A 57,671-nucleotide genomic window follows, 5' to 3' on the forward strand; every position below is an offset into this window, starting at 1 on the left:
TCACGTGCACTTGAACCTAGATTTAGGGAGACCTCTAGTGGCTCACCTTGGCGAATCACTAATACGGGTTCCAACACATCAGCTTTGTGTTTTTTCTCAGCCGATTTTAATAAGGTTTCATCATTGGTGATGTCATAACCTAAAGAAGCCAAAAGACGGCGAATGGTCTCATCCTCAACTTTCGCTTCATCGCCCCAAGCGCTCACATAGCTGTCGGCAATTTTTGCCATTTCAGCGACTTGTTTTAATGCATTTTGTTCTTTCATCGCTCTCTCCGAAGGGACTGCATAATCCTTCAAATGTGTAGGGTGTAATTTTTAGTGTTTGTCGATTTAGCTTTATTCATTCTGAACATTTGATGATTAACCGTGAATATTCAGACTTGGCTAGCGGTTCACGATTAACTTTAATTTGCTCGGTGCTGACGCCATTCAGCCAAGGCTTTCACCTTGGCTGTTTGGGGTTTGTCATTAGCGTTTAACGGCTTCGAGCTTCCAAATGTTATTCACGTAATCGCGAATACTACGGTCGGAGCTGAATTTGCCCACCAGCGCGGTGTTCAATATTGCCTTCTTCGCCCATCCCGCCTGATCTCGGTATTGCTTGTCCATGTCTTCATGCGCCTTCACATAGGATGCAAAGTCAGCCAGTACAAGATATGGGTCACCGCCGTTAAGCAAGCTGTCATAAGTTGCTCGAAGTCTTGCAGGTTCACCAGGGGTGAATTCATCAGACATTAGCAGTTCCATTGAGGCTTTGAGTAACGGGTCCGCATTGTAGTAGTTGTAAGGGTTGTAACCACTTGCTTTTAGCGACTCGACGCCATCCACTTCTAATCCGAAGATATAGATATTGTCATCGCCAACTTCTTCGCGAATTTCAACGTTCGCACCATCCATAGTACCGATTGTCAGTGCACCGTTAAGAGCCATCTTCATGTTACCTGTACCTGATGCTTCTTTACCTGCGGTAGAGATTTGCTCAGATACGTCAGCTGCAGGAATGATGATCTCAGCCATACTCACACGGTAGTCAGGAATGAACACCACTTTCAGTTTGTTGCCGATACGTGGATCATTGTTCACTTTCTCTGCAATCTTGTTCAACGCAAAGATGATCTCTTTCGCTAGGTGGTAGCCCGGCGCCGCTTTCGCAGCAAAGAACACCACGCGAGGGTGCATATCGAACGACGGATCGTTGATGATGCAGTGGTAAAGAGAAAGAATGTGCAGCATGTTGAGGTGCTGACGTTTGTACTCGTGCAGACGTTTGATCTGTACGTCGAAGATCGCATTTGTATCGAGATCGATACCCATGTTCTCTTTTACCCAGTTCGCTAAACGCGCTTTGTTCTCTTTCTTCACTGCCATGAATTGCTTTTGGAACTTCGCATCATCAGCGTATTGAGAAATCGCTTCGAGTTTATCGAGATCGGCTGGCCAATCATCACCGATTTTTTCGGAGATCAGTGCTGACAATGCTGGGTTACAGAATTTCAGCCAACGACGTGGAGTAATACCGTTGGTCACGTTTTGTAGACGGCCTGGATACAGTTCATTGAACTCAGGGAATAGGTCACGCTTAACAAGCTCTGAGTGTAAAGCTGCTACACCGTTCACGGCGTAAGAACCTACCACACAAAGGTTTGCCATGCGCACCATGCGGTGGAAGCCTTCTTCGATGATGGAAAGCTTTTGTTGTTTAGCTACATCACCCGGCCATTTCGCACGAACTTCTTGCATAAAGCGGTGGTTGATTTCGTAAATGATTTCCATGTGACGAGGCAATAGACGTTGAATCAACGACTCGCTCCATGTTTCCAGCGCTTCTGGCAACAAAGTATGGTTGGTATAAGCAAATGTCTTAGCACAGATGCTCCAAGCCGCTTCCCAAGATAGGCCACGTTCATCCACCAAAATACGCATCAATTCAGGAATGGCGATGGTTGGGTGAGTATCGTTAAGCTGAATGGTCTCTTTCTTCGGTAGATCTTCCAGCGCAAAACCTGCACCTTCGTGACGGCGCAGAATATCGCGCACAGACGCAGCACTATGGAAGTACTGTTGCATCAAACGCAGTGTTTTACCTTTCTCGTGGTTATCGTTCGGGTAAAGCACTTTCGTAATGTTGCCCGCATCAATCAGTGCGTGCTGAGCTTCAAAGTAGTTACCGTTGTTAAAGCTTTCTAATGAGAAAGGCGCGATAGCGCGGCATTCCCAAAGACGTAACGGGTAAACCGTATCACTTTGATAACCAACGATTGGTAGATCCCAAGGCATTGCTTGTACCATCATACCTGGAACCCATTTGCGAACTTCTTTGCCATTTTCATAAGCCACTTCAACGTGACCGTAGAAGCCAATTTCTTGTTTCAGTTCAGGGCGTGCAATTTCCCAAGGGTAACCTTCGATACCACACCAAGCATCTGGTGCTTCTTTCTGATGTCCTTGCTCAAATGACTGTTTGAACAAACCGTATTCATAATGAAGACCGTAACCCACAGTTGGGTATTCTTGAGCGGCACATGAATCCATGAAACACGCTGCAAGACGGCCTAAACCACCGTTACCCAATGAAGGGTCACGTTCTTCTTCAAGGAGATCCGATAAGTTCTGACCTAACTCCGCCATCGCTTCAGAAATCTGTTCATAAAGCCCCATGCTGATGAGGTTATTCCCTGTCAAACGGCCAATTAGGAACTCTAGAGACAGGTAGTTCAAACTTTTTGCATTTACGATACGCTCGTCTTGCTCAGTTTCAAGCATGTCGAACGTTGTCAATTCTGCTAGAGCATGACCCATAGCCAAATACCAAGAGCGGCTAGAAGCATGTTCAACCGTGGTCGCGTATGTCGCGGTAAGGTTACGCTTTACGTTCGCTTGGAACGCAGCTTTATCAAACGTTTTCTGTTGCGTAGGTTTCATCGAGAAATCTCACTTATCAGTTCTAATCCATCTGTGCCATATCCTGCCCCGACAATAAAATGTAAACATCCTCCCAAGTTGTCATGAAGTTAGGAGGAGAAGTCAGGGCGTAGAGGGTGCAGCACTTAAGTCGTAGTGATCAATCTCTCATTGAGAGTCGAATACTCGAAACTCTCAGTGATTGAGATCACAATGGCTACCTCAATAACCTTAGACGGGGTTTAAACAGGTAGGAGATTCAAGCAGTGATCCTTTTGCTCATAATGTATACTTCATCACACTAAAATGACCTTATTTACGCATTTTTCATTAAATCTCGTATACCCCGCCCTTCTACCAAGCTAAGCAAGAATCATTTTTATTGATATTGATCACAAATTTAGGGCGTAGTCAGCTCCAGAATGTGAATCGTGCGAAATTCGAGAAAGGGATCAATAAACGTAGTGAAAAACTTCAAGTAACATCATCGCCATAAAAGTGACAGAGATCTCCGTTTATACCTCCTATTATTTGATCGAAGGGAAATCAAGAATGTGGATACCTTCTAAGCTGACGCGTCCAGGACGTTTACACAACGCCATTATTCGTCCAAGAGTATTGGACATTTTGCATAACGCCACATGCTATAAATTAGTGCTTTTCCGATCACCTGCGGGTTACGGGAAAACAACCATGGCCGCACAATGGCTTGCCGACAAACCTAATGTCGGGTGGTACAGCATTGACGACAGTGACAACGATCCTTTCCGTTTCTTGAACTATTTTCTGCAGGCGATCAATAAAGCGACCGATCAAAGCTGTCCAAATGCACAAAAGCTGGCGGAAAAACGTCAGTTCTCTTCAATTCACTCATTGTTTAGTGAAGTGTTCACAGAAATGGCGCACCACCATCAAGAGTGTTATGTAGTTCTCGATGACTACCATTTGCTGTCTGATGAAGAAATTCATGAGGCGATGCGTTTTTTCATAAAACACATGCCAGATAACATGACATTGGTTGTCACTAGCCGCGCAGCACCACCACTCGGAACGGCGAACTTGCGCGTGCGTGATTTGATGATTGAGATAGGTAACGAACTGTTGGCTTTCGATACTGAAGAAACTACTCGTTTCTTTAATCAGCGGGTCACCGATGGTGTAGACGACACCACAGCAAATAGCTTACGCGATTACGTCGAAGGCTGGCCTTCAGCTCTACAACTGATTGCGTTACAAGCGCAGTATCAGAAGCGAACACTGGAGCAAAGTGCGGAATCGGTTTCCCAGTTCAACCATGCACACCTTTGGGATTACTTAGTTGAAGAGGTGTTTGACCTCCTCGATAACGAGACTCGTCAGTTCCTGATGCAATGTTCTGTGTTGGAGCACTTTAACGATTCATTGGTCACTGCACTGACCAAACGTGACGATGCATTAAGCATGATTGAATCACTTAACCGTTTTGGTTTGTTCATTTACCCTCTTGAAGGAGAACACAACTGGTATCGTTTCCATAACTTATTTGGTGAGTTTCTCGCCCACCAACGTCTGGCACGAATTCCCCAACAAGAGCACGATCTTCACAAAGAAGCAGCGCATGCTTGGTTAGAAATATCTAACCCTCATCAAGCTCTTCGTCATGCAAAAATTGCCCTAGCTACAGATTTGCTGGCAACCATTTTAAGTGAACACGGTTGGAAAATGTTTAACCAAGGCGAACTAGAGATGTTGGAGTCTTCAATAAATCTACTATCGCCTACTCAGCTTTATAGCGAACCAAAGCTATGCATGCTGCAAGCATGGCTTGCACAAAGCCAGCACAGATATAACGACGTAGGAGCTCTGCTCTCTAAAGCTGACGAGGAGATGACTAAGCTCAACGTGGAACTGTCTAGCAAAGAGCAAGGTGAATTTAATGCACTACGCGCTCAAGTTGCCATCAACCAGAATGAACCGGAAAAAGCCTTAGAACTGGCCGAACTCGCTCTTAGCCAACTAGACAATACTATCTATCGCAGTCGTATCGTAGCAACTTCCGTGGTTGGCGAGGTAAACCACGTATTAGGACAACTCAGCCGAGCTCTGCCTATGATGCAGCAGACTGAAAAGCTAGCTCGCCAGTATCAGGTTTATCATCAAGCATTGTGGGCGTTATTGCAACAGAGTGAAATTCTCATAGCTCTGGGTTACGTTCAAGCTGCCTATGAAGTCCAGGACAATGCGTTCAAATTGATTGAAGAACACCAGCTTCATCAGCTTCCACTGCATGAATTTCTGTTGCGTATTCGCGCACAAATTCTATGGTGTTGGAACCGCTTAGATGAAGCAGAAGAGTGCGCCTATAAGGGGTTGGACGTGCTCGGTAATCACTCTCCAAGTAAACATCTGCATAGTTACTCTATGCTAGCGCGAATCTCCGTTGGTCGAGGTGAATTAGACAAAGCGAGCCGCTTCATAGAGCAAATTTTACATCTGATGAAGCAATCTAGTTACCACGTTGATTGGACAGCCAATGCATCTCTCTCCCTATTACTGTACTGGCAAGCTCGCGGGGATTTAGATTCAATCCAAGGTTGGTTGAACACTTCTACTCGCCCAGAAAAAGCATGTAACCACTTCTCGCAACTTCAGTGGCGCAATATTGCTCGTGCACAAATCAATATGGGAATGATGGATGAGGCAAAACAAACGTTAGACTTCATGCAAGAAGAAGCAAAGAAATACCAATTAATTACTGATATCAACCGTAACCTAATTGTTGAATCCATTCTTGCGACTACTCTAGGGAGAGAAGAAGAAGCACGTGACAAGCTAAAACAAGCGTTAGCACTCACTAACCAAACAGGCATGGTTGGTAACTTCCTTATTGATGGAACCAACGTGGGACACGTACTGGAAAAACTAATTCAGCGTGGTGAACTCGGAGATTTAGAACGTCACCGAGCACAACAGTTGATGAAAGTGATTTCTACCACTCAACGTAGCCGATCTATCCATTTTGATGAAGAGTTTGTCGAAAAACTCATCAATCACCCAAATATTCCGGAGTTAGTACGTACTAGCCCACTAACGCAGCGTGAATGGCAGGTTTTAGGGTTGATCTACTCTGGATTCAGTAATGAACAAATTGCCCAAGAACTAGATGTCGCTGGAACAACCATCAAAACACACATACGCAACCTGTACCAAAAACTGAATATTGTGAACCGTAAAGATGCGGTTCACACCGCAGAAAATCTGTTGCAGTTGATGGGTTATTGATTCAAGTAAAACGTAAAGAGCCAGCAAATGCTGGCTCTTTTTGAATCTTTTCTTCTATTATCTTTTCGCGATTAAAAAGGTTTTGGTGCGAAACCTGTCATCACTTCAAGGCGCATAGCTTTACCAATTTTCGTCATTGGGTGAACAACCACTAACCCTTTTACGCGTTTTTTAAGCTTACCTAAATCAGCTTGCTCTTCTTTGGTGATTTCACGAGAGAAAGCCATATCCGATAACTCTTTGCGCTCTTTATTGAGATCGTACTCGACCTTGTGTTTCAAGCTTTTTAGCTGCTTAGTCAGTCTATCGATGTCATCGGTAAATTTAGTAATCATCGCACTATCGCCGCGAGTCTTGGCTGCATCCAACTTGTGACGGCAAGTATCGATGCGATTGTTCAGTTGTTGAATGTCGTTCTTCAGACTCATGGATTTAGTCCCTACATAAAATTTGGAGGCGGAGTATAGCATAGCTGCCCCAATAGGCTCTATGGAAAAATATTCACTTCAAGTACATAGCGATCATAATAGGTTAATGCCCCTTCTGTTTTGAGACAAATACTCAACTCAAAGATGGTTGTTATGAATCTAATTAATTGTCATCTATTTCTAAAAGATGACAATGCGCCAGACATCACCGTATAAATAAAAGTATTGTCATGAACGCCACTAAACCTATCACTATTAGGACCTTGAGCTGAAATAGGCACATTTACGCTGGTATGTGAATTCGTAGACCAATTCACATAAAATGAATCACCATTAGGCATAAAGAATGGCCCATCTTCATTAGCAGCGCCTGTCGGTGTTGTACTGAGAGACATTCCGCCCGTTTCATGATCGGCAACGACAATAATTAACGTATCTTTTGAATTGTTGGCAAAGCGTTGTGCAACTTTAACCGCCTCATTAAGACCAATGGTATCTGATATCGCATTTTCAGCGTCATTTCTGTGGCTAGCCCAATCGATTTGCCCGGCTTCTACCATTAAAAAGAAACCTTTGTCATTGTGTGAAAGGGTATTAATAGCTGTTTGCGTCATCGCTTCTAAAGATGGGGAGTATGGACGAATCATCTCCTCGTCTGCAAATAGCCCAATTAATGGTACAGATGAATACGAATCAATGATTGAAAATGAAACTTGAGTGCAGACGTATGTGTACCCGTTCGCCATAAACTTATCAATCAGATCACTGCCATCGTCTCGCTCTCCTTTTTTGGGGTAGCAACCCGTTTTTCCAGTTGGCAGAAATTTATCTTCTCCACCACCAAGTAGCACGTTTATTTTTGATTCCGACAATTGATTTGCGATTTCAATTTCTTGATTCCGCCTTTTAACATGAGTTGCAAATGTTGCCGGAGTGGCATTCGTAATCGGCGTAGTTGTAACTAGTCCGGTGTGCATGCCTAGATTTTGAGCTTCTTCCAGTATGGTCGTTAGGGCATTAAAGTTGGGGTCTAGACCTATCACACCATCGCTTGTCTTAACCCCTGTTGCCATTGCTGTACCTGCTGCAGCCGAATCAGTAAGTGCACCATTAGCAGCTTGAGTTTCTATAAATCCAGAGGCTGCCATCTCCATCATTTCTAATTTTATGTCCAAGCCGACGCTAGACCACTGAGCAGCTTTTTGATGTTGGAGTCCCATACCATCACCAATAAACAAAATAATATTTTTTGTTGGTAAGTAAGTATTTGCTTTCGTTTCTTGTGAATTGGACGAACTAGGGTTACAGCCTGTGACTGTGCTTATCAATAAAACACCCAATATATAAACATTCATTTTTGTTATTTTGATGCCCATGAGCTTCCTTATCCTGACAGTGAGATACTGTATGGCAATTTGATATCTTCATAGTCAATGAGTATAGGTATATTTCCCCTTTTTTTGCTCCTTAGCTAAGTATATTTGGAGATGAAAGGTAAGCACCGTCTAACAAACAGCAGAAAAAATAGCAGTCATATAGGAGATAACACGAATCTCAATAAAAACCGACTTTATCTGTATATACTAAGATGGTTACACATGATACTAGGGACAGTTAAACTTAACATAACTAATTGAATTAAAGTTAATTAGTACATTAAGCGTGCGTAGGGACATATGAAATGGAAAAAAACACTTCACTTTATTTAGATGCCATTCGATTTTTAGCTGCTTGCTTAGTCGTGATATATCACACAAGTGGAGAAAACATTACAGGCGGATTTTTGTGGCAGTTAAATGTCTATGGCCATCCATCTGTAATAGTGTTTTTTGTACTATCAGGATATGTCATCGCATTCGTTGCTGACACTAAAGAAAAAACACTGTCAGATTATCTGGCCGCCAGATTATCTCGTTTATATTCAATAATAGTTCCGGCGATTGTAATTACTCTAATATGTAACGAAATTGGTGGGCTATATATAAGCAATGAATACAATGGACCTTGGAATGAAAATGAACCAAACACTTATGCAAGATATTTTGCAGCCTTGCTTATGTTGCAAAATGTATGGGGCTTAGATTTATCTCCGACTAATAATGGTTCCTTTTGGTCACTATCTTACGAGTTTTTTTATTATGTTCTATTTGCAGGAATCTTTTACTGCAAAGGCTTTAGTCGATTCGCCATCTGTACAGCTGCTATAGTGATATCTGGGCCTAAAATTATTGCCCTAGCGCCAATCTGGTGGCTGGGATATGTTGCTTATCGTTTAAATACAACGCAGAAGATAGTTATTCCAGCATGGCTATCGGTGTCCCTTTTTTCTTCTGGCTTATTTCTTCTAGCTATTGTCCCACACTTTAGTGAATTATTCCGTTTCCAAACACTGCACTTCGGAGATAAAGTCGCATTTGATTACCTCATCGGATTAGGGTTTTTTATTCACCTTCTGGGAGTTCCACAGGTAGCCAAAATGCTATCGTACTTTCTAAACATTGCGGAACCAACTATAAAACGAATGTCTTACACGACATTCTCTATTTATTTATTTCATCTACCAATAATCCGTTTAACCGCAGGAATTTCCCCCTATATAGAGAACCCCGGCTCCTGGCAGAATATCCTTTTCATATATGTATTAACGTTTTCTGTTATCCGCCTATTAGGCTCTCCTGCAGAGCGTTCGAAACGATGGTATAAGTATGTAGTCTTAAATCAGATTCAGAAACTACGCTTAATATCGAGTTAAATTTGAATCGTAGAGAAGAAAAGGAACTGATAAAAGCGAGAACGTTCAAGTGCAGCTTTTGTAGTAAATGAGTGCATCGGTTAATCAGTGCAAGGTAGCACTATAAAATTCCTTATGAACGCTGAATTTATTTCACCTACAAACAAATAAATTCACATATAAAAGTTAAATATCTTTTTTGTATAAATAAACAACACTGCATTAAAATATTTTATATGAATCACATTTTATTGATCAAAACACCTATTTACATACCAATTAATGAGATAGATTTCACATTATTAACTATGTAACCAAATGTAAATGGTGGGTAAATGAATCTATTTGAACAAACAAATCCAGCTCGCAGACGTTATGGCTTAGCGGCGTTTATCGGGCTTATTGCAGGTGTTGTTTCTGCTTTTGTAAAATGGGGGGCAGAGGTTCCTCTTCCACCTCGCAGCCCTAGCGACCTCTTTAATGCGGCTTGTGCTCCTGAATCTCTAATCAGAGCAGCGGAACAGATTGACTGTTCACGTAATTTCCTCAATCCACCTTATGTATTTTTACGTGACTGGCTTGGTGTTGTAGACCCAAACCAAGCGGTTTATACCTTTGCAGGACATGCGTTCAACTGGGTGGGTGTTACTCACATTATTTTTTCGCTTGTTTTCGCTGTTGGTTACTGTGTTGTTGCGGAGCAATTCCCAAAAGTTAAATTGTGGCAGGGCTTATTTGCAGGTGCATTAGCTCAACTATTTGTCCATATGATTAGCTTCCCATTAATGGGCCTAACTCCATCATTATTTGCTCTACCTTGGTATGAACACGTTTCAGAAATCGTTGGACACTTGGTTTGGTTCTGGTCAATTGAAATCATTCGTAGAGATTTGCGCAACCGTATAACTCACGAGCCTGATGCTGAGATATCACTAGACGCAACAACTCGTTAATCAATTTCTATTGATGCTGTTTAAATTGATAATATCGAAGCCGCAAATATGCGGCTTCTTGTTTGTCAGAGAAACCAAAAAATAAAAGGCACCTTAAAAGGTGCCTTTAAGCTTGTGACGGGTTTTCTAAACAGAAAGACTAAATTGAAAATGGAATAAGCTCTACGCCCAAAACCGTACTGATTCCCATAACAACCAGTAGCGACACTTTGAATACCGCTTTTGACCATTCAACATAGTTTTCTTCAGTAACCTTTTTAAAGGTCACTTGTGTCCACATGAAACATACGCCTGCAGCTACAACCAAGTATTCATAACCACCATTTCCTAGCAGGAATAGGGCTAACGCCACAAGGTTGAACGCAATAACATAAGCAATCATGTGTTTACGAGCCTTTTCGATGCCAGACACTACAGGCAACACAGGGATGCCTGCATTTTTGTAGTCTTGCATACGAAACATTGCAATCGCATAGGAATGCGGCATCTGCCAAAGACAGAACAATGCAAACAGCAAAACTGCTTCCAAGCTGATGTAGTTTGTCACCGCAAGGTAACCGACCAGTGGTGGTACGGCACCAGATACGCTGCCGACCAGAGTTCCATACACTGAGTTGCGTTTGTACCACATGGTATAAAAGAATACGTAGAACACGTAACCCAATAACACCACCACTGCCGATAACGGATTCGCCATACCATAGAGCAAGGCTGTTCCCGCTAGCAGTAGTACGATGGCAAACACGAACGCATGATCGATATTGATGTCACCCTGAGCCAACAAACGGCCACGAGTTCTATCCATTTTCAAATCAATATCGCGATCGAAAATATTGTTTACCACGCAACCAGATGCAATCACCATCGCCACACCTGCTAAGGTACACAATAGTAAGAGTCCATCCGCAGCTTCTGATTTAGCCGCGAGGAAATACCCCGCAGCCACAGAGATCAAATTGCCGATGATAATGCCCGGCTTAGTGATTGATAGGTAACCTCTGATCATTTCAACCTACATCATCATGTTGACGTTAAGGTTCCACATGATCCAGATTGAACCAGCAATCAAGATCAGTACAACGATGGCCGTGAACATCAAGGAAACAAAGTTCCACTTGCCTTCATCCGTCTTAATTTCCATATGCAGGAAGTAGATGAAGTGCACAATCACTTGAATCACTGCACAACCGAATAGGATTGCGTATGTGATGTCTTTTGGCAAACTTTGAGTCGCAACAAAGTAGAACGGAATAATGGTCAGGATGAGTGACGCAATAAAGCCTTTTACGTAGTCGCTCTTCGCGCTATCTAAATGTTGGTTGCTCATTACATAACCCCCACTAGGTAAACGATGGTGAATACGCAGATCCAAACGATGTCTAGGAAGTGCCAAAACAAGCTCAAGCAGTTAAAGCGCGTTTCCATCATTTCGTTCAAGCCTTTAGTTGATAGCTGCCAGTAACATACTGCCAACCAGATCAAACCAAAGCTCACGTGTAGACCGTGCGTACCAACTAGCGTGAAGAACGCTGATAGGAACGCACTGCGTTGAGGGCTTGCGCCTTCAGCGATCAAGTGGTGGAACTCGTACAATTCCATCGCAATGAAACCAGCACCGAGAACGAAAGTAATCGCTAACCAACGTTTAAGAGCTGCAATGTCTTTGCGCTTCATCGCAATCATGCCGAAACCGAAAGTAATACTACTGAATAGCAGCATCATGGTTTCAACAAACACGAATGGCAGTTCAAACAGCTCTTTTGCGTCTGGTCCACCGGCTGTAGCGTTTGCTAGTACTGCGTACGTTGCGAATAAGCTCGCAAACAGTACACAGTCGCTCATCAGGTAAATCCAGAAACCAAACAGTTTCAGACCACCGGTATCGTGGTGATCATGTGCATCATGAGTATTAGCGTGCATAAGTCACCTCCATATCGTTATCGTCTTGCTGTTGACCAGTAACTTGACCTTTCGCTTGTGCTACACGCTGACGGTGAGCCTCTTCAATCGCTCTGATCTCTTCTGGTTGTACGTAATAGTCAATGTCTTCGTTAAAGCTGTGCTTAATTGCAGTCACAACAATACCGACGAAGCTTACTGCTGCTAGCCACCAGATGTACCAAATCATCGCGAAGCCGAAAATCAATGCAAATGCTGAAATGTACATACCTGTCGGTGTGTTCTTTGGCATATGGATTGGTTGATAGTCCACTTCTTTATTGATGTCGTGCTCACCACGTTCTTTTTGGTACCAGAATGCATCTAGCTCATCGCCTTTTGGAATCACAGCGAAGTTATAGAACGGAGGTGGAGAAGATGTCGCCCACTCAAACGTACGGCCATCCCATGGGTCGCCAGTCACATCTGGGTTAAGGTGACGGTCACGGATACTTACGTAGAACTGGATGAACTGACACAGTACGCCAACAGCAATAATTGCAGTACCGAATGCTGCCACTGCAAGGAGTGGGAAGAATTCTGAATCTAGGTTTTGACTGATACGGCGAGTCATACCCATAAAGCCCAGTGCGTATAGTGGTAGGAATGCTAGGATGAAACCTGTGATCCAACACCAGTAAGCACGTTTACCCCAAGTCTCATCAAGCATGAAACCTGTCGCTTTCGGGAACCAATAAGTAATTGCAGCGAAACAGCCGAATACCACACCACCGATAATCACGTTGTGGAAGTGCGCGATTAGGAATACTGAGTTATGCAGTACGAAGTCTGCGCCCGGTACTGCCATCAGTACGCCTGTCATGCCACCAATCGTGAATGAGATCAGGAAGCCAACAGTCCACATCATAGGCGTCGTGAACATAATACGACCTTTGTACATGGTGAACAGCCAGTTGAAAATCTTAACCCCTGTTGGGATTGAGATGATCATGGTTGCGATACCAAAGAAGGCGTTTACGTTCGCACCGCCACCCATAGTAAAGAAGTGGTGTAACCAAACAACGAATGCAAGGATAGTAATGACGATCGTTGCCCACACCAGTGACGTATAACCGAACAATTTCTTACGAGAAAATGTCGCAGTCACTTCTGAGAACACACCGAATACAGGTAACACTAGGATGTAAACCTCAGGGTGACCCCATGCCCAAATCAGGTTGACATACATCATCATGTTGCCGCCCATGTCATTGGTAAAGAAGTGCATTCCTAGGTAACGATCCAGCGTTAGAAGCGCGATGGTAACCGTTAAAATTGGGAACGAAATAATGATTAGGATATTCGAACATAGCGATGCCCATGTGAAGACTGGCATCTTCATCAATGGCATGCTTGGTGTACGCATACGCAGAATAGTCGCGAAGAAGTTCACGCCTGATAACGTAGTACCGACACCAGAAATTTGCAGTGCCCATATCCAATAATCAACCCCTACTCCCGGACTGGCATCAATACCAGACAGAGGCGGATAAGCTAGCCAGCCTGTGCGGCCAAACTCACCTACAGCAAGAGAAAGGTTGGTCAAAATCACACCCACAATAAACAACCAGAAACTTAAGTTGTTCAAAAATGGATACGCAACGTCACGAGCACCAATTTGCAATGGAACAATGATGTTCATCAAACCAATGATGAGCGGCATTGCCACAAAGAAAATCATGATCACGCCATGCGCTGTAAAGATTTGGTCATAGTGGTGCTGAGGCAGATAACCTGCTTCACCCGCTGATGACAGTAGCTGTTGGCTACGCATCATCACCGCATCAGCGAAACCACGAAGTAACATGATCATCGCTACGGCAATGTACATAAAGCCAAGCTTTTTATGGTCTACAGATGTAAACCACTCATTCCAAAGGTATTGCCATTTGCCCATACGAGTGATGGTAGCAACAACAGCAAGGCCAACTACCGCGATCACCGCCATAGTGATCATGATAATTGGCTCATGATATGGAATGGAGTCTAATGTAAGTCTTCCAAACATCGTCTGTTACCCTTTATGTTCTGCCATGTCCATGTGACTGTGTTGAGACTCTTCTTCACCCATATTGAGTGAACCCATATGTTGCATTACAACCGACTCAAATAAGTCTTGTGGGATGTGAGAGTAGTAAGTCACCGGAACGTTTTCACTTGGCTCTGCAAGTGCTTGGTAATCACTGAAAGCGTGTAGCATAGATGGTTGTTTCTTCACTTCACGAACCCACTCATCGAAGCTTCGCTCGTCAGGTAGCGCGTTCGCGACAAATTTCATGTGTGAGAAACCTTCGCCGCTATAGCTCGACGATATTCCCTTGTACTCTCCCTCATGGTTTGCAATTAGGTGTAGACGAGTAACCATGCCAGGCATAGCGTAAATTTGACTACCTAAACGAGGAATAAAGAAAGAGTTCATGATGTTGTCAGACGTAATTTTGAACGTAACAGGAACATCTTTAGGGAAAGCAACGTAGTTAACCGTAGCGATTTTTTGTTCTGGGTAGATGAACAACCATTTCCAATCCAGTGAAACCACTTCAATTGTGATTGGTTCGATGTCACTTTTCAGAGGCACAGACGGTTCTAGTTCGTGAGTTGAACGCCAAGTAATCACAGCCAAAATCGCAATGATGATGATTGGAATTGTCCAAACAACCAACTCGATCTTAGTAGAGTGAGACCACTCAGGAGCGTATTCAACTTCGGTATTGCTAGCACGGTATTTATAGGCGAAGTAAATTGTCATTAAAATCACAGGGATAACAACAATCAACATCAAGAGAAGAGAGGTAATGATCAACTCTTTCTCACGCACTCCTACTAGGCCCTTGGGATCCAGCAAAGCAGACTGACATCCAGACAGGAGCAAAATTGCACAAAACAATCCCACTCGCGACAAGATGCTTTTATATCTTGAGGCTTCCATTGACTTTCTCGATTATGTTTACGGAGTTCCATAACAAAAGTTGGCACTTTAAGAATCCGTATGAATTTATATGAGTTTTTCTTGTGTTGAGCTTGTAACGAATGATTCTGATGCTATTTTACTTATGACAAGTCATTGATAAGACATTCACACTCACCAATAACCACATCAACGTAAAGGTTACATTTAGAAACGTTTAGTTACATCCGGCGCATTATGCTTACATTGAAAGGGCTTTCAAAGTGCAACAAAATGGAATCTAACCTTTCAAAAATGAAATTAACCTTCAAAATAAACCACTTATATTCAATGGTTAATACATTTAACCTGTTGTAATAAAGAGATTTAGTTTTATTGATCCAAATCAATGAAATTGCCGACAGATGATAAAAATCACGCTAAATTATTTTTAATTTTTATCAGCATATTGACATGGCTGGATTTTTCCGGATTTCCGTTAACTACATAATTGTTGGATGTAATACCGTTCCAAATAAAAATATGATGAGATTAAGCATCGATGCAACAGTTAAAAACATTAAGACTGTCACTACCCTGCCAGCTACTGCGTTGTAATGTATTAGTCACATCATTCACTGTTTAGTAATTTACAGTGTAAAGCTTTGATTCTTCATATAAGATTTTGGCCAATAAAAAACCGCTACGATTACAGCGGTTTGTATATCAATTCCGAATTAATGCTGAGCTTCTTTCTTAATCGCTTTGATCAGTATTGAAGTATCCATTCGACCGTCACCTTGCTCAGATAAGGCTTTATAGGATTCCATCGTCTTTTGCGTCATAGGCAAAGTTACCCCCTGACGTTTAGCTTCATCAAGGCAGAAGCCGAGATCTTTGATCATCCAATCGATAGCAAAACCGAAGTCGAATTTACTTTGCGACATAGTAACAGCGCGGTTTTCCATCTGCCATGAACCCGCAGCGCCATTCTTCAAGCAAGCAACTAAAGTTTCAACATCTAAACCCGCTCTTTCAGCCAGAATCAAACCTTCAGAAATACCTGTTAGAGCCCCAGCAATACAGATCTGGTTAACCATTTTTGCACGTTGCCCTTGTCCTACTCGCCCCATCAATACCGAAGAGCGGCCATAAGCATCAAATACTGGCTGAAGTGCGTCGAAATCTGCTTGCTCACCACCACACATAATCGTCAGTACGCCATTTTCGGCTCCAGCTTGACCACCAGAGACTGGTGCATCCATAAAACGGATTCCGACCACCTGAGCAGCTTCTGAGAGCTCTTCAGCAAGATGGGCAGAGGTAGTCGTATGGTCAACAAGTAAAGCGCCTGGTTTCATGTACGCTAGTGCGCCAGTTTCGCTGGTGGTCATAATACGAACATCGTCATCGTTGCCCACACACAGCAAAACCACATCGGCATCTTTCACACACTCAGCAACGGTGAGTTGATAACCGCCGCCATATTGTTCAGCCCAAGCTTTTGCTTTTGCTTCTGTACGGTTAAATACAGTGACATCGAATCCCGCTTTAACCAAATGACCAGCCATGGGATATCCCATAACACCTAAACCAATAAAACTGACTTTCATTTTAATCTCCTTGAACAACGGGCTTACCATACTTCAACATAGCCGAAGCCTCTAAAAGAGCTTCAACTAACAAAGTAAGTGCCCTAGGCTGATATTTTCGTTCTTTATAAACTAAATAAGCTTGTTTATCACTGCGATGATATTGAGGCAGAACCTGTACCACCTTCATATCCTTCGAAATATGGCGATATGGTAGTGAAGCAATACCTAACCCTCTCACTACCGCTCCTGCGATAGCGTTAATGTCATTAATGACTAATTTGGGCTTAATTTGTAAAACTTGAATGAACTCGTCATCTTGATAGACAGGCATATCCCGCTGTCTATCAGCAGATAACCAATCCAACTGTTGTAGTTGTTCTAACGTATCTATTGGACCCACTTTATCTAAATATTCGGGGCTGGCAAAGAAACCATGTTGAGCGCGGAAGAGTGGTCTGGCAACCATGCCATCCAAACCAGTCAAATCAAACGTCATCAGTAGATCTCTGTTGGTTTCCGGCATAGAGTGCTCCTGACTTAACGCTAGTTCAACATTGACTCTAGGATGTTGTCTCACAAAATCTTCCACAACATCACCAACAAATGCTCGATAAAAGTTATGAGGGATAGCTAATCGGATGCTGCCAGCGACTTCCTCGCTGTGAGTCATGATCTGCGTAAAACTACTTTCAAGGTTTTCCATGCCACTTCGTATTGCTTGGAAAGTTTCCTTGCCAGTTTGCGTAGCAACTAGCTCCCTACCCTGTTTTTCTAGCAGCCGCAAATTCAGACGGCTTTCTAAGGCAGACAATCTGCGAGACATAGTTGAAGGGGGAAGATGCAATTTTTTTGAAGCAGCAAGAAGAGAGCCTTCTTCTACCACGCAAAAAAACAGGTAGAGATCATCAATGTTTCCAAATATGGAATTCATAGTTCTTTTCTTGGTTCTGTTTTTCAGTTCTAGACAGTTATATCCTGATTGTTAGATTAATTAAACAGCTTGATAACATTTCATGAATAAAAAACAGTTTTGGTACACCGCATTGCTTTCATCGTTCACGATGGCGATCATCATGTCGGGAGTGCTCTCAGGGTATAAAATCGGATTTAGTAGTGAATGGCCAGCTAACTGGTTTAACAGTTTTCTAATCGCTTGGCCTCTAGCATTACTACTAAACCTCACAGCCCTACCTCAGATTAGGAAATTGGCATTCTGGTTAGCAGAACCTAAAATTTCCTGTGACATAAAAGCAAAAAACCGAGCCTAAGCTCGGTTTTTCATTATTGGATTTCAGCGTTGTGGTAAACCTGCTGAACATCGTCACAGTCGTCTAGTAGATCTAGGAACTTCTGGAACTTCTCAGCGTCTTCACCAGAGATTGGGCTTTGGTTCTGAGGAACGAAAGTGATCTCTTCAACGTCTAGAATTAGATCAGGGTAAGCTGCATTCAATGCTGTTTTCACTTTAAAGAACTCAGTGTTTGGTGCGAATACAGTGATTACACCATCTTCAAGTTCGATATCCGTAACATCAGCATCTTCCATCATCAGCGCTTCTAACACGGCTTCTTCATCTTCGCCTTTAAATTGGAATACTGCTTGGTGGTCGAACATGTGTGCAACAACACCTGGAGTACCAATTTTAGCGCCAGTCTTTACGAAGCATTGACGTACGTCTTGGAAGGTACGGTTGCCGTTGTCTGTTAGACAGTCAACGATCACGCTAACGCCACCAGGACCAAAACCTTCATAACGAGCTGGTTGGTAATCTTCACCGCCGCCGCCACTTGCTTTGTCTAACGCTTTATCAATAACGTGTCCTGGTACTTGGTCCTTTTTCGCTTTGCTGATCAGGTGGCGTAGAGACAAGTTCATGTCTGGGTCGATACCACCATTCTTTGCACAAACGTAAATCTCTTTACCATATTTTGAGTAAACTTTAATTTTTGCGCCTTGAGTTTTCGCCATAGAGGCTTTGCGCACTTCGAAACTTCTTCCCATCGGGATGTTCTCTCTAGTTCAATTTAATGCGACGGATTCATGCAGAAAACAAGGTTTCTGCTTGGGGGAGCATTACATGACGCCCATAACCCTTTTGTATTTGTCCACCGACTGTTGAAACCATTCTTTATCTTGTACAGAAGTAAGAGTGGTTAGATGCTTAGTAATCTCTTCCGGTCCGCCTTTTACCTGCTTCATTTTCCAAATCAAAAAAGAAGCCTGTTTATCCAGTTCTATTTTGTTTTTCTCATTCGTATCAAGCAGAGCAAGGTTGAAAGACATTAGTAAACCCACAGTCGATAAAAACATTGGGCGAAATATAGCATAGGAATAGTAAAAATTAAGAGTCAAAAATGTCGGATTATACGACTTTCGTTACTAATCGTACAAAAAAGCGATTTATCAGAAAATTTGAGATTAGGGCTGATACAAATAAAATAGAAAGGGTGGCTATAGCCACCCTTGTAAACCTAATCAGTGAGTATCTTAATGAAGAAGTCCTAATTCCTTTGCCTCTTCAATAGACAAGCCACTTTCACGGATCTCTCTTAATGCTTCAATGCGACGACGAGCTTCCGCTGATTTTTGTTTGTTAACTGGAATATGTGTGTCAACTTCTTCTTTGAAGTCCCACTTTTCTGTGATGCCAGTGATTTCATCATGGTTAATAGAATTAATGGACATTGTAACCTCCGAACAAACCATGCAAGGACACGTAATCTGTAGCAAAGGTCCAAATCGGTGTTAAGTACATTTGAGCAATAATGTGACTTAGGCGATAGTTCAGAAATCTAATTTATAAATTGCTCAATTATCTTTTGTACAACCTGATAACAGGCAGTACATTCAGAAAATTAACTGCAAAAATTCCAACCTGATCTAGCTCAATTTTTTTCTTCAAAAAGCCTCTGTGTTTTCTAGGTATCTTCTTCAATACATGTTCACTAAACACTCATGTTTGCCTTTCTTTGATATGTTATTGCCAACAAGTTTAAGCAAAACAATGATTGCGTTAATCAGATAAATTGATAAATACGGAAGAATGATCATGGACAGGAGAAATTTTGCGAAAGCATGATCATGGTTAGTTTGACCACAGAGGCAAAATTCAGACAAAAAAAATCGAGTCCTTGGGGAGAACTCGATAAAAATTCAGAATGAATGTAACAATATGAGCCAATCTTAAAATTCATTAGATAGGGCAAAAGGTTGTCTATTCGGTTGTAACTTTAGCCAACATGAAGAACGTTAATGTCAGGCATATGTCAGCGTTGTGTTCTATATCTGTTCATTTGCTGAGTTAAATACCAATGGCAACTTCGTCCAGCGCTCTGAATACCGATTCATCCAGATGACCGTCGTAAACCTGCTTACAAACTTTCCTTCTCACGGCTAATCCAGAGATCAAACGTTCGATCGAAAGATGCTTATTCTCATTTTGCGAGTTATAAAGCTCGATCATCTTACTCAAAGTCTCATATGGTATGACTTGATCATCGACTCTCAGCCAATCAAGCTTGTCAATCAGCTCTACACACTCTTCTCTGATAGATGAAGGTGCATGTCCAGTCATAGCAGCTAAAGCGCTTATACTGCGTTCTAGCGCTTCTGGTGAGGTGTATTTAGATAGAGTAATGGTGATTTCATCAGCATTAATCTCAACTAAGTGCTTACGCTGCTTCACGCGTCGCCCTAATTTGCCTCTTGGGGAAGGCGATTTACGTTGAATAGGTTCAAATTCACCATCAATGATCTCTGACAGTTCTGCCAATTTCTGCTTCGAGACCATTTCATGACGTAAAGGGTTTGGTAGCGTTGGAGCCATATTACGTTTACCAGCATTCGTCATCTTCGCTCGTGAATATCGCAATACTTCTTCAACATCACACTTAATATCAACTTGGTAATCAACCACTTTACCTTTGTCGATCGTGGTAGTGATCGTTAAATGGTACCCCCATAGATTAACCACAAACAGATCGTCAGTACCTTTTCCATCAGAGAGTCTTTTCAGCTCTCGGATCAGATCCATAGAAAATCGGCGCCACTCGATATTACGAGCAAGTTTTTGATTCAGCTCACTTAACATCATTACATCAGTATGTCTGCGAGACATACGGCTTCTAAAATACGAATACAGTTGGAACACTAGCGTATGTTGTTTCAGGATTTCAGGCGGAAATAGAAAGAAGTAATCGCGAGTCATTAACTCTTCGAAAAATGAAGGTTCCCAAACCAAAATGTAGAGATTAGGTTTGATCTTAATCTCTCCATCGATACCTTCTGTTGGCGCTTCTTCCGATGCAGTGATCGTTCTTGCTAAAAATCGAAAGCGATCACTCTTAAAACCTTCAGGCATGTTCTCGCTTAGCCAACGACCGGTCAATTCATGCAACTGGAAGTCAGTAAACTCTATTCGATCAATACTGTCTCGAATTGAATCACGAGCAGGACCACTGTCTTTTTTTCCTCTCAAAGAGAGAATATCTGTGATATACAACGGTGTCTTATTCGGTACTTGGCTAGCATTGAGTTGGTAGTCTTCATGGTGATGATCATGATATTGAACAGTCAGTGTAAACAAAGCAAACAGTGTCATGAGATCATCAACTGTCATTATGTTTTTTGATGAACGGGTTTCAATTACTGCTCGTGTTCCAGAGATAGACACCATGGATTTTTGATAGCTTTTTCTGGTTCTAGGTGGTGCCAAAGCCTGATCAATAATGCCAGCCCAGTTGGTTGGTGATACCACAAATTGTTCTGTTTCATCTTTCATTGCTGGTGGCGTATTAAGACCATGCTCGTTCAACAAACGTTTATTAACTTGTGTTTGAGCTAATGCTTTTGAACGTTTTTGCTTTTCAGACTGTTTAACAGATTCTGTAACTAAGCTTGTTGAACCTAGCACAGAAATCAGTTGGTTAGGATTGATAAAACGGTGAAGCATGGTTTTACCAGCTAAGCCTTCTTCAAATCGCACTGGAATTTGTTGAAATAGGCCAATACTGACAGCTGCACGCAGTCTTTGTTGGATAGCGGCTCTAGTCAGTTGACCATCTGTTGCGTCAATTAATTCCGTTGTTGAGACCAACCCATCTTTACTACTAAAGCCACGTAGTGAAATCAGATTAAGTAACTCAATAATACTTTTCGTTACCCCTTTAAAATGTTGATACTGCTCGATCCAGTCGATCGCAGATTCAGAAACAGCAAAAAGATGTCCATCTTTATGGCTTCTGGGCGCTTTGATCAGTATTTTTTCTTCTGATGCCATTATTAGATCTATCTCACAATAACCGTAATATCGCTATAGTTCCAAAAGAATAAAGAAAAAAAGATCATAAATAAAGAAAAAGTTGTTGCTCTTAAATAACTGATCTTTTTGATGATAATGATTAATATTGATTAGAGTGATCTTATGATCTGAATGGAATTTTATTCGTAACTAACTGTTTTTTATAAATATATAAATTTGTTTGCTAGAAGCATGATCATAGCTTTCTCGAAACCATGATCAATAACTCTTTGAAAGCATGATCAATATTATCTTGAAGTATGATCATGATGATAACGAATAAATGATCAACACAAATCTCAAAGCATGATCAAGGTGGATACACAACTTATCCACAAAATGAGTTCTTTACTTTTTATCTGCGATGGATTTCAGCTATTTTGCTAACTCCACAATATGGACGCATGATCATGAGTTCGCTGTGACAAGCTATTATTTGAATAAATATTAAGCGTATGAAATTGAAACGCGCATTCAATTGAGATTGTGTGCAGCCTTTGATATATCAGGTTATCCTCGAAAGCATGATCAGGGAACTACAAGTAAGTTTCAATTGCTATTCTCAAAGTAGTGTAACTATCACTTTCCATCATCGAAATGGAGTTAATCCCCTATTACAACTGACATACACCGTAGTTCTCTTGCTTTTTTTCATGCTTCCGGCCCATACATTTCTCTTGATCATTGATCCGAAATTGGATCTTAAGATCAAGCGAGTTAATATCTAATATTCTCGGACTTAAATACCTTGATCATTGTTCCTATACTCTCTGAATTGCTCGGAACTATGATCATCATCGTTCCCTTGATCATGCTTCCATTGTTTATTTCTTATAAGTTAGTTATTAATAAATTACGACGACCGCTCTTATAATTTCATCGTCTATTAATTAAAGAGTAAATTTTTTAATTGAACTGACACCTACCGTAATTTATTCCTCATGTTCAATCGTTCCGAGGTTCCTTCATATTTTCCTTGTCTATACATAGTTTACATTGTAAATAAGTGACGCTGTAATATTTTAAATCTATTAATATTGATCTAGCTTAGTTTTGATTAATTTATGATATTTTTCGACGTAATTTTTACCATTTATTCGTCCAGTCATTTAAATGATACTATTTTGTCAATTTAATGTGATTTTTATCTTAAAGTGAACGTTCACCTTTTTATTGTAAATAACCATCAATGCTGTACAATTCTTCTCAAGAAACTAATAACGGAAATTGGCTATGAAAAGAGAACAAACAATCGATAATCTCTACAAGCTCGCCGAACAAACACAACAGGTGCAGTCTGACCGTATTGAGATTGTTTTAGAAGAACGCCGCGAGGAACACTTTCCTCCGATGTCAAAAGCATTGATGGAAACTCGCTCTGGTTTGACTCGACGTAAGTTAGATGACGCAATTGCGAAAATGGAAGAAGCTGGTCACCAGTTCACTAAGAACAATGCTAACCACTACTCTATCTCTTTATCTGAAGCTCATATGTTGATGGATGCTGCGGGTATACCTAAGTTCCATGAAAGAAAGAAAAATACAGAAAACAAGCCGTGGATTATCAACGTACAAAATCAAAAAGGTGGTACGGGTAAATCAATGACAGCGGTTCATTTGGCAGCGTGTTTAGCTTTAAATCTAGATAAACGTTACCGTATCTGCCTAATTGACTTGGATCCACAAGGTTCCTTGCGTTTATTCTTAAATCCACAAATCAGTGTTACGGAGCACAGCAACATTTATTCTGCAGTGGATATTATGTTGGATAATGTTCCTGAAGATGTAGAGGTGGATAAGGAGTTTCTGCATAAAAATGTGTTACTTCCAACTCAATATCCGAACTTAAAGACAATTTCAGCATTCCCTGAAGATGCTATGTTCAACGCTGAGGCGTGGCAGTACTTATCTCAAAATCAGTCTTTAGATATCGTTCGATTACTTAAAGACAAGCTGATTGACAAAATCGGTGAAGATTTCGATATCATCATGATTGATACTGGTCCCCACGTTGATCCATTAGTATGGAATGCTATGTTTGCTTCAAATGCTTTGCTTATTCCTTGTGCAGCTAAGCGCCTGGACTGGGCTTCAACAGTCAATTTCTTCCAGCATTTGCCTACGGTGTATGAAATGTTCCCAGACGATTGGAAAGGATTGGAATTCGTGCGTTTAATGCCGACTATGTTCGAAGATGACAATAAGAAGCAGGTTTCAGTGCTAACTGAAATGAACTATCTGTTGGGTGATCAAGTGATGATGGCCACGATTCCGCGTAGCCGAGCATTCGAAACTTGTGCAGATACCTATAGCACTGTATTTGATTTGACTGTGAGTGATTTTGAAGGCGGTAAGAAGACTCTCGCCACTGCTCAGGACTCCGTTCAGAAAAGCGCATTAGAGCTTGAGCGTGTACTACACAGTCACTGGACTTCACTAAATCAGGGGTAAGTAAGTTATGGCAATTAAGACATCTGACCTGAATGCAAAATTGTTTGGTAAAGTTGACAAACGCCGCGCAACTACGCCTAAAGAAGCACAGTCTGCGGCAAAAGCTCAGGCGCAAGTTATTGAGCTAGCTGTTGCCGGTGAGCAACTGGTGACGTTTGAACTTATACGAATCCCTGCTGCTGAAGTAGAAGCTAAAACTAAAATATTTGCTGCTAACGCCCGAGAGCAGAGCTTTCTAAACGAGCATGCACTTTCTGATATTCTCACTACGCTTCGTGAACGTGGACAACAATATCCGGCTGTTGGTCGCCGTATGGCGGACGGCATGATAGAAGTGCTTGATGGTAGCCGCCGTCGCATGTCATGTATCTTGGCTGAAAAAGAGTTTCTTGTTTACGTAGCAGATGATATCAACGCAGAACATGCAAAATTTCTTTCTGATGTTGCTAATGCACATAAGCCACTTTCTCTTTATGAGAAAGGTAAAGAGATGCAAGCTAAGCTTGATAGCGGTGAAGCTGAAGACCAGAAAGCTCTGGCAAAAATGTTCCAGTGCAGTGAAGCATTAGTGAGTGGAGCACTGAAAGCTGCTGCATTACCACTAGAGCTGCTACAAGCTTATCCTAATGTTGTTGAACTAGGCAGGCCTACAATTGTTAAACTTCACAAGCAATTTAATGAGCTGAGTGAAAATCAACGTTCTGAATTATTGAATAAGTGCCACGAGGACAATGGTTTTATTTGGCAACGCTGCCAGTCACAAGGAGTGGCTCGAATCACCAAAGAAGTGACTGAAACTATTGAAGAGTGGATTCACAATTTGGTGCCGCCAAAACGTTCTGCTAGCAGCAGTGTTGATTTAATCAAAGGCCGTGTTAGCTATGCTCGCAAAGGCAATAATCTTACGCTCAGTCTTAAAAAAATCGACGATACTTTGATGAAGGATATACTCGAGTTTTTGGAAAGCAAAATCGACTAATAAAAATCCCGCGAAATTCGCGGGATTTTTATATCTAACTGTTTTACTAAAGATATTAGTTTCTTAGGCGTTGCCAGTATTTTTCGTAAATGGCTAGAGCTTCTGGACCAACGTCGTTAATGAACTCACCGTTAGCGATGTCTTCATCTGTTGGGAAGATTGTTGTGTTATTTCTCAATTCTTCAGGTAGTAGCGCTCGACCAGTAGTTGTTGCTGAAGCGTAGCCTAGGCTGTTAACGATTTCAGCTTGGTTGTCTGCTTGATACATGAAGTTAATAAATTTGTGTGCCAGCGCTTTATGTTCACTGCCTGATGGAATGGTAAAGTTGTCCATCCACAATACAGAACCCTCTTTAGGGAACACGAATTTTAGCTCAGGCATATCTGCTTGACCTTGATATGCATTGCCGTTCCATTGCATACCTACAGACGCTTCACCAGAAACGTAAGGTACGTGTGGTGCATCTGAGTTGTATAAAAGAACATTGTCTTTAAGAGCAACTAGAGATTGGTAAGCTTTTTCGATCTCTTTTTCGTTTTTAGTGTTGATGCTGTAACCATTCAGTTTCAGTGCCATACCGAATACGTCGCGGATATCGTCAATCAACATAACTTGTTGAGCGTATTTTTTGTCCCATAGTTCAGCCCAATGAGTTACACCTTCAGGAAGAACTGAAGAGTTGTAGCTCATACCTGTTACACCGAAAATATATGGTAGAGAGTACTTGTTCTTAGGATCGTGAGCTTGACCAAGCAGTGCTGGCAGAGCATCTTTCATGTTTGGAATTTGGTTGTGATCTAGTTCAGCAAGTAAGCCTTCACGGCCCATCTTCTCAATAAAGTATGCTGACGCGAAAACAACATCATACCCAGTACCTTTAAGAAGCTTGAGTTTGGTATACATTGACTCATTGTTCTCAAATGTTGAGTAGTTAATTGTTACGCCTTCTTGCTCTTCAAATTTTTTAAGAGAAGTTTCTGGCAAGTAGCCACCCCATGCATAAACGTTTAAAGTCTGCATTTCTGCGCTTACTTGAGCTGAGCCAATTGTTGCAGCTAATACCAATCCTTTGATGAAAGTCTTCATTAATAATCTTGTCCTAACAGCCAGTACCATACTGGGGTTCTAATGAATAATTAGGCAAATTCTTTGCTCAATAAAGCAAATATAATTTATCGTCAGGGAAAATTTTTTTAACCTTAAATTGCTAAAGCCTACAAGGCCTTATATACAAGACTCAACGTGTCTTATTGTCGATTACAGGTGTGTGTTACCATACGAATACTTTCACTGATTGCGTAATATTATGTGTTCTGAAAACTCCCAATTTGTTTCTTATTTATTGGCATTACGTCAGCTTGCTTTAAAGCATCAATATCGTTTCGGTGTTTGTTTGCAAGGCGCGGAGGCGTGGAATCGTACTTTAGTTCAAGAATTGTTAGTTGTCTCGAAAAGTAATTCTGTGTTCCAAGTTGGAGGTGACGCATACGCTGAGGTGCGCCATGTGCCGTTTAACAAAGGTCAACAATTGTTGGGACAAGAGTGTGACTTGTTGATTTGTGATCTCTCATCAGGATGGGATGCTAATAGCTTTAGTGCTGCTCTAGGTACTCTTATCGGTGGTGGATTACTCATCGTATTAGGTTTAGGTGATCTGTCGGATAATGCTGCTGAAAAGTGGCTGAAATCTAGCTTAGATAAGCTAATAGTATTGTCTGATGTTTGCCAACCAATTCTTCCACAAATATCAGGTGCGCAACATCAAATAGATTATTCTCAGCAGCAACTAGCCATTGAGAATATTGTGAAAGTGGTTACAGGGCATAGAAAGCGTCCCCTAATCCTGACCGCAGATAGAGGTCGAGGAAAAAGCAGCGCCTTAGGTATGGCCGCCGCAAAGCTGATGTCCGAACGTAAGATTCGTATCATCGTAACAGCTCCAAGTCTTGATGCCGTTAGTCCGGTATTTCAGTTCGCTCAGAGTTTATTAGATGGTGCGAGTAGTGAAAGAGGTTTTGTGGCAGTGGCCGACTCTAGATTGCGATTCATTGCTCCGGATGAGCTATTACGAAATACACCAGAGTGTGATTTGCTGCTGATTGATGAGGCTGCTGCTATACCCTTGCCTATGCTTCAATCGATCATTAATAACTATCACCGCACAGTCTTTTCTTCAACGATTCACGGTTACGAAGGATGTGGGAGAGGTTTTTCTCTGAAATTCCAAGCTTGGCTTAAGCACGTTCGCCCTGATATGAAAGTTCAAAATATGTCTCAACCCATCCGTTGGAGCGAAGGCGATCCGCTGGAAGCATGGCATCGAACGAGCTTTTTACTTGATTTTGAATTTCAACCAATAAGCGATGCCATTTCCCTTGATGGTTTGATTTTTAGAAAGGTGCCTAAAAGTGAGTTGTTGGAAAATCCCGCCTTACTGCATAACATCTTTAGTCTACTTGTTAATGCCCATTATCAGACATCGCCAAATGATCTATTCCATTTGTTGGGCGACGAGAAAATGGAGGTCTACATTGCTACTCATCAAGATGTCCTTGTTGGGTGCATACTTTCCGTTGAAGAAGGCGGATTAGATCAGTCACTCGTGCATGATATTCAGATTGGTAAACGTAGACCGAAAGGCCATTTAACTCCGGTTTCAATCGCAAATCAGCTTGGCATTTCTGAAGCAGCGACTCAGGTGAGCCACCGTATTATGAGAATTGCAGTTCATCCTGATGTGCAAAACCAAAATATTGGTTTTGAACTGGTTAAGCGCTTTGCGTATGACATTGCTGATGATTTTATTTCCACCAGCTTTGGAGCGACTCCTGAACTGATGAAATTTTGGCGAAAGTGTGGCTTTCAAGTCATTAAAGTTGGCTCGCAACGAGATCAAGCAAGTGGCTGTTATTCTGTGCTTTTAGTTAAAGGCGAAAACTTGTTGTGGTTAGAAAGAGCTAAACAGAGATGTTTTCAGGTATTTGACTTTGAACTTACCGATTCACTTCAAGAGATGGAACCTGAATTAGTTAGAATACTACTTAGAGAACGTTTCCCCTCTATAGCTCAGTTACCTATAAATCTTATTCAAAATTACGCACTTGGTGGTTCGAACTTCGAGAGCATTGCTGTTTGGCTACGTGCTCTCGCTTTTTCTTTAGACGATGATAAGGTAAGTGTTCTCTCTGACGTATTTATTTCGAAAGTTGTTCAACGTGTATCTTGGATAGAATGTGCCAAGAGAAATCAACTTACAGGAAGAAAGCAAATTGAAGCTCATATTAGGAATGGATTATTAAACTTGTTGGACGATTTACAGTGTAAAGAGGAATGTTAGGACTATTTTTCTATCGTTTACACTGTAAATTTAACTTATGCATTTGATTTGTTGAGTTTTTTAAAATATGGATAACCACACCCATCTATCTGCATAGCTACCTCTACGGGTAGTGGTTTCGCAATGAGGTAACCTTGATATGAGCTAGCCTTAATTGGGGCGAACATTTCTGCCATCTCATGCGTTTCTATTCCTTCTATTGTCATTTCCATCTGTTTGTTTTCGCACAAAATCGATAGAAACTGGAGATATTCAAAAGCTTCTTGCTCAATGATGGATTGATTAGCCAGATCTTTATCTACTTTTAGTATTGAGAAAGGCATCTTAAAAATCGAAGTAATAGAACTATAGCCAGAGCCAAAATCATCCATTGCTAATGGGAAGCCTAATTCAGTTAGGACCCTGAGGCCTTCTAGCACTTGCTGGTTGTTATCGATAAGCACTGATTCAGTTAATTCCAAAACCAAATTTTCAGGCCGTCCCTTCTTATCGTTGGCAATTTCCAATAGTTTTTGAGGAAAGGTATCTTTAAGCAGTTGAAGCGCGGAAATGTTAACGTGCACTTTTAGGTTGCTATTCCACTTTTGGTTGTACTGAACAATAAAATCAGCCGATTTTGCGAACACCTTTTTACCCAGTTGAGAAATAAGACCGAGTGTTTCGGCCACTGGAATAAACTCGTCTGGGCGAATAAAACCAAATTGCTCTGTTTCCCAACGTGCTAAAGCTTCAAACGACTTTAGGTGACCAGTGGCTGCATCTACAATCGGCTGTAAGTGAATGGTTATCTCATCATTCTCAATTGCTTGCTTTATATGGTTCTCTATATAAAAGTACTTGCTTACTTCTGGCTTAACTTGATCGTTGTAAATCACCCAATTAAGTTTAGATTTTTCGACGGCGTATTCACAGGTCTGGTAAGTGGAATTTATGATCTCATCTGATGAAGCTTGTCTGTTGCAGCAAACATAAATACCAATGTATACATCGCCAAAGTAAGAAATATTGTTGCGTGTGATGGATTTGAATTGCTGAATGAATTCTCTTGCTAGTTTTGCAAGGACGTCATCGGATAAACCGTCTCCAATCAATACAGAAAATGTGTCTAGACTAGTTCTATAACATTGGCTTTCGTAGCGATTAAACATGTTAAAACATTCTAAAAGATTTGCGATGAAATCTGTCAGAATGAATTCGCTGTATTGGCTTACATATGACTTGATACCAGATACATGAAAGGTCATCACAGTGACATTGGAAGAACGCTTTGATAAGTCTAACGCTAGCTTATCCCTGTTCGGTAACCCAGTAAGCTTATCAAAATATGCCAGTTGCCAAATTGAGTCTTCGAGTTTCTTCTGTTCTGTAATGTCTCTGTGGTTACCCACCATGTACTCGCCTGAATCATCAACTTGGTTGATACCCGTAGCTTCAATCCAAATATATGTGCCATCTTTCTTTTTTACCCGATATTGAGTAATTACTCGAGTGTCGTCTCCTACTGCTTGAATATGAGTGTTTACATTATTACAGAAGGGCTTTCTGTCGTCAGGATGAATTAGTTGAGTCCACTGGTCGAGTGTTGTTTGACTGTGAAGGTCGAATTGTTCGTAAAAACTTTGATTATAGAAGGACACTTGGCCATCTGGCGTCATCATCCACAGCCCTTCAACGGCTGAATTAAACATATTGTTAAAACGTCTTTGGATTAATTCATCCATATCAAAGAGTGTCCTTTCTCTCGCTAGTGTTTACGTTTACAGTACAGTGAACATCATCATACATGTGTTACATTGTTTATATCAATGATATTTATTTTATTAATATCATTGGTTTTACTCGTTTTTCTGCTCGATTCCGTAATTGCTAGATAATGGAATTAGGGATAATGTAATTTTGTTTAGTTAGTTTAAGTGGCAACAACAGCTACAATTTACAGTGTAAAGTTGCTTAATGGGATGTGTATGACTTTTAGGGTGATACACACCTTAGTTTGAATATATGTATGTTTGGTATACGTCTCAGTTTCGATACACTGGGATCCAACGTTATGTGTACCGTAAAGGTTTAGTAGTATGTGGAAGGATGTCATTACGCTCACGGATGATAAAACTCGTGTAGTCGCTAAATTAACGGATGAGCAGTTCGTCAAGAAAGAGTTCACAAATGATAGTCTCGTGAATGCACTTCAACATCTTGGCGCTTCTAAGTTCTTTCTAATGGAAGACGCAGTAACGCGTTTTATTAACTGTGCGAGTGAAAGAAAAGGTGAGGCATACGAAGGAATCGTTGTTGCAGAAATCCGCAACGCGAATGTTGAAGTCATCTTGAGTGAGAACGACATGATTGCAAGCATGGTTGTAACTGGCGCTTATGGTGGGCGAGGGCTTCAAAGTGGCGAGATCATCCAATCTTTAGCAGACGCAAACGTTATTAAAGGTATCAATAAAGCCGCATTGAAAAAAGTGTTCGTAATCAGTAACCGATTAGCTGGCGGTGAGATCTTTACTCAGCCTGTGGCGCAGGGTAAAGAGGCGATTAACGGAAAAGATGCTAAGTTTCTTCCTTTGGTCGAGGATATCAATAAGCGCATTCTTGCACCGCAATCGGCAAAAGGCCAAGACAAAATTGATATGCGCGATTTAGGTGAAACTATCACCGTCAGTGAAAATGACCCGTTGATGCGACGTCAACCCGCAACAAAAGGTGAACCAGGCTTTACTGTCCAAGGCAAAATCATTCTTCCTAAACCAGGGGTAGATGTCGCTCTTGTTGCTGGTAAGGGGACACGTATCAGTCCTACCAATCCTAACCTCCTATTAGCGTCTATCAACGGCATGCCAGTGTTTCGTAATAAAACTATCGATGTTGAAAACGCGATATGCCTCAATAACGTTAGTGTAGCGACAGGGCATGTGAAGTTTAAAGGCAATGTTGTTATTACTGGTGATGTAGAACCCGGCATGATTGTTAGAGCGACAGGTTCAGTCACTGTTGGTGGATTTATTGAATCCGCTGATGTTCAGGCTCAAGGCAATATTGAAGTTGGCAAAGGTATTATTGGCCACACGGCAACCGAAGGGGAAGAAAAGAGTTGTACTGTTAAGTCAGGCAGCACTATTAAAGCCAACTACGCTCAATATGCAGAGCTGCAAGCGGGGGAAGACATTTATCTTACTGTCCACAGTATGGGAAACGTCATTCGCTGTGGCAAAGATTTAACTGTTCTTGATGACCAACAAAAGCAAGGGACATTAAGTGGCGGCACTGCGAAAGTAGGAGGTAAAGTTGTGTGCTTAAACTTGGGTGTTGAAGGTGACACCATTACATTGGTTGAAGCATTCGCCAGTTTTGGCCGTTACAAAGAACGTATAGCGAACCATAGAGACCAATACAAGCAAGCTCAAGAAGGCACGATGGATGCCATACGTAAAGAGTTAGAATTTAAGAAGCGCCCGAAAGCGGAGCGTTCTGCTGAAGAAGAACTCGAGATTAATGACAGAAAAGAAAAAGCGAATGAGCGCCTAGAGAAAGTAAAAAGTTCACTTGATTTGCTTAATGAAGAGTTTGAGCTCGCTTTGGCTGCCAATACCGTTGAAGCAAAAAATAAAGTATTTACTCATGTCACGGTTCAATTCAGCGATGAAAAAGTAGTTACAAAACGCGTTCGAGGTCCATCTGTCTTCGCTTTCAATCAATACGAAATTCAAGTTTCATCCAAGCTAGAAGATGAAGATGTAGGTGTTTAACTCCTACGATAAATACCAATCTAGCAATCCATTGTTCAGTGAGCATTGATAAGCAAATCCCCCGAACCAAGAAGGACTCGACGGAGCTTAACGGACGAATAGATGCTTGCATTCTATGCCTAATCTGCTCATGTTTTTAGTCAGAATGGTAAACATAACTTGTTGAAAACGAAAAAGGGAGCGATTGCTCCCCTTTGTTCTGGCTAATCTGTCTGTCATTAATGTACAGCACGTATCTTACCCTGTTTAAGATCATTGAGGACGATTGACTTAGGACCGTCCGCAATAATACTGCCTTTTTCCATCACGATAACGCGGTCGACGACATCAAGCATTGATGTTTTATGAGTAATAAGAATCAGGGTTTCACTTGGTGTCAAGTGTCTAATTTGGCTCTTGATGTGCATCTCGGAGCGGTTATCCATTGCGCTAGTAGGTTCGTCCATCAGCAATACCGGTGGGCGTCCTAATAATGCGCGAGCGATTGAAACAGCTTGGCGTTGACCACCAGAAAGAAGCATGCCACCTTCACCGACTTGTCGCTCTAAGCCTGCAGGATCTTGTTGTGTAAAGACGGTTACACCTGCTCGGTTAGCCGCATCCATCACTTCCCTGTCATCCACCAGTGGACGGCCAAGAGTAATGTTGTCTCGGATAGTACCGTAGAACAGAACACTTTCTTGAGGAACACAACCTATGTTACGACGAATATCTATATGATGGAGTTGTTGGATATCTGTATCGTCAATGCGTACATGTCCTTCAGTCGGCTTATACAAGCCCATAATTAAGCGCTCTAACGTGGTTTTACCTGAACCAATACGTCCGATGATTGCCACTTTCTCGCCTGGGTTTATGGTCAGGCTTAAATCTCGAATCGACGCGATAGGAGAATCAGGGTAATGGAAAGTAACTTTATCCAATTCGATTTTGCCTTGGATCATCGGACGGTGTATATAGCGCTTTCCATGTTCTTGTTCATCCGGCATAGCCATAACTTGTTCAATAATTTTCAGAGAAGCTTTTGCTTGGTTATAGCGAGTAGAAAGTAGTGATAGCTGCACCATCGGACCAATAGCGCGACCGCTAAGCATTGTCGCGGCGATAAGTCCCCCCATGGTTAGATCACCCTTTGCGATCAAATAGACTCCTAGAATAATCATCCCAATGTTAGCTGCTTGTTGGACTAAACCTGCGGTACTTTGAATGCCATCCGTAATCCGTCGGCTCTTTATGTTCCAATTTGCCATGTGAGAAATGGCTTCTTCCCAACGGTATTGGAATTGGCTTTGAGCGCCAAATAGTTTTACCGTTTCAAGGCCTGCTAGACTCTCAATCAAGTTTGCGTACTTTTGAGAAGCGAGACGAGAACCTTCCTCAATTGCTCGGCGCAAGGGGGCCTGGATAAGAAACGAGTAGATAACAAGTATCAACACACCGGCTATAGGTACGTAAACCAAATCCCCGGCCATCAGCCAAATAATGGCTAAGAATAGAATAGAAAACGGTAAGTCAATCAGCGATGAGATAGTCGCGGAAGTGAAAAATTCGCGTATGGATTCAAACTCTTGTAGGTGCCGAGCAAAAGCTCCAACTGATGGAGGTCTAGACTCCATCCGAATTCCCATTACTTTACTGAAGAGCTTAGAGGAGATGAGTATGTCGGACTTTTTACCCGCTATATCGATAAAGTAGTTACGTAGCATTTTCAACGCAAAGTCGAACAGAAAGATGACAAACACCCCACTGGCTAGAACCCACAATGTTTCGAATGCGAGGTTTGGAAGCACTTTATCGTAAACCAAGCGAGTAAACATGGGGGCAGCGATGGCGAATAGGTTAATTAATACTGAAGCGAGCATTACATCGCGATAGATATTTTTTGATTGCCAAATCGTACCCCAGAACCAGTGTCCTTCTCGTGTTTTTAAAATCTCAGGTGAACGTTCGTCATAGCGAAATTGTTTTTTCACCATAAAGTAACGGCCCATAAAGCGGGCATTAAGCTCTTCAAGTGGGTAAGCGATTGGTACCATACCTGATTCAGCCGTTACAATTTCCGCTTCTTGCTTCTCTTCGTTGATACTATTGAGAACACAGGCTTCACTTCCTTTAAGAAGAAGAATAACAGGGAAAACTAAGTGAGGGATGTCACTTAGATTGGAGCGGTTTTCTTTGGCGATAAGCCCTGCACGCTCTGCTGCGCGAGGAAAGAGAAAGGGTGTTAGCTTTCCATCTGTCAGCGGTAATCCATTGATTAACGCATCAGGTGAATTCGCCAATCCATAATAACGACTCACATAGACCAGTGAATTAAGTAACGTATCTTGCATTAATCTGACCTTTCCCTTTATTTATCGACAATGAAACCTTGGAATACTTCAATGAAGTGTTCAGATAAGAAGTCCAGCTGGGCCTGAGTTTCAACGCGAGAAGCGATGGTCTTAATTCCTAGGTTATTGGCTGTTCTTGAAATAGACGTTAAAGTGAATTTCTGCTTTTCATCGTCTAAGTGGTGAGTGAATAGATAATCTAGTTTTACGTATTTAGGTCTGAATTCGTTAATGTAATCCAATGATTGGAAGTTACGTCCATAGTTATCGACACCAAACTCCGCACCTGCAGAGCGTACTGCGTTACAGAACAGAGCTGTGTGATGAGGCGCGTTGATAAAACAGCTCTCTGGAATCTCAAAGTGGAGTAGGGAACATACTTCTTTGTGTTTAGCTAAAGTTTGTGTAATCCAGCGAATAAAGCTTGGTTGTTCAATACTGCTTTGAGCGATGTTAATCGCTAGTGGCGCGTTAAACTCATTAGCCTCAAGTTTTTCTATCATTTTCTCAATAACGTACTCATCAAATTGATGACTCGCGTTTAACTGCTCAAGTGCAAATAGGTACTGATTTGCAGTGTAGCGTCGCTCACCGTTATCGATAGCAGAGAACACTTCACGATGGAAGGTTTCTCCCCAGCTATCATTTGCTGCTTGAAAACGATATTGGAACCAATCATGGTGCATAGCTTCTTCAACCAATGCTTTCCACTGCTGTTTGCCCATAATGATTTGATTAGCTTCGGCTTTAATAAATCCGTATTTGACACCAGCATTTGCTTTAGATGCTGCAACTGCGTTGTCGAGAAGCGAAAGAACTTGAGTGGAAGTTTTCTTATTTTGATTATGCACAATGCCCAGATACACTTTTTCCTGAGTCATTCCTGTCGGATCTGCGCTGATGTCCTGCACGCACCCGAAAATGCTTTCAGCAACAACTTTGAGCTCGGCTTCATCCATATTTGGCAGAATAAAACCAAATTCATCAGTAGAGATACGGGCTATCGTAGTGTTTGGCGTAGAAAGTGTGACTTTCAAATGCTCTGCAAGGTTAGCAATCATTCCATCGCCCGCTTCATAGCCTTTCTCTTCATAGAGTTCTTTAATAAATTGAGCCTGAAGAATTGCCACACCACCTAATGCGCTTTCAGCCAACCAGCTACTTAATTGGTTCATGTAGTAGGCTCTATTACCTAAATGCGATACAGGGTCAATATAGGCCCGTTCGCGAAGTTGTTGAGCTTCCTGAGCCTGCGCTTTGAATGACTTCTCAACTTGTGCAGACATACTATTGATACCTTCAACTACGGAGATAAGATCTTTAGTTTTAGGTAATGGGAGTGGGTCACCAAAGTAGTTGCGCGCCACCTGTTCCATCTTATCAACAATCATCTGTAATGGACGAAGAGCACGTTTAACAATGAAGGCAATTGCTACTAAACCAGCAAAGAAAATTGTACCGAAAACTGTAGATAGTCGAATAAGAGCATTCCAAAATTGTGTATAGGCTTCTCCTGGGTGGCTAATTATTTCGACTTCAGCCAGTTGCATCCAACCACTAGTTACTACGCGTTGGTCATGAATTGGTTGAAATAGGTTTAAAGCAGTAAACCAAGCTGGCACATAACTTGGGTTAATAGGATAAGCACGTTCAATTTTTTGGTCATCGTCGAGGAATTTCAGCCTTACTAGCGAGTAAGTGCTTCCATCGAATAACGCATTGATAACCGATTCAACCGCGACGGAATCTTTATTCTCAAGGTACGGAGCAAGAGCTAAGCCAACGGTATTGATCGTATTGCTGACTTCAGAGCGTTGCTGTTGCTCTAAGTTGTCCCGAGTCGTGTTAAATTCGATAACGAATACCGAGGTTAACAGCAGTACAAATACAGTTATCATTCCTGCGACCAGTTGTTTATATAGTGTCATAGTACCTACTCATCGTAACTGATTAGTGGTTTATTCAGTTTAAGAGAGCGCTCACGAGCGCGTAAATCATTCCAAAGGCTAAGGCGTGAAGAGTCACCAGCGAGCTGACCGTTCTTCGATTTCATTAGCCACAAGTTTTTACCGTTGAAACTGTATATTGGTAACAGATCCCTACGGGTTGAAGCGGGTTTTATTTCGCCGTTGATATTGTCTAAAATCAATGGCTCTGCATTCGGTGTTGAGTAATAGGCGAGAACCATGTGGAACTGATTTAGTTCGATGGCTTTTACGTACACAAGGCGCAGTTTTAGGTCAGATACACCCAGCTCTAGCAGTGAGAAGTACTTGGCGATCGTGAAGTCTTCACAGTCGCCAGCATTACTCCCCAAGAACTCCAATGGAGTGGCCCAATAGTCGTTCTTACCCCAAAGTTGTACATCGTTGACAAAATAAAGTTGGTTAAAGAAACGGTTTACTTGGGTTAACTGTTCTCTTTCAGACAAGCCTTTATAACTCGCCATTTCTGTGCGCCAGGTAGCCACTCGCTTGCCAGCTCTTAGACCATAAGTTGAGGAGACAGCATCTATCCATTGTTGCTCTTGTGTACTGACCGCCACAGAGAAGGATGAAGTAATTAGAATCAGCGTTGCAGCTAGCCAGCGCTTCATTACATGTCCTTATCCATGAGGTTAGAACGGCTTAATTCATACTTGAGCATTCAGTGTTATTCCCGCAAAGCATTTTTCTTTGCTCTAAGAATCGGTTCTAGTAAGTATTCCATCACTGTGCGTTTACCTGTGATGATATCGATGGATGCGGTCATGCCTGGAATGATTGGCAGATTGCCTTCGTGGCCCAACGAAGTTTCATTGGTACGCACTCGAACCAAGTAAAAGCTATTACCTTCTTCGTCTTGGGTTGTATCTGCGCTAATGTGTTCTAGAGTGCCTTCTAAGCCGCCGTATTTAGTAAAATCATAGGCGCTAAACTTCACAATGGCGTGTAAGTCAGGTCGTAGGAAAGCGATGTCTTGTGGTGCAATTTGCGCTTCGACGAGCAGAGTGTCTTCTGTCGGTACAATTTCAACGATATCCATACCGGGTTGAATTACACCTCCAACGGTATTTACGTTTAGAGTTTTTACCGTACCTGTTACTGGTGAAACCACTACCGTTCGGTTTACTCTATCTTCTAGCCCTACCGCAGACTCGGTCATAGAAGAGAGCTTATCTTGCGCTTGGTTTAGCTCTTGTTGTTGTTGGGAACGAAATTTCTGAGCGGTATCGATTCTGCTCAACATCGCTTCGCGAATATTTGATTTCAGTACGGGAACCTTTAACTCACTGGAAGTGAGTTCGCGGCGGGTGTCATTTACCTGACGTTGTAGCTTAAGAAGTTCTATTCTTGGTACAACACCCTCATCTGCTAAAGGTTGAGTGATTTCCAGTTCTTTATTGGCAAAGTCGTAGCTTTGGCGAAGGTTCTTGATTCGAGCTTGAATCTCAATTAACTCTTGCTGTTTCTGTTTAACTTGCTGTGACATAACTGAAATTTGGTTGCGCAGATTATCTAAATCTTGTTGATATTCTGCACGTTGACGAGCAACCAACTCAGGTTGAGTGTCTTTCAGTATAGGAGGGAAAGCGAGTTTGTTGTAATCGATACGAACACTATTCTCCCAGTTACTTTCACTGAAATCTTCGTCAATCATAACGCTAGAAAGTGACGCAGATAGCTGAAGTACGTTTGCTGTTAAGTTTGCTACTTGTTGTTCGCGTTCGCGAAAATCTGAACGAAAGCGAGTGTCATCAATCAGTATCAGTTGCTGACCTTTAGTCACTTGTTCGCCTTCACGCACCAGAATTTGTTTTACTAGACCACCTTCTAAATTCTGAATTACCTGGACTTGTGATGAAGGGACAACTTTACCTTGGCCTCGGGTAACTTGATCAATCTCTGCCCAAGAAGCCCAAATAGAACCTATGATAACAAAACATATTATTACCCAAAGTATGATACGAGCACTACTTGGAGTGTTGAGAAGTAGCGCAGCTGTCTGGTCATCAACATAGTCTAATTCTGTAGAAGTGAGCTTATGATAACTACTCTTGCTCATTGGGTTCCTTGTCATTGTTCGGCTGACTGAATTTACCTATAAGAATAAATGTTAATTATGGAATCAGTATAGCGATTTCCATTTAATTTTTGAATTTATTCATTTTTTCGATGGATTTATTGTTCTTATTGCTTACTCGTTTTGTTTGACAGCTATTTTATTAACTTTAGTTAAGATCATAATTTATTTACGTTATGGTCCATTTATAGGTGAACTACTTGAGTTATTGAACAGTTCAGAGGACAATCGGCAAAAAATTACGAGGAGTAGAAATGGATCTTTCAGATATTCGCCGAGAGTATATTCAAGGTGGTTTGAGACGTAAGGATTTACTTGCCGATCCTATTGACCAGTTTAACTTGTGGTTACAACAAGCGATCGATGCAAAACTGACTGACCCTACAGCGATGACTATCGCGACGGTTGATCAAAATGGTCAGCCTTTTCAACGAATTGTTTTGCTAAAAAATTTAGATAAAAATGGTTTCGTTTTCTACACCAATTTGGGTAGCAGAAAAGCACAGCATATTGAGCACAATAATAAAGTTAGTATTCATTTCCCTTGGCACCCTCTAGAAAGACAAGTTCATATTACAGGTACAGCAGAAAAACTGACTACTCTGGAGAACATGAAGTATTTCACTTCTCGTCCGAAAGATAGCCAAATTGCAGCTATTGCAAGTCACCAAAGTAGCCGTATTTCGGCTCGTGGTATTTTGGAAGGTAAGTATTTAGAACTGAAGCAGAAGTTTGCTAATGGTGAAATACCTGTCCCCAGTTTTTGGGGAGGATATCGTATCAAACCTGAGAGTATTGAATTCTGGCAGGGGGGAGAGCATCGTTTGCATGACAGATTTTTATTTAGTAAAACGAATGATATGTGGACAGTTGATCGATTAGCTCCATAAGCTAGCCTTTATCACAATATAAAACAAAAGGGGGGAATAATGCGTTATTCCCCCCTTTTGTTTGCGTTAATTTCGTTGCTGTTTATTGCAACTCTCGCAGAATACGGAAACCAAGGTAATTCGCAGCGGTTGTTGGCCCGACGAAAAGTTGCTTATCTGCTCTAGCCATTTCTGGAGAGAAAATCCAAGCTCCGCCCTTTGCCATTCCTCTTTCATCGTTAGTCCATTCCCATACGTTTCCAACTACATCGTAGAAACCTAAATGGTTTGGTTCAAATGTTCTAACTGGCGAGGTACTTTTATTTGACCATTGAGTACCACCCCAACCAGTATTCGCTTTACCGTGACCAAATGAATCGCCCCACCAGTAGCCACTTTGGCTGCCTGAACGAGCTACTATTTCCCACTCATCTTCACTTGGTAGTCGGTATTTAAAACCAGTCTGTTGAGATAGCCAGCGCGTATAAGCTATAGCATCGTTCTGGCTAATGCATACAGCGGGCGATTGAGCTGATTGTTTGAAGCCAGGATTACGCCAATAGCTCTCAGAAATCGGTGTGACTTCTGAGTTATCTACAGTAATACAGATATTCTTTAGTTCGGCATCTGTTTTATAGTTTGTTTTAGTTATAAATGCCTCAAACTGAGCAACAGTAACGGGTGTTGCACTCATAGCGAAAGAATGATCAAGGTGCAGTTGACGTTCAGCGTTATCGCCTAATAGATATTCACCCTTAATAATGGTGATCATCTCTGGAGCTTTGGCTCCTCCTTTCAATGAGTCTGCAAACTTATGTCCAGGTTTGAGGATATTCTCATATTCATGTAGTACAGCTCGTAACGTTTGGTCGGCAGTGATGTCGATTTCACTATTGAAAGCTCGATACCCTTCTTTCTCTATAATGATATGGTGCTTGCCTACTGGCATCAACACTTCAACAGGAGTGCTACCATATTGAACACCATCAACAATCACTCGATCGCCATATTGGTTAGAACGTACTGATAAGCTGACCCACGCAACTTCTTTTTGAACTTCACTGCTTTGAGTACTCTCACTAGGAGCAAAGCAGTACTGAGACTCCACATTTAGCAGTTTACACGGTGCATTTTCTGCTGGGCGGGCGTCAAGTTGTGCGGCAATAACTGTACGGTATTGACTGCCTTCGTGGAAACCGGACTCGATAACGGAGTGCTTCAAGACATGAATATTAAGCGAAACATCACCTAAATGCTGATTGACAATTCCTGACTCACTAGTCTCATTAACCAGCCAACTTTGAAATTGCTTCACTGCTTTTTGCAGTCCAAGCTCGGTGGTTTGGTTGCCACATTGCACCAGAGTCATATCTGCACTGCAAGTGTTGATAAAGCTCACTTTTTGTTCGCCTGAGCGTTTGAGTTCATCTCGCAAACGTTCGACTCGAGCTCTTTGTTTTTTGTGCTCTAAGCTGGCAATATTTTGTTCGATTACATTTTGTGCGGCTTTCTTTTCAGCCAACTTAACTTGTAGTTCTTGTAGTTTTTGTTCTGCATCTAAACGAGATTTTTGGTTCTGCTTTACTTGAGACCAAGCATCTTGATATGAACGTTGAGACGATGTGATATCTAGATTCGGCTCATCTATCATTTTTAGATAATCGTGTTCAAGGTTTGTCTTAGCTTCTTTAAGTTGCGCATCCAGCTTGGCTGTTAGTTGATCAAGCCGATCCAGTTCCTTTCGTTGATTTTCTACAGCAACTTGCTCAAACTGAGCCAACTTTATTGCGTTCTGCAACTCTGAATTTTTACTGAACAGCGCGTCATCAATGGCCATTACAGTGGAAGGGGTTCCATCTGCTAACGTCGATGTTGCCATTAAGCAAGGTGAGAGTGCTATTAGAAGAGCGGATAAACCTTGTCGCATTGTTGTCTACTTTAGTTAAGTTTAAAAAAAAGTTTTGGCTATTCTAAACGAAAACGCCATCATGTCTGAAGTTATCTTTCAATAACTTGGTAACAAAATGGCGTTTTAACATAGCTCTATTTAGCAGCTTTGTGAATCAGAACAGAAAAAAAAATATATTTCACTGCTTAACCGTTTTTATTTGGTCTTAACTTCACCCAAACAGAATCATTACCATTGACTGTAATGACTCGATTATAAGTTTCAAAGCCATCTTTAGAGACGGTTACTTGATGGCGACCTGCCGGAAGTACGATCTCTACTGGAGTACTTCCATAGTTAATGCCATTAATGGTCACTGAATCGTTGTACTGGTCAGAACGAACCGTTACATTTGCCCACTGCTTATCATTTTTCTTGTTTGTATTGTCGTCTGCTGCACTTTGTAGGCAATAACGAGTAGAAACATTCAATAATTTACATGCAGCAACTGCTTCAGGCTTGGCTTGCAGTTGGGCTTGCATTTGAGCTACATAGTCACTGCTACCTTCAAATCCACTTTTGATGATTTGACTCTCTTGAACATGGATATTCAGTTCAACACCATTAGTGTTTTGTTTCACTATACTAGACTCTGTGACGCCATCTAGTAATTTCGCTCGAAACATTTTTACTGCTTTTTGCTTAGTGAGGTAGATACCTTGGTTTGCACAGTCTCCAAGAGTCATAGTAGCAGCACAGACAGTTTTGTAGCTTGTCTCTAATACACTACTTTCTCTAAGTTCTGATTCAAGACGTCTTACACGTGCTTCAGTACGACTTTCTTCCAAATTAGTAAATTCAGTCTTTAAGCGGGCTTGCTTCTGCTTAATTTGCGACAGACGCATTTCACTTTCTGTTGCGGACTGATCGTTAGCTAATTTTTCAGATTGGTTTTGTTTTACTGCAGCCCAAGTCTCTTGATATTTCTTTTGGAAACTAACGAGATCCGTTTCTGGGTCATCTAACAAACGAGAGTATTGTTTATCTAACGCAGATTTTGCTCTATTACGTTTAGCATCTAGTTCATCTGCTTCACGTTGGAGGCGCTCTTCTTCATTTTTCAATTGTTGAAGTTTGGCTCCTTCCGCTTCATATTCTGAAGAAATCGTGTCAATTTCACTTTGTTTGATACTTATCTTCTCATCGATGCTCGCCACAGGATCAGCCTGTGTTACTTGTTCTGCGTTCACCGATGCAGTTACCCAAAGAGGGCTTAGCGCAAGCAATAGCGCTGGGATGCGATATTTGATCATAGGTCCCTGCAACAATTTATATTTAACCACCGAAAATAGTGGGAAAGACAATCTTTTGACAGCTTTTAAATAAGCTGACTCATTATGCAAACTTTTTAGCTTTTTCCGCTTCAAAGCACTAAAACTTACTGAAACCTGTGATTAGGTCTCTGATTTTGTAAATCTTAAAAATGTGCATCTGACATTTTGAGCAGATTAATAAAATATGCAAGTACCTATTATCGATCCACTGTACTGTTTTTCGATTGAATACACATTGACCGTAATTTATGTGCGCTTGATCATTGTTCCGACGAGTCAAATAAGCTCGATTTCATCACTGTAAATTATTATATATGCGCATGGTTGTTTAATGTTGTGGGTGAGATGTACGGCGATATCACTGCGAGAAATTTTGGTATAAAATGCGAACCTATTTCAAAAAATGACATGGTCTTGAGTGAGCAACATATGACGACTTCTGCCTCTACAGAACAAAGAGCCAAAGTTTTGTCGCCTCGTCCGGCGCAGCTAATTACCTTGCCTGCGTATATGGAGTGCCATGATCACAGCTATACCCAAATCGTTATTGGTTTAAAGGGGCAGGCGGAGTTTGAAGTCTGCGGAAGCGGAAATATTGTCGGTCCTGGTCAGGGGTGCGTTGTAACATCGGGTACAGATCATGCCTTTGGCGGTATTGTTGGCCAGTCTGATATTTTGGTGCTGAACTTACCTTTACCTTCGGATGATGATCCTCTAGCTCTACAGAAGATCAATGATCTTTCCCGCAGTGATGTATATTTTCAACTCGATGGACAAATTCAAAAATTGATTCAGCTACTCGTTTTGGAAATGCAAACGCATCCCGATGATCTTCTGTTAAGTCGCGCATGCAGTGATACAGTGACAGCATTACTGCAAAGACATATATCCAGTTTTTCAACACATAGAAAAGATTCACGCTTCGATTTAGAAGCGGTGGATCGTTATATCGAGCAGCATTTAAGTCATCGAATTTCTGTTGCACAACTTGCGGGTAGCGTTTTTCTTGGTGAAAGCCAATTCCACAGCTTGTTTAAAGATCAGTTGGGCATCACTCCACACCAATATGTGTTGGGCAAACGTGTTGATATGGCGAAATCTCTGATTGAACAAGGGCGCTTAAATTTAGGCCAAATTGCAGAACTAACAGGGTTTTCTAACCAAAGTACCTTCACTCATACCTTCTCTCGATTGCAGGGAATTTCACCTTCGCAATTCAAAAAAAGCTGTCGTAACTAGTTTTTCACTTCTTAGCGTTATCTATTAATTACTTATTAATTACTGTCGTTGTGACTAAAAATTAACAAATCTCGAAATAATTTTGTTTTTTCCTCTGGTCACTGATGCTCTTCAGCAGTGTTGTTCGCTATTCATCTTCAAATTTAATGATAATTATTCTTCTTTAGAATGCTGAGATAGCCATTTAAAGTTATTTATTTGCGTTAACTGGTAAGAAATTAGCATTTTATTTTGTTGTAAATGATGTGATTCTGTTTTTACTTTGTTAATAAACCAAGTTTTTGGCAAAAAGCTCGGAGTTTTTGACAAGTAATCTTCGTAAGCTCAAAATACACTGCAGCCATTGTAGGAAGCCCGGATTGGATATACGGGTATGAGATTGAGGAAAACGCGTGTTTACAGCAACTGATGTGTTGAAAGCCGAATTTGTAGAGCAACCGCTTAGCAAATTATGGTCGCAGATCTCGCCACTTTATATGGTGGACGAATCCCAATGGCTAAAGGAACTTTTACCCCTAGCAACCCCAACGGAAGATGAAAAGTCAGCGATAGCGGTTAAGACAACCGAGCTTATCGAGACCATTCGTAAAGATAAGCAATCGATCCAAATGATTGATGCACTTCTGCTTGAGTACAGCTTAGATACGCAAGAAGGCATCTTATTGATGTGTCTTGCTGAAGCTTTGATGCGTATTCCAGATGCACAAACTGCGGATGCGTTTATTAAAGACCGTCTGGGTGTTGCAGATTGGAAGTCACACCTAAAGAATTCAGATTCTGTATTCGTTAATGCTTCAACATGGGGCTTAATGTTTACAGGTAAAGTGATTGGCCTTTCTGATGTAGAAAGCACCAGTCCAATCCAAGCGGTTAACCGTTTAGTCAACAAGTTGACTGAGCCTGTTATTCGTAAAGCAATGCATCAAGCGATGAAGATCATGGGACACCAGTTTGTTCTTGGTCGTAACATTGCTGAAGCGCAAAAAAATGGTCGCAAGATGCGCGACAAAGGTTTTACCTACTCATTTGATATGTTGGGTGAAGCCGCGCTAACGACTGCAGATGCGAAAAAGTATTGCCAAGACTACTTAACGGCAATTGAAGCTGTTGGTCGTGACAAATATGGTTTAGATACCAGTCCTGCACCGTCTATTTCTATCAAGCTTTCTGCTCTACACCCTCGTTACGAAGTGGCAAACCGCGAGCGAGTAATGAGTGAGTTGTACCAAACGTTAATACAATTGCTTGAGAAAGCGATTGAGCTTGATGTTGCTATCACGATTGATGCGGAAGAAGCAGACCGTTTAGAACTTTCTCTTGAACTGTTTGAAAAAGTTTACCGTAGCGAACTTGTAAAAGGCTGGGGCAAGTTTGGCCTAGTAATCCAAGCTTACTCAAAACGTGCTCTTCCTGTTCTAGTTTGGTTAACTGCGCTTGCAAAAGATCAGGGTGACTTAATACCGGTTCGTCTAGTTAAAGGTGCTTATTGGGACAGTGAGATCAAATGGTCTCAACAAGCAGGTTACACTGGTTACCCTGTTTACACTCGTAAAGAGTCGACCGATGTTGCGTACTTAGCTTGTGCTCGTTTCCTTTTGAGTGAGTCAGTACGTGGCAATTTGTTCCCACAATTTGCTAGCCATAACGCGCAAACCGTGACTTCTATTGCAGTGATGGCGAAGCACAAAGATTTCGAATTCCAACGTCTTCACGGAATGGGCGATGCATTGTACAACCATGCAATGGCAGCGTATAAGCAATCGGTTCGTATTTATGCTCCGGTTGGCAGCCACAAAGATCTGTTGCCTTACCTTGTTCGTCGTCTACTAGAAAACGGTGCAAACAGCTCATTCGTTCACCGTTTGGTGGATGCTCGTTGTCCGATTTCTTCGTTGACTCAGCACCCAGTTGACATGCTGCTAGAGTTTGAAACGTTTAATAATACTCAAATTCCATTGCCACCAGCGATCTTTGCTGAGCGTCGTAACTCATACGGTGTGAACATTGATATCGAAAGTGAAGCGGCACCATTTGAAAAACAGGTGGAGTCATTCATTGGTCATCAGTGGAAGGCTGCGCCAATCATCAATGGCAGTTCAAAGATCGAAAGCATGATCAAGGATGGTGTTAAACCTGTAGTGGTCACAGCGCCATATGATCGCCGTATCGAAGTGGGTCAAGCGTACTTTGCTTCCCATGATCATGTTTCCGAAGCGATCGAATCTGCGCAAGCAGCATTTGCGAGCTGGAATCAAGAACCCGCATCTGTTCGTAGCGAAAAATTAGACAAGCTTGCGGACCTATTAGAAGCGAATCTGGCTGAGCTAGTAGCGATCTGTCATCACGAAGCGGGTAAAACCATTCACGATAGCATTGATGAAGTTCGTGAAGCTGTCGATTTCTGCCGTTACTACGCCAAACAAGTGGATTGTTTAGGTGAGTTCACGGTTGATGGTTTTGATGGTGAAGAGCGTAAAGTACGCCGTGAAGGTCGTGGTGTGTTTGTTTGCATCAGCCCTTGGAACTTCCCTCTGGCTATTTTCCTAGGCCAAATCTCTGCGGCGTTGGTGGCAGGGAACACGGTTGTAGCAAAACCTGCAGAACAAACCAGTTTAATCGCTGTTCGTGCGGTTGAATTGATGCTTGACGCGGGTTTCCCAGCGGGCGTTATTCAACTTCTTCCTGGTAAAGGCGCAGAAATTGGTAGTGCGTTAACGTCGCATCCAAGTATTGCTGGCGTTGCGTTTACAGGTTCAACTGCAACGGCACAACGTATCAACCAAACACTGGCTGAGCGCGATGCTGATCCTGTTCCGTTTATCGCGGAAACAGGTGGTCAGAACGCAATGATCGTTGACAGTACTGCTCTACCAGAGCAAGTGGTTCGCGATGCTCTACGCTCTGCATTTGCTTCAGCGGGTCAACGTTGTTCAGCACTTCGTGTGCTTTTCGTTCAGCAAGATATTGCAGATCGTATTACCACCTTGATTAAAGGTGCGATGCAAGAACTGTCGATTGGTTTGCCTTATCTACACACCACAGATGTGGGCCCTGTGATTGATGGCAAAGCGAAGCAAACTTTGCTTGATCATATCGAACACATGACCAAAACACAGAAGAAGGTGGCACAGCTAAACCTAAACGAAGCGTGTCAACACGGTGACTTTGTCGCTCCTACCGCGTTTGAGATTGCAGACATTTCATGTCTGACCGAAGAAAAATTTGGTCCGGTTCTGCACATTGTTCGCTTCAAAGCAAATGAACTGGCAGATGTGGTTAATCAAATTAACCAAACTGGATTTGGTCTGACTATGGGTATCCATAGCCGTAACGAAACAACTTATCGCTGGATTGAAAAACACGCTCGAGTAGGTAACTGCTACATCAACCGTGACCAAGTAGGTGCTGTGGTTGGCGTTCAACCATTCGGTGGACAAGGCTTGTCGGGCACAGGTCCGAAAGCGGGTGGCCCACACTACTTATACCGTTTTTCTCAAGTTCAGTACTGTTAATCGATTAGGCGAAGGAGACCAAACATGGTTCATCAAGTAACTCGTTTTTCTGACGCTTTTTCGGCTTGGGAAAACTGGAATCTGACAAGTTTTGATTCTAAATGTGAGTGTTTACTTTCATTGAAATCAAATTTAGAAAACATTTCGCCTCAATTAGCGAAAGTGATTTCTTACCATCTTCAACAGGTTTCAACATTGTTGGCGCATACGCACCAACTTATTGGCCCGACAGGAGAAACTAACGAGCTGTATACAGCGGGTCGTGGTGTCGCTCTGATCATTCAAGATGACAGTAGCTATGCTGCGAAACAAGCTGTAATTGCTCAGTTAACGGCTGCATTAGTTGCGGGTAACAGCGCAGTATTTTGTAGCGATGATGCTGAATTATTTTCAGCATTAAAGGCTGCTTTCGAGCAGTCAACAATGCCAGCAAACGTTTTGCAATTCGCGACATTTGATGCTCATCACCAGTTGATAGAGTCGGATGTTCGCGCTGTAGGTTATGTCGGTAAAACATCGGTTGAGCGTCGTCTTAACCGTGAACTGGCAAAACGCACAGGCGCTATCGTTAGCTTGGTATCAGAAACGGATTTGGATGCACTACCTGTGGCATACGATCCACACCTATCACTGCGCTTTATTACCGAACGTACTCGTACAATCAATATTACAGCAGTGGGTGGTAACGCAACCTTGCTTGAGCTTGGGAGCGAATCTCATTAGGTCTGATGGCCGTAAAAGATCTTTCAGACCTTAGATCTTTTATCTCTCCCCCCTCCCTTTGAGGGGGGGCATGGAAGATAATTTATATTTAGAGGACTCAACATAATGGAAAATAGCTTTGCTATTACGACCACCTTTATCGTCTACCTCATTTTGATGTTGGCGATTGGTGTTTACGCATATCAGCGAACGAAAAGCTCATCGGATTATTTCCTAGGTGGCCGCTCTTTAGGCCCTTGGCCTGCAGCCTTATCTGCGGGTGCATCTGACATGAGTGGATGGTTGCTACTTGGTTTACCTGGCTATGCTTACGCTGCCGGTTTTGAAGCTTTCTGGTTAGCTGGTGGTCTATTAGTAGGTACTTGGGCTAACTGGTTATTGGTTGCAAAACGTCTGCGTACGTACAGTGTGACAACTGATGCGCTAACATTACCTGAATTCTTATCTCGTCGTTTCAATGACAAATCTAAGCTAATTCAAACGATTTCAGCTTTCTTTATCCTTCTATTTTTCCTTTTCTACACCAGCTCTGGTCTTGTTGCTGGTGGTAAATTGTTTGAAACCGTATTTGGTATTGATTACACCATCGCGGTAGTTATCGGAACAATTTGTGTGGTTTCATACACATTGTTTGGTGGCTTCCTTGCCGTATCGTGGACTGACTTGGTTCAAGGTCTATTGATGGCAGCCGCTCTTTTGATCGTACCGTTTGCAGCACTTGATGGTGGCTTCGGTAAACTGAACTCTGAGCTAACGACAATTAACCCAGAACTTCTGACTCTTTGGAATGGTATTGACGGTAAACCACTGTCTGCAATCGCAATCATTTCTCTTGTTGCTTGGGGTCTAGGTTACTTTGGTCAGCCACATATCTTGGCTCGTTTCAAAGCATCTCGTTCGAATAAAGATTTAACCGCTGCACGTCGTATTGCCGTTGCGTGGACTGGTCTTTCAATGTTTGGCGCACTATTAGTTGGTTTTGTAGGTTTGGTATACGTAACCAACCACGGCACACTGCAGCTAGAAGATGGCGAGAAAATCTTCATGCTACTTGTTAACGCGCTCTTCCACCCAGTTATCGCTGGTATTCTTCTGGCCGCAATTCTTGCTGCGATCATGAGTACTGCAGACTCTCAGTTACTTGTTTCTTCTTCTGCATTAGCTGAAGACTTCTACAAACAAGTATTTAAAACTGACGCAAGCTCAGAAGAGATTGTGCGAGTAGGTCGCCTTGCGGTAATCATTCTATCTGTTATTGCACTTATCTTAGCGATGACGCCAGACAGTTCAGTTCTGGGCCTAGTATCTTACGCTTGGGCCGGTTTCGGAGCGGCATTTGGTCCTGCGCTAGTACTAAGTCTGTACTGGTCTCGCATGAACCGTAATGGCGCTCTAGCGGGCATCATTGTTGGTGGTGTGACTATCGTAGTGTGGAAACAGCTTTCTGGCGGTTGGTATGACGTGTACGAAATCGTACCGGGAATCATCCTATCTACAATCGCAATAGTGGTTGTAAGCCTACTGACTGGTGAGCCAGAACAAGCTGTGAAATCACAGCATCAAACATATAAGAAGCAATTGGTTGATTTAGACTAGGTTTATACTTCATTGTCTCTTCGAAAGCCCCCATACTGAGGGGCTTTTTTTCACTATATAAATGTTTGCTAGCAGAATTAATTGAGTATGTATGTAGGATGTTTTTGATTTTTGTCACATTTTGAAGTGAAATGTTTGAGTGTTTGCTCGAAAGTGGTTAAATAAGCGACTAGTTTTTCATTTTAGGAATTTGAGGATTTAGCCATGCCAGAAGCGTTTTGTAACTGTTGCCGTAAACCAACACAGCACAAAGTCGTTATGAGGCGTTGTTCACAGGAGTCTGAATCTAGTTGGCAAGTCGTGCATGCTTTTTTTTCAAAACTTTTAAGCGGTGAACACTATTACCAAATGGAACAACAAATGTACTGTCGTGAATGCAATCATAAGTTAGTGGTAACGACTAACAAATTCGCGGGAGCGAATACCGTTAAGGTGTAAACCTCTAATTATTTACTACAAATGAAACTAAGAATTTTCTTCTAAATAAAGGGCATCATCTGATGCCCTTTATTTTTGATTGTGATTATCCTCACAACACATAATGATGAGGTTCATCCTGCCGTTGTTAGACAGTATTGTATTGTGCAATGACTCTTGAAAAAGTATTGAGCTATGAATCTAGACCGTGTGGATCAACAAATCCTGCGCATTTTACATACTAAAGGCAGATTGCCAGTGGTTGAACTGGCAAAGTTAGTGAACCTCACCACATCACCTTGTTCTGACCGAGTTAAGCGACTTGAAAAAGAAGGGTACATCAAAGGCTATCACGCGGAATTAAATCCAGAGAAGTTAGGCTTAGATGTGCAAGTGTTTATTCATATTCGTTTAGACCAAACCTGTTTTTCTATTTTTGAACGCTTTGCTCGTGCAGTGGAAGATATTCCCGAGATTGAATCTTGTTATTCTCTATCGGGTGATTTCGACACCATGATTAAAGTTCGCGTGAAAGACATGAAAGCTTACCAAGCATTTATGTCCGGACGACTCGGCACACTGCCGGGTGTAATTCAGACAAGAAGTGAGTTTGTGATTGAAGAACACAAGACAAGTTTTGGCATCAACCCAGAACTTCTGTCCACGTTATAACACGGACTGGTAGGAGATATTATGAACCGAGTATCCGCTGTAGAAGCTCAATGGAAGAAACTGCAAGTAACTGAGCTAGAAGTACTGCATGCGCAATACAGCCGTCTTCGCCTTCAATATGCTAATGATCCATCACCCAGTTTAGAACAGAGATTGCAGCGCCTTTCGCTTTTAAAAGACGCATTATTAAAAGAGAAAACGGTTCTGGTGGAAGCGCTGAGCAAAGACTTTGGTTTCCGTCCTCGTTTTGATAGCACGTTTTGCGATTTATTACCGGTCATCAATCAGATTAAGTACACACAGAAACATTTGAAAAAATGGATAAAGCCTTCGCGTCGTCATGCCGGGTTGATCATTTCTCCTTCGAAAGTCCAAGTGCATTATCAACCTGTCGGTGTTGTTGGAATCGTTGTACCATGGAACTTCCCTGCAATGCTGAGCTTGTCTCCTCTTGTTACTGCTATCGCGGCGGGTAACCAAGCAATGATTAAGTTCAGTGAATACACTCCAGAAACCAACAAGGTGCTGACACGCATTATCAGTTCGTTAGGTGATATTGCTGTGTGTATTGAAGGGGATTTAACCATCGCCACTGCTTTTAGCTCTTTGCCCTTCGACCATCTGCTTTTCACTGGCTCAACTCCGGTAGGTAAAATCGTAGCGCAATCTGCGGCGAAAAACTTAACTCCGGTAACCCTTGAGCTGGGTGGTAAATCACCGACGATTATCGCTCCGGATGCAGACTTAGTTCGTAGCATTGACAACATCATGCAAGGCAAAGCGATTAACTCTGGGCAGATTTGCATTGCTCCAGACTATGTAATGCTACCGGAAGAGAAGGTTGAGCAGTTCGTTGAGTTGTATCTGAAGCGTTTTGCTAAACGTTTTATCAACAAACATGGCGTATTGGATTGTGCGGGCATCATTAATCAAGCTCAGTTAGAGCGTCTGCAAAGCTATCTTGACGATGCCAAACAGAAAGGGGCGCAGATTTACACTGTAAAACAGTCGGTTGAACTGAAAGCCACACAGATGGTGCCAAGTTTAGTAACTAACGTCACTGACGATATGTGGCTGATGCAAAATGAAATCTTTGGTCCAATCTTACCCGTCATTGGTTATAAAACTATTGAACAAGCACTTGAAAGAGTGAACTCTCATGCTCGTCCGTTAGCTCTCTATCTGATGACAGACGACAACGACATTGCTGAATATGTTCTCAAGCACACGCACAGTGGCGGTATGTGTATCAATGATACCTTGATGCATGTTGCTGCAGATTCCGCACCATTCGGTGGTATTGGAGATTCTGGTATGGGGCACTATCACGGAATTGAAGGTTTCAAGACCTTTACCCATGCTAAAACTGTAGTGCGTTCTTGGAGTAAATTGCCGCGCAGTTCTTGGATATTGAGTCATCGTAAATCGATTTTGTATCTTCTCAATCGTTTCTTGATTCGCTAGTTAGAACCCTACCAATATATAAAGGCGCTTAATGCGCCTTTTATCTTTTAAAGACCTTCGAAACTGACTTTTCTAACCATCTCATCGCGCATTTAGCTCCTCGTACTATTAGTCTCTTGTACTATCCCCCTAGAACAATCAGCCGACAAAGGCTTGTTGTAAAGCAGACAATGTTTGATTGTCGCTTCTAACACTAATTGCTAATTGATTGAAAAATCGTTGATTTTCTGATGGTACAGATCTCGCAATAACGACCGTGAGTCTAATTTAACAAGGAGATAGACCATGGCAATTCGTCAATGTGCAATTTACGGAAAAGGCGGCATCGGCAAGTCCACTACCACTCAGAACTTAGTGGCAGCTCTGGCTGAAGCAGGTAAGAAAGTAATGATTATCGGTTGTGACCCTAAAGCGGACTCAACTCGTCTCATCCTGCACTCAAAAGCACAAAACACCATCATGGAAATGGCAGCGGAAGCCGGTACGGTTGAAGACATCGAATTAGAAGATGTATTGAAAGTCGGTTATGGCGATGTTCGCTGTGTTGAATCAGGCGGTCCAGAGCCAGGCGTAGGTTGTGCTGGTCGCGGTGTTATCACTGCAATCAACTTCCTCGAAGAAGAAGGCGCGTATGAAGATGACCTAGATTTTGTTTTCTACGACGTATTGGGTGACGTTGTGTGTGGTGGTTTCGCGATGCCAATTCGTGAAAACAAAGCGCAAGAAATCTACATCGTATGTTCTGGTGAGATGATGGCAATGTACGCTGCAAACAACATTTCTAAAGGTATCTGCAAATACGCAGCGACAGGTAGTGTGCGTCTTGCGGGTCTAATTTGTAACTCACGTAATACAGACCGTGAAGATGAACTCATCATGGCGCTGGCTGAGAAAATCGGTACGCAGATGATTCACTTTGTACCTCGTGACAACATCGTACAACGCGCTGAAATTCGTCGTATGACCGTTATCGAATACGACCCAACTTGCAAACAAGCGGACGAGTATCGCTCACTTGCCTCTAAGATCATCAACAACCAAATGTTTGTTATTCCAACGCCAGTGACAATGGATGAACTGGAAGAGCTATTGATGGAATTCGGTATTCTTGAAGAAGAAGACGAGTCAATCATCGGTAAAACAGCGGCAGAGCTAACAGCGTAAGTTAAGCACTGATTCTTCTTATTTGCTTAAAGACAATGAGGATTCACTTATGTCTATGAACAAAGAACAAAAGCAGGCGCTGATAGACGAGGTTTTAGATGTCTATCCTGAGAAAGCGCGTGAAGATCGCAAGAAGCACATTGCGATCAGTGATAGCTCTGCTGAAGGCACTTGTATCACTTCAAACCGTAAAACACTGCCAGGTGTTATGACGGTTCGTGGCTGTGCGTATGCAGGTTCAAAAGGGGTAGTGTGGGGACCTGTGAAAGATATGATTCACATTTCTCACGGTCCTATCGGTTGTGGTCAGTACTCTCGTGCTGGTCGTCGTAACTACTACTCAGGTACAACGGGCGTCGACTCTTTTGGTACGTTGAACTTTACCACTGACTTCCAAGAGCGTGACATCGTATTCGGTGGCGACAAAAAGCTCTCTGCTGCTATTGATGAGCTTGAGTCATTGTTCCCGCTATCGAAAGGCATCTCGATTCAATCAGAGTGTCCAGTGGGTCTGATTGGTGACGATATCGAAGCGGTAGCGAAAACAAAGAGTGCTGAAACGGGCAAAACCATTGTGCCTGTACGTTGTGAAGGTTTCCGCGGCGTGTCTCAATCGTTGGGTCACCACATTGCGAACGATACTATTCGTGACTATGTGTTGGATGCCGAACAAGAGAGCACCATTGAATCCACACCTTATGATGTGGCAATCATCGGCGACTACAACATCGGTGGCGATGCTTGGTCTTCTCGCATCATCCTCGAAGATATGGGTCTGCGCGTTGTGGCTCAATGGTCAGGTGATGGCACATTACCTGAGATGAAAAACACACCAAAAGTGGCGTTAAACCTTGTCCACTGTTACCGCTCAATGAACTACATCGTGCGTTACATGGAAGAGAAAAACGGCATTCCTTGGGTTGAGTACAACCTATTCGGTCCAACCAAGATCGAAGAGTCTATGCGTAAAATTGCCGCATTCTTTGATGACAAAATTAAGCAGCAGACTGAAGAAGTGATCGCGAAGTATCGTCAGCAATGGCAAGCGGTGATTGATAAATATCGCCCACGCCTAGAAGGCAAGACTGTGATGCTTTATGTCGGTGGTTTGCGTCCTCGTCACATCATTGGTGCGTACGAAGATTTGGGTATGGAAATCGTCGGTGCGGGTTATGAGTTTGCTCATAACGATGACTACGTGAAAACCACGCCAGATGTCAAAGATTCAACCTTGCTATTCGATGATGCCAGTGCCTATGAGTTGGAAGAGTTCGTTAAACGCTTGAACCCAGATTTGATCGGTTCTGGTGTGAAAGAGAAATATGTCTTCCAGAAAATGGGTTACCCATTTCGCCAAATGCACAGCTGGGATTATTCCGGTCCTTATCACGGTGTCGATGGTTTCGCTATCTTCGCACGCGACATGGATTTAACGCTGAACAACCCATGCTGGAAGAGCATGAAAGCACCTTGGTTGGAAGAAGCATCAGACGAAGCGTTAGCTAAATCTGCTTAAAGTGAGTTGGAAAGGATTTCCAATTAATGTAACCCGAGCCGGCGTTCACAGATTAGTGGCACGGTAGGAGAATACTCATGACTCAAAAAGTTGAAGACATTAAAACTGGTTATGCGCTATTTCAGCAACCAGAGTATCAAGAGTTGATGGCTAACAAGCGCGCAACTTTTGAAAATGCCGTTGATGCTAAGAAGGTTCGCGAAACCTTTGAATGGACAACAACGAAAGAATACCAAGAGATTAACTTTGCCCGTAAGCACATTACGATTGACCCTGCGAAAGCGTGTCAGCCATTAGGCAGTGTTTTATGTTCTCTTGGTTTCGAAAAAACACTTCCTTACGTGCACGGTTCACAAGGTTGTGTGGCTTACTTCCGTTCTTATTTCAACCGCCACTTTAAAGAGCCAATTGCGTGTGTTTCTGACTCAATGACAGAAGACGCAGCGGTGTTTGGTGGTCAGGAGAACATGTTTGACGGACTTAAAAACGCCTACGCCTTGTACAAACCTGAAGTGATAGCAGTCTCTACCACGTGTATGGCGGAAGTTATCGGTGACGACTTAAATGCTTTCATCAATAACGCCAAACACAATCAACATATTCCAGCGGATTTACCGGTTCCATTTGCACACACACCTTCGTTTGTGGGTAGTCATGTTACTGGATGGGATAACATGTTCGAGGGCATTCTACGCTATTTCACTCTCAGTGGAATGGAAGGAAAAGTGGCTGGAAGCAATGGCAAAATTAACATTGTTCCGGGGTTCGAAACCTATCTTGGTAATTACCGCGTCATTCGTCGTATGTTGGACGAAATGAAGGTGGAATACTCTTTCCTTTGCGACCCATCAGAAGTATTGGATACCCCAGCAGACGGTGAATACCGTATGTATTCAGGCGGTACGCCAGTCGAAGAAGTTAAAGATGCACCGAATTCTAAAGCAACTTTCTTACTTCAACCTGATCAACTTGTGAAAACGAAGAAATTCATTGAAGGTACTTGGAATCAAGACGTGCCAGCACTCAACATCCCTATGGGATTGGAGTGGACAGATAATTTCATCATGAAAGTATCTGAAGTCACAGGCAAACCTATTCCTGAGTCAATCACCAAAGAGCGTGGTCGTCTTGTGGATATGATGACTGACTCTCACACTTGGCTGCACGGCGTGACAGTTTCACTGTACGGTGATCCTGATTACCTATTGGGTATGTGTAAGTTCCTAACCGAGCTTGGTTGCGAAATTAAGCATGTGCTTTGTAACAACGGTGCGAAGCGTTGGCGCAAACAAATGGAAGCTCAGCTTGCTGAAACGCCATATGGTCAAAACGCAGAAGTGTTCATGGGTAAAGACTTATGGCACTTACGTTCTCTGATGTTTACTGACAAACCGGATCTATTGATTGGTAACTCATACGGCAAGTTCATCGAACGTGATACCAAAGCGAAAGGTCCTGAGTTTGAAGTTCCATTGGTTCGTATCGGTTTCCCAATTTTCGACCGCCATCATCTTCATCGCCAGTCTACTCTCGGCTACGAGGGTGCAATGACCATCTTAACCACTTTGGTGAATGAGGTTCTGGCGAAGCTGGATCGTGAAACAAGCGACTTAGGCAAAACTGACCTTGGTTTTGACTTGGTTCGCTAGTGACAATGGCCGACAGAGTGTTCTGTCGGCCTTTCTTTATCAGCCTAACAGAGGGAAAGGTTATGGCGAATGTAATGATTCAGTACAACGAAAATGGTGCACTTTCACTTTACTTACCAAAGAAAGACTTAGAAGAAGTGATCACTTACTTTGAGTTTGATAGCGACAGCAAATGGGGTGGCGAAGTGCGTTTAGCCAACGGGGCGATCTATCACATTGACCCAATGGCAACAAAACCTAAGTTGCCTATTACGGTAAAAGCCAGACGACTACAAGCAGCGTGATTTAGGAGGACGATATGATGATGGACAATACCATTTCCGACCAAGCGGCGATACGCATTGCTTTAGCGTCTAAGTCGTTGCCCAATATCGAACTGCGCTCGCTATTAGGGCTGTTGATTCAGCACCTTGGTGAGCCTCTGACCGAAACGAAGTTAGTCGGTTTGTCTCCGAAGGCTTTTCGTTTAATGGTTGGTTCATTAGGTTCAGGACCAACTCGCAAAGACGTTTCCAACGCTTTGCATGTGCTTTGTAATCCAGAAATCAGTGATGTTTCTGCGCCAGAAGTCGCTTTGCAAACGCCTATCTCTGGACCAAAACTGCGCGTGGCGTTGACGTCCAACCAAGGTGAGATGGTTAACGGGCACTACGGTTCGTGCTTGCGCGTTTTAATATATGAAGTCAATGCAACCGAGCATCAACTGGTTGAAGTGCGTGAA

43 protein-coding genes (2 of these 43 only partly in view) are annotated in these 57,671 nt (G+C 42.2%); 20 read left to right on the forward strand and 23 right to left on the reverse strand.

Going from position 1 to position 57,671, the window contains the following annotated elements:
- A protein-coding gene (gene malQ / locus G5S32_RS16840) for a 4-alpha-glucanotransferase (RefSeq protein WP_165313318.1) crosses the window boundary here: on the reverse strand, positions 1-266 show its start. 1,915 nt of this gene lie to the left of the window's left edge; only the first 266 of its 2,181 coding nucleotides appear in the window; its start codon is at positions 264-266; its stop codon lies off the left edge, out of view.
- A 204-nt stretch (positions 267-470) separates the two neighbouring features.
- On the reverse strand, positions 471-2,924 hold the full coding sequence (locus G5S32_RS16845; RefSeq protein ID WP_165313320.1) for a glycogen/starch/alpha-glucan phosphorylase: 2,454 nt from the start codon (positions 2,922-2,924) through the stop codon (positions 471-473).
- Between the two features lie 531 nt (positions 2,925-3,455).
- On the opposite strand from G5S32_RS16845, the gene malT reads away from it, so the two are divergent.
- A complete protein-coding gene (malT, locus tag G5S32_RS16850; RefSeq protein WP_165313322.1) occupies positions 3,456-6,164 on the forward strand; it encodes an HTH-type transcriptional regulator MalT in 2,709 nt (902 codons plus the stop codon).
- 71 nt (positions 6,165-6,235) lie between these two features.
- On the opposite strand, the gene G5S32_RS16855 is transcribed toward malT, so the two are convergent.
- Positions 6,236-6,592, reverse strand: a complete 357-nt coding sequence (locus G5S32_RS16855) for a YibL family ribosome-associated protein (RefSeq protein ID WP_165313324.1) — start codon at positions 6,590-6,592, stop codon at positions 6,236-6,238.
- A gap of 170 nt (positions 6,593-6,762) precedes the next feature.
- Positions 6,763-7,968: an alkaline phosphatase gene (locus G5S32_RS16860; RefSeq protein WP_165313326.1), complete on the reverse strand. Its 1,206-nt coding sequence runs from the start codon at positions 7,966-7,968 to the stop codon at positions 6,763-6,765.
- A gap of 305 nt (positions 7,969-8,273) precedes the next feature.
- On the opposite strand from G5S32_RS16860, the gene G5S32_RS16865 reads away from it, so the two are divergent.
- Both G5S32_RS16865 and G5S32_RS16870 read left to right on the forward strand, forming a co-directional pair.
- Positions 8,274-9,344, forward strand: a complete 1,071-nt coding sequence (locus G5S32_RS16865; protein ID WP_165313328.1) for an acyltransferase family protein — start codon at positions 8,274-8,276, stop codon at positions 9,342-9,344.
- 314 nt (positions 9,345-9,658) lie between these two features.
- Positions 9,659-10,276, forward strand: a complete 618-nt coding sequence (locus G5S32_RS16870; RefSeq protein WP_165313330.1) for a YagU family protein — start codon at positions 9,659-9,661, stop codon at positions 10,274-10,276.
- Positions 10,277-10,415: 139 nt separating this feature from the next.
- Here the strand turns inward: G5S32_RS16870 and cyoE are convergent, their stop codons facing one another.
- The 7 genes from cyoE to G5S32_RS16905 all read right to left on the reverse strand — a co-directional run bounded on the left by cyoE (position 10,416) and on the right by G5S32_RS16905 (position 17,627).
- Positions 10,416-11,282, reverse strand: coding sequence for a heme o synthase (gene cyoE / locus G5S32_RS16875; RefSeq protein WP_165313332.1), 867 nt, complete (start codon positions 11,280-11,282; stop codon positions 10,416-10,418).
- A 6-nt stretch (positions 11,283-11,288) separates the two neighbouring features.
- A complete protein-coding gene (gene cyoD, locus G5S32_RS16880; protein WP_165313334.1) occupies positions 11,289-11,603 on the reverse strand; it encodes a cytochrome o ubiquinol oxidase subunit IV in 315 nt (104 codons plus the stop codon).
- Entirely contained in the window at positions 11,603-12,196 is a 594-nt protein-coding gene (gene cyoC / locus G5S32_RS16885; protein ID WP_165313335.1) for a cytochrome o ubiquinol oxidase subunit III, read from the reverse strand. Before cyoC ends, cyoD begins: the two co-directional genes overlap by 1 nt.
- Entirely contained in the window at positions 12,186-14,222 is a 2,037-nt protein-coding gene (gene cyoB, locus G5S32_RS16890; RefSeq protein WP_165313337.1) for a cytochrome o ubiquinol oxidase subunit I, read from the reverse strand. Before cyoB ends, cyoC begins: the two co-directional genes overlap by 11 nt.
- Before the next feature lie 6 nt (positions 14,223-14,228).
- The gene (cyoA, locus tag G5S32_RS16895; protein ID WP_165313339.1) at positions 14,229-15,143 is read right to left on the reverse strand and encodes a ubiquinol oxidase subunit II; all 915 of its coding nucleotides are present in this window, start codon (positions 15,141-15,143) and stop codon (positions 14,229-14,231) included.
- A 695-nt stretch (positions 15,144-15,838) separates the two neighbouring features.
- Positions 15,839-16,714, reverse strand: coding sequence for an NAD(P)-dependent oxidoreductase (locus G5S32_RS16900; protein ID WP_165313341.1), 876 nt, complete (start codon positions 16,712-16,714; stop codon positions 15,839-15,841).
- A 1-nt stretch (position 16,715) separates the two neighbouring features.
- Complete coding sequence (locus G5S32_RS16905) at positions 16,716-17,627, reverse strand: LysR family transcriptional regulator (protein WP_165313343.1); 912 nt, start codon at positions 17,625-17,627, stop codon at positions 16,716-16,718.
- An 82-nt stretch (positions 17,628-17,709) separates the two neighbouring features.
- On the opposite strand from G5S32_RS16905, the gene G5S32_RS16910 reads away from it, so the two are divergent.
- Positions 17,710-17,964 (forward strand): DUF2798 domain-containing protein, encoded by a 255-nt coding sequence (locus G5S32_RS16910; protein WP_165313344.1) that lies wholly within the window; start codon positions 17,710-17,712, stop codon positions 17,962-17,964.
- Between the two features lie 13 nt (positions 17,965-17,977).
- Here the strand turns inward: G5S32_RS16910 and G5S32_RS16915 are convergent, their stop codons facing one another.
- From G5S32_RS16915 to G5S32_RS16930, 4 genes are all read right to left on the reverse strand, one after another.
- Complete coding sequence (locus G5S32_RS16915; RefSeq protein ID WP_165313345.1) at positions 17,978-18,697, reverse strand: YebC/PmpR family DNA-binding transcriptional regulator; 720 nt, start codon at positions 18,695-18,697, stop codon at positions 17,978-17,980.
- Between the two features lie 72 nt (positions 18,698-18,769).
- Positions 18,770-18,979, reverse strand: coding sequence for a DUF3283 family protein (locus tag G5S32_RS16920; protein ID WP_165313346.1), 210 nt, complete (start codon positions 18,977-18,979; stop codon positions 18,770-18,772).
- 204 nt (positions 18,980-19,183) lie between these two features.
- Positions 19,184-19,381 (reverse strand): PA3496 family putative envelope integrity protein, encoded by a 198-nt coding sequence (locus tag G5S32_RS16925; RefSeq protein WP_165313347.1) that lies wholly within the window; start codon positions 19,379-19,381, stop codon positions 19,184-19,186.
- 616 nt (positions 19,382-19,997) lie between these two features.
- Positions 19,998-21,974 carry a replication initiator protein RctB domain-containing protein gene (locus G5S32_RS16930; protein ID WP_165313348.1) on the reverse strand — a complete coding sequence of 659 codons (1,977 nt, stop codon included), beginning with the start codon at positions 21,972-21,974 and terminating at the stop codon, positions 19,998-20,000.
- 1,254 nt (positions 21,975-23,228) lie between these two features.
- On the opposite strand from G5S32_RS16930, the gene G5S32_RS16935 reads away from it, so the two are divergent.
- Both G5S32_RS16935 and G5S32_RS16940 read left to right on the forward strand, forming a co-directional pair.
- The gene (locus tag G5S32_RS16935; protein WP_165313349.1) at positions 23,229-24,446 is read left to right on the forward strand and encodes an AAA family ATPase; all 1,218 of its coding nucleotides are present in this window, start codon (positions 23,229-23,231) and stop codon (positions 24,444-24,446) included.
- 7 nt (positions 24,447-24,453) lie between these two features.
- Positions 24,454-25,425, forward strand: a complete 972-nt coding sequence (locus G5S32_RS16940; RefSeq protein WP_165313350.1) for a ParB/RepB/Spo0J family partition protein — start codon at positions 24,454-24,456, stop codon at positions 25,423-25,425.
- A 55-nt stretch (positions 25,426-25,480) separates the two neighbouring features.
- On the opposite strand, the gene G5S32_RS16945 is transcribed toward G5S32_RS16940, so the two are convergent.
- Positions 25,481-26,512: an ABC transporter substrate-binding protein gene (locus G5S32_RS16945; RefSeq protein WP_165313351.1), complete on the reverse strand. Its 1,032-nt coding sequence runs from the start codon at positions 26,510-26,512 to the stop codon at positions 25,481-25,483.
- A gap of 220 nt (positions 26,513-26,732) precedes the next feature.
- Between G5S32_RS16945 and G5S32_RS16950 the strand changes: the two genes are divergently transcribed.
- Complete coding sequence (locus G5S32_RS16950) at positions 26,733-28,763, forward strand: tRNA(Met) cytidine acetyltransferase TmcA domain-containing protein (RefSeq protein WP_165313352.1); 2,031 nt, start codon at positions 26,733-26,735, stop codon at positions 28,761-28,763.
- 35 nt (positions 28,764-28,798) lie between these two features.
- Here the strand turns inward: G5S32_RS16950 and G5S32_RS16955 are convergent, their stop codons facing one another.
- Positions 28,799-30,484, reverse strand: a complete 1,686-nt coding sequence (locus G5S32_RS16955; RefSeq protein WP_165313353.1) for a sensor domain-containing protein — start codon at positions 30,482-30,484, stop codon at positions 28,799-28,801.
- Positions 30,485-30,838: 354 nt separating this feature from the next.
- On the opposite strand from G5S32_RS16955, the gene G5S32_RS16960 reads away from it, so the two are divergent.
- Complete coding sequence (locus tag G5S32_RS16960) at positions 30,839-32,512, forward strand: FapA family protein (RefSeq protein WP_165313354.1); 1,674 nt, start codon at positions 30,839-30,841, stop codon at positions 32,510-32,512.
- A gap of 218 nt (positions 32,513-32,730) precedes the next feature.
- Here the strand turns inward: G5S32_RS16960 and G5S32_RS16965 are convergent, their stop codons facing one another.
- Genes G5S32_RS16965 through G5S32_RS16980 form a run of 4 tightly spaced genes read right to left on the reverse strand, consistent with a single transcriptional unit; the run spans position 32,731 to position 38,889 of the window.
- The gene (locus tag G5S32_RS16965) at positions 32,731-34,845 is read right to left on the reverse strand and encodes a type I secretion system permease/ATPase (RefSeq protein ID WP_165313355.1); all 2,115 of its coding nucleotides are present in this window, start codon (positions 34,843-34,845) and stop codon (positions 32,731-32,733) included.
- Between the two features lie 17 nt (positions 34,846-34,862).
- Positions 34,863-36,773, reverse strand: a complete 1,911-nt coding sequence (locus G5S32_RS16970; RefSeq protein ID WP_165313356.1) for a bifunctional diguanylate cyclase/phosphodiesterase — start codon at positions 36,771-36,773, stop codon at positions 34,863-34,865.
- Positions 36,774-36,778: 5 nt separating this feature from the next.
- On the reverse strand, positions 36,779-37,441 hold the full coding sequence (locus G5S32_RS16975; RefSeq protein WP_165313357.1) for a transglutaminase-like cysteine peptidase: 663 nt from the start codon (positions 37,439-37,441) through the stop codon (positions 36,779-36,781).
- A gap of 56 nt (positions 37,442-37,497) precedes the next feature.
- Positions 37,498-38,889, reverse strand: coding sequence for an HlyD family type I secretion periplasmic adaptor subunit (locus G5S32_RS16980; protein WP_165313358.1), 1,392 nt, complete (start codon positions 38,887-38,889; stop codon positions 37,498-37,500).
- 272 nt (positions 38,890-39,161) lie between these two features.
- On the opposite strand from G5S32_RS16980, the gene pdxH reads away from it, so the two are divergent.
- Positions 39,162-39,797, forward strand: a complete 636-nt coding sequence (gene pdxH / locus G5S32_RS16985; protein ID WP_165313359.1) for a pyridoxamine 5'-phosphate oxidase — start codon at positions 39,162-39,164, stop codon at positions 39,795-39,797.
- An 82-nt stretch (positions 39,798-39,879) separates the two neighbouring features.
- Here the strand turns inward: pdxH and G5S32_RS16990 are convergent, their stop codons facing one another.
- Both G5S32_RS16990 and G5S32_RS16995 read right to left on the reverse strand, forming a co-directional pair.
- Entirely contained in the window at positions 39,880-41,703 is a 1,824-nt protein-coding gene (locus G5S32_RS16990) for an SUMF1/EgtB/PvdO family nonheme iron enzyme (protein WP_165313360.1), read from the reverse strand.
- Positions 41,704-41,870: 167 nt separating this feature from the next.
- On the reverse strand, positions 41,871-42,977 hold the full coding sequence (locus tag G5S32_RS16995; RefSeq protein ID WP_165313361.1) for a PEGA domain-containing protein: 1,107 nt from the start codon (positions 42,975-42,977) through the stop codon (positions 41,871-41,873).
- A 450-nt stretch (positions 42,978-43,427) separates the two neighbouring features.
- On the opposite strand from G5S32_RS16995, the gene G5S32_RS17000 reads away from it, so the two are divergent.
- The 11 genes from G5S32_RS17000 to G5S32_RS17055 all read left to right on the forward strand — a co-directional run.
- Complete coding sequence (locus G5S32_RS17000; RefSeq protein WP_165313362.1) at positions 43,428-44,237, forward strand: AraC family transcriptional regulator; 810 nt, start codon at positions 43,428-43,430, stop codon at positions 44,235-44,237.
- 392 nt (positions 44,238-44,629) lie between these two features.
- Positions 44,630-47,749 (forward strand): bifunctional proline dehydrogenase/L-glutamate gamma-semialdehyde dehydrogenase PutA, encoded by a 3,120-nt coding sequence (gene putA, locus G5S32_RS17005; protein WP_165313363.1) that lies wholly within the window; start codon positions 44,630-44,632, stop codon positions 47,747-47,749.
- 24 nt (positions 47,750-47,773) lie between these two features.
- Positions 47,774-48,472: a 1-pyrroline-5-carboxylate dehydrogenase gene (locus G5S32_RS17010; RefSeq protein ID WP_165313364.1), complete on the forward strand. Its 699-nt coding sequence runs from the start codon at positions 47,774-47,776 to the stop codon at positions 48,470-48,472.
- Between the two features lie 105 nt (positions 48,473-48,577).
- Positions 48,578-50,068 carry a sodium/proline symporter PutP gene (putP, locus tag G5S32_RS17015; protein ID WP_165313365.1) on the forward strand — a complete coding sequence of 497 codons (1,491 nt, stop codon included), beginning with the start codon at positions 48,578-48,580 and terminating at the stop codon, positions 50,066-50,068.
- Between the two features lie 612 nt (positions 50,069-50,680).
- Complete coding sequence (locus G5S32_RS17025; RefSeq protein WP_042479512.1) at positions 50,681-51,157, forward strand: Lrp/AsnC family transcriptional regulator; 477 nt, start codon at positions 50,681-50,683, stop codon at positions 51,155-51,157.
- Between the two features lie 21 nt (positions 51,158-51,178).
- A complete protein-coding gene (locus tag G5S32_RS17030) occupies positions 51,179-52,621 on the forward strand; it encodes a coniferyl aldehyde dehydrogenase (RefSeq protein ID WP_165313367.1) in 1,443 nt (480 codons plus the stop codon).
- Between the two features lie 285 nt (positions 52,622-52,906).
- Positions 52,907-53,785, forward strand: a complete 879-nt coding sequence (gene nifH / locus G5S32_RS17035) for a nitrogenase iron protein (protein ID WP_102939852.1) — start codon at positions 52,907-52,909, stop codon at positions 53,783-53,785.
- 49 nt (positions 53,786-53,834) lie between these two features.
- On the forward strand, positions 53,835-55,301 hold the full coding sequence (gene nifD, locus G5S32_RS17040; protein ID WP_102939851.1) for a nitrogenase molybdenum-iron protein alpha chain: 1,467 nt from the start codon (positions 53,835-53,837) through the stop codon (positions 55,299-55,301).
- Positions 55,302-55,378: 77 nt separating this feature from the next.
- Positions 55,379-56,950, forward strand: a complete 1,572-nt coding sequence (gene nifK / locus G5S32_RS17045; RefSeq protein WP_165313368.1) for a nitrogenase molybdenum-iron protein subunit beta — start codon at positions 55,379-55,381, stop codon at positions 56,948-56,950.
- A 62-nt stretch (positions 56,951-57,012) separates the two neighbouring features.
- Entirely contained in the window at positions 57,013-57,234 is a 222-nt protein-coding gene (nifT, locus tag G5S32_RS17050; RefSeq protein ID WP_102939849.1) for a putative nitrogen fixation protein NifT, read from the forward strand.
- A gap of 14 nt (positions 57,235-57,248) precedes the next feature.
- A protein-coding gene (locus G5S32_RS17055; RefSeq protein WP_246201167.1) for a NifB/NifX family molybdenum-iron cluster-binding protein crosses the window boundary here: on the forward strand, positions 57,249-57,671 show its 5' portion. The gene runs 288 nt beyond the window's last position; 423 of the gene's 711 nt are visible here — the first part of the coding sequence; it begins with the start codon at positions 57,249-57,251; its stop codon lies off the right edge, out of view.

Origin of the sequence: Vibrio ziniensis (assembly GCF_011064285.1) — a bacterium.
Classification (GTDB): domain Bacteria; phylum Pseudomonadota; class Gammaproteobacteria; order Enterobacterales; family Vibrionaceae; genus Vibrio; species Vibrio ziniensis.

Coding starts and splice junctions, on each gene's coding strand:
- G5S32_RS16945 (WP_165313351.1), bottom strand. CDS start 26,512: ATGAAGACTTTCATCAAAGGATTGGTATTAGCTGCAACAATTGGCTCA.
- putP (WP_165313365.1), top strand. CDS start 48,578: ATGGAAAATAGCTTTGCTATTACGACCACCTTTATCGTCTACCTCATT.
- G5S32_RS17025 (WP_042479512.1), top strand. CDS start 50,681: ATGAATCTAGACCGTGTGGATCAACAAATCCTGCGCATTTTACATACT.
- G5S32_RS16980 (WP_165313358.1), bottom strand. CDS start 38,889: ATGAGCAAGAGTAGTTATCATAAGCTCACTTCTACAGAATTAGACTAT.
- G5S32_RS16905 (WP_165313343.1), bottom strand. CDS start 17,627: ATGAATTCCATATTTGGAAACATTGATGATCTCTACCTGTTTTTTTGC.
- G5S32_RS16965 (WP_165313355.1), bottom strand. CDS start 34,845: ATGCAAGATACGTTACTTAATTCACTGGTCTATGTGAGTCGTTATTAT.
- nifT (WP_102939849.1), top strand. CDS start 57,013: ATGGCGAATGTAATGATTCAGTACAACGAAAATGGTGCACTTTCACTT.
- nifH (WP_102939852.1), top strand. CDS start 52,907: ATGGCAATTCGTCAATGTGCAATTTACGGAAAAGGCGGCATCGGCAAG.
- G5S32_RS16970 (WP_165313356.1), bottom strand. CDS start 36,773: ATGACACTATATAAACAACTGGTCGCAGGAATGATAACTGTATTTGTA.
- G5S32_RS16975 (WP_165313357.1), bottom strand. CDS start 37,441: ATGAAGCGCTGGCTAGCTGCAACGCTGATTCTAATTACTTCATCCTTC.
- cyoC (WP_165313335.1), bottom strand. CDS start 12,196: ATGCACGCTAATACTCATGATGCACATGATCACCACGATACCGGTGGT.
- nifK (WP_165313368.1), top strand. CDS start 55,379: ATGACTCAAAAAGTTGAAGACATTAAAACTGGTTATGCGCTATTTCAG.
- G5S32_RS16920 (WP_165313346.1), bottom strand. CDS start 18,979: ATGTCTTTCAACCTTGCTCTGCTTGATACGAATGAGAAAAACAAAATA.
- G5S32_RS16990 (WP_165313360.1), bottom strand. CDS start 41,703: ATGCGACAAGGTTTATCCGCTCTTCTAATAGCACTCTCACCTTGCTTA.
- G5S32_RS16960 (WP_165313354.1), top strand. CDS start 30,839: ATGTGGAAGGATGTCATTACGCTCACGGATGATAAAACTCGTGTAGTC.
- nifD (WP_102939851.1), top strand. CDS start 53,835: ATGTCTATGAACAAAGAACAAAAGCAGGCGCTGATAGACGAGGTTTTA.
- G5S32_RS17000 (WP_165313362.1), top strand. CDS start 43,428: ATGACGACTTCTGCCTCTACAGAACAAAGAGCCAAAGTTTTGTCGCCT.
- cyoD (WP_165313334.1), bottom strand. CDS start 11,603: ATGAGCAACCAACATTTAGATAGCGCGAAGAGCGACTACGTAAAAGGC.
- G5S32_RS16870 (WP_165313330.1), top strand. CDS start 9,659: ATGAATCTATTTGAACAAACAAATCCAGCTCGCAGACGTTATGGCTTA.
- G5S32_RS16915 (WP_165313345.1), bottom strand. CDS start 18,697: ATGGGAAGAAGTTTCGAAGTGCGCAAAGCCTCTATGGCGAAAACTCAA.
- G5S32_RS16900 (WP_165313341.1), bottom strand. CDS start 16,714: ATGAAAGTCAGTTTTATTGGTTTAGGTGTTATGGGATATCCCATGGCT.
- G5S32_RS16950 (WP_165313352.1), top strand. CDS start 26,733: ATGTGTTCTGAAAACTCCCAATTTGTTTCTTATTTATTGGCATTACGT.
- pdxH (WP_165313359.1), top strand. CDS start 39,162: ATGGATCTTTCAGATATTCGCCGAGAGTATATTCAAGGTGGTTTGAGA.
- G5S32_RS16910 (WP_165313344.1), top strand. CDS start 17,710: ATGAATAAAAAACAGTTTTGGTACACCGCATTGCTTTCATCGTTCACG.
- G5S32_RS16855 (WP_165313324.1), bottom strand. CDS start 6,592: ATGAGTCTGAAGAACGACATTCAACAACTGAACAATCGCATCGATACT.
- G5S32_RS16860 (WP_165313326.1), bottom strand. CDS start 7,968: ATGGGCATCAAAATAACAAAAATGAATGTTTATATATTGGGTGTTTTA.
- G5S32_RS16955 (WP_165313353.1), bottom strand. CDS start 30,484: ATGGATGAATTAATCCAAAGACGTTTTAACAATATGTTTAATTCAGCC.
- G5S32_RS16845 (WP_165313320.1), bottom strand. CDS start 2,924: ATGAAACCTACGCAACAGAAAACGTTTGATAAAGCTGCGTTCCAAGCG.
- G5S32_RS17030 (WP_165313367.1), top strand. CDS start 51,179: ATGAACCGAGTATCCGCTGTAGAAGCTCAATGGAAGAAACTGCAAGTA.
- G5S32_RS16940 (WP_165313350.1), top strand. CDS start 24,454: ATGGCAATTAAGACATCTGACCTGAATGCAAAATTGTTTGGTAAAGTT.
- G5S32_RS16925 (WP_165313347.1), bottom strand. CDS start 19,381: ATGTCCATTAATTCTATTAACCATGATGAAATCACTGGCATCACAGAA.
- malT (WP_165313322.1), top strand. CDS start 3,456: ATGTGGATACCTTCTAAGCTGACGCGTCCAGGACGTTTACACAACGCC.
- G5S32_RS16935 (WP_165313349.1), top strand. CDS start 23,229: ATGAAAAGAGAACAAACAATCGATAATCTCTACAAGCTCGCCGAACAA.
- cyoA (WP_165313339.1), bottom strand. CDS start 15,143: ATGGAAGCCTCAAGATATAAAAGCATCTTGTCGCGAGTGGGATTGTTT.
- G5S32_RS16995 (WP_165313361.1), bottom strand. CDS start 42,977: ATGATCAAATATCGCATCCCAGCGCTATTGCTTGCGCTAAGCCCTCTT.
- cyoB (WP_165313337.1), bottom strand. CDS start 14,222: ATGTTTGGAAGACTTACATTAGACTCCATTCCATATCATGAGCCAATT.
- cyoE (WP_165313332.1), bottom strand. CDS start 11,282: ATGATCAGAGGTTACCTATCAATCACTAAGCCGGGCATTATCATCGGC.
- G5S32_RS17010 (WP_165313364.1), top strand. CDS start 47,774: ATGGTTCATCAAGTAACTCGTTTTTCTGACGCTTTTTCGGCTTGGGAA.
- G5S32_RS16930 (WP_165313348.1), bottom strand. CDS start 21,974: ATGGCATCAGAAGAAAAAATACTGATCAAAGCGCCCAGAAGCCATAAA.
- G5S32_RS16865 (WP_165313328.1), top strand. CDS start 8,274: ATGGAAAAAAACACTTCACTTTATTTAGATGCCATTCGATTTTTAGCT.